This is a genomic window from Luteibacter sp. HAY1-4A, from assembly GCF_056755355.1.
In genome coordinates, this window is the sequence record NZ_JBNDHZ010000035.1 from 1 (window position 1) to 50,582 (window position 50,582).

Here is a 50,582-nt window from a genome sequence, read left to right on the forward strand (position 1 = left end):
AGATGTGTATAAGAGACAGACTCTGACCCCTTTTCTTTCAGGCGTTTCTTAGTGCGCGCCGTCGCCGTTGGGGTGGGCATGGCCGTGGCTGATCTCTTCTTCCGACGCGTCGCGCACGCTCTGCACGTCGATGTGGAAGTTCAAGGTCTTGCCGGACATCGGATGGTTGAGGTCGATGTCGACCACGCTGGAACCCACCTTCTGCACCACCACGACACGGCTGCCACCCTCCTTCAGCGAGAGGACGGTGGTGTCGCCGGCCTTCAGGCCCTTGCCCTGCTGCGGGAAATACTTCTTCGGCACGCGCTGGGTCATGCCTTCCTGGCGCAGGCCGTAGCCCTGCTCCGGCGCGATCTCGACGTCGAAGACATCACCGACGGACTTGCCCTCGAGGCCGGCTTCCAGGCCCGGAATCAGCTGGCCGTGGCCGAGCAGGATCCACAGCGGCTCGCCGCCGTCCAGCGAGCTTTCGACCTTCTCGCCGTCCGCGGTGAGGGAGTAATGGAACGAGACGACCTTGCCCTTGCCAGCCTGCATGTTGGTTTCTACCGAAGGAAAACGGAGGATTTTAGCCGCGGCCGGCCCCGCCGTCACCCGGCGTGCGGTCGCGCCCGAATCCGACCCCGCGGGCCTCCGGCCCAAGCCAGGTCAGGAGGGCCAGCAGGATCGCCACGCCAGCGATCCAGGTGGACATGGCGAAGGCGAAGTCGCCGCCGCGCCGCTCCGCGAGCCAGGTCTGCGCGGTGGCCGTGATGGCCGCCAGCAGGTTGCCCATCTGGTAGGCGAAGCCGGGCAGCGTGCCGCGCACCGCGTCGGGCGCAAGCTCGTTGAGGTGGGTGGGCACCACGCCCCAGGCGCCCTGCACCATCACCTGGATGAGGAAGGCGCCCAGGCCGAGCAGCAGCAACGAGCCGCCATAGGTCCACAACGGGATCACGGGGATGGCCAGGAGCGCGGCGATGATGATCGCCTTGCGACGCCCGATCTTCTCCGACAGCGACCCGAACGTCAGCCCGCCGGCCAGCGCCCCGAGGTTGAGCAGCGCCGTGAGCAAGAACGCCGTGCCCGACCCCGCCGGAATCTTCAGCTGGGCCTGGATGAAAGTGGGATACATGTCCTGCGAGCCATGGCTGAACATGTTGAAAGCCGCCATGAGCAGCATGAGGTACACGAAGAGCTTCCAGTACCCGCGCATGGAGACGAAGACGCTCTCGCGCGCATGGTGGCGGCGCCCTTCCCACACCGGCGATTCGGGCACCTTGCGGCGGATGTACAACACCAGCAACGCCGGCAGCGCGCCGACCACGAACAGGCCGCGCCATCCGATCGCGTCCACCAGCAGCCAGTTCACCAGCGCCGCGAGGAAAAAGCCGCACGGGTAGCCGCTTTGCAGCAGGCCGGACACGAAGCCGCGGGACCTGGCGGGTATCGACTCCATCGCAAGCGACGCACCGATGCCCCACTCGCCGCCCATGGCGATACCGAACAGGAAGCGCAGGCCGAGCAGCACGCCGAGACTGGGCGCGAACGCGCACGCGAGTTCCAGCACGGAGAAAAGGACGATGTCGACCATCAGCACCGGGCGGCGACCGTAACGATCCGCCAGCCGCCCGAACACGAGGGCGCCGATCGGACGGGCCGCCAGTGTCAGGAACAGGCCGTAGGTGACCTCCTGCTTCGGCACGCCGAATTCGTGCGCTACCGCAAGGATCACGAAGGTGAGCAGGAAATAATCGAAGGCGTCGAGCGTCCAGCCGAGGAAGCTCGCGAGGACGGTATGCCGCTGCGTATGGTCGAGTTCGCGCAGCGCGGCGGGAAGCGGCATGAGAATTTCCTCATCGATCGGGCGGCGCCGAGGCTAGCACAGCGCTAATATCGAACGTGCGCCTCACGGCGCCACGACAAGGCCTCGTTACACTGGCCATCTCACGACTGACGGAGGACTCGATGACGTACTCGCGATCGATCGTTTCACTCGCACTGGTTGCCAGCCTTTCCGCAGGTGCAGCTTTTGCCCACGGCGCACCGCCGCAGGACCAGTCCGGGAGCAGCAGCGCCCCCGCTTTTTCCGACCTCGACAAGGACAACAAGGGCTACATCAAGCGCGGCGACGTACCGAAGGATGTGGACGCCCTGAAGACCTTGCGGGCGCATTTCCCCGAAGCCGACAAGAACCACGACGGCAAGGTGGACAAGAGCGAATACGACGCCTACGTCAACAAGGACAGTGCAAGACCGCAGCCGCAGCGCTAGCATCCCGGCCGGGGTGCAAGCCGCCCCGGCCCTCCCGACGGACGGAGCTCCGCATGATTCCCGACAGCCGCACCCGGCGACGCATCGCCGCCCGGTTTCGCCGGCCCGGCGATCGGATCTATATCCACGGCAAGCTGGCCACCGATCCCGTTTACGCCGCGACCGCCCGCGCCATCAAGGGCCGGCGCCTGCCCCTGCTCGACATCGGGTGCGGGCTGGGCCTGCTGGGCCACTACCTGCATGCGTACAACGCGCTCGACGGCTACCTGGGCCTCGATCACGACGGCCGGAAGATCGCCATGGGCCGCGATGCGGCGGAACGCGCGGGACTCGGCGACGAGATCGCGCTGCGCGAGGCGGATGGCGCCACGCCGCAGCCGGTGCGCGGCCACGTCGCGATGCTCGACGTGCTGCATTACCTTCCCCGCGAGCGGCAGTCCGAACTGCTCGCCTTCGCCGTGGAGCACCTCGCCGACGACGGCGTGCTGATCCTGCGCAATGTCATTCGCGACGGCTCGTGGCGCTATCGGGCCACGGTGTGGGAAGAGAAATTCATCAAGGCGGTCGGCTGGATTCCCGGCGGGGCGCAGTATTTCCCGACCGAAGACGACATTCGCGAGGTGCTGGAGCCCCGCGGCATCCGCGTGGCGTTCGAGCCCCTGTTCGGCCGCACGCCGTACAACAGCTGGCTGATGACGGCTTCCCGCCGCCCGTGATGTGGGAGCCGGCTATGCCGGCGATCCCGCGGCAGCGGGCCGGTTGGCCGCGCCCCCCCATCGCCGCTGAAGCGGCTCCCACATAGAGCCAGACATTGTGCGGCGCAATAAGGTATACTTGGCCGGTCGTGCTTGCGCTCCGACTCCCTTGCGGACCCTCGGCGTGGAGATTTTCCCGCCCGTTCCCCCACCCCCGGAAGCGCGCGCGACACCGGCCAGCCTGCTGTCTTCGTCATGGCTCGCGGCCGCCGAATCCATAACTCGCAGCGCGGTTCCAGGGAACGCTCGGGTCACGCAGGAGTTTTTCCATGTCTTTCGATTCGCTGGGCCTTGCGCCCGCGTTGCTGCGCGCGTTGTCCGAGGCCGGCTATGAGAAGCCCACGCCCATCCAGGCAACCGCCATTCCCGAGGTGCTTGCCGGCCACGACCTGATGGCCGCCGCGCAGACCGGTACCGGCAAGACCGCCGCCTTCGCGCTTCCGCTGCTCCATCGCCTCGCCCGCGAGGAACGCACCGAAGGCCGCCGTCCCATCCGCGCCCTCATCCTCACGCCCACCCGCGAACTCGCCGCCCAGGTGCAGGAAAACCTGCGCGACTACGGCAAGTACGTGCGCCTTTCCAGCACCGTGATCTTCGGCGGTGTCGGCATGGGCAACCAGTTGCAGGCCCTGCGCCGCGGCGTCGACATCGTGGTGGCCACGCCCGGCCGCCTGATCGACCACATGCAGCAGCGCTCGGTGGACCTGTCGAAGGTGGACGTGCTCGTGCTCGACGAAGCCGACCGCATGCTCGACATGGGCTTCCTGCCGGCGCTCAAGCGCATCCTCGCCGCGGTGCCGCGCCAGCGTCAGACGCTGCTGTTCTCGGCTACCTTCGCGCCGGAGATCAAGGCGCTGGCCCAGCAGTTCATGCGCGATCCGCGCGAGGTTTCGACCACGCCGGCGAACACCGTGGCCAACACCGTCACGCACGTGGTGCATCCGGTCGACGCCGCGAACAAGCGCGACCTGCTGCTGCACATCCTCGCCCAGGACAGCCGCCGCCAGACGCTGGTGTTCGGCCGCACGAAGCACGGTGCAGACAAGCTCGTTCGCCACCTGGAGCAGGCCGGCATCCGTGCCGCCGCCATCCACGGCAACAAGAGCCAGAACGCCCGCACGCGCGCGCTTTCCGACTTCAAGACCGGCCGGGTCACCGTACTGGTCGCGACGGATATCGCCGCGCGCGGCATCGACATCGACCAGCTGCCGGTCGTGATCAACTTCGACCTGCCGATGGTCGCGGAAGATTACGTGCACCGTATCGGCCGCACCGGCCGCGCGGGCGCCGAGGGCCAGGCCATCTCGCTGGTGAGCCACGACGAGTCGGGCCTGCTGCGCGACATCGGCCGCCTGCTCAAGACCGACCTCTCGATCCGCAACATGGAAGGCTACGAGCCCAGCACCCCTCTGCGCCTCGACGCCGGCGCGCCGCGTCCGAAGCAGCAGCAACGCCAGCCGCGTTCGCAGCAGGGCGGTGGGCAGGGTCGTCCCGGCGGCAACGGTGCGCGTCAGGGAAGCAGCGGTGGCGGCCGTCCGCCGTCGCATCGTCCGCACGGTCATTCGGCCGCCGGCACCGGCGAGAGCACCGGCAGCCACAAGCGCCGGCGCCAGCGTCGCGGCCCCGCGACGAACAAGGCCTAAGGCCCCATGGCCTAGCCGCATGGGCGATGGTTCGCCCATGCGGTAATCCGGATCATGCGGGGTTGGCAGGCCAACCAACCCAGGTAGCAACCCGCATGTCCCGACTCCACCGCTACACCGTCGCCGTGCTGCGCACCGCCTTCGGCGCGGTCTTCACCTTTTCCGGCCTGAACCACATCTTCGCCTTCTGGCAGCCGCCCGCGCCGCATACCGCGGCCGGTCGGGCCTTCATGGCAGGTCTGGAGGCCAGCGGCTTCGTCGAGCCCCTGCTGGGCGTGCTCTTCGTCTACGCCGGCGTGGCGTTGCTGGCGGCACGGCTCGTACCTCTCGCGCTGCTGCTGCTCGCGGCCCCCATCGTCGTCATCTTCGGCTACCACTTCGTCACCGAGGGCAAGACGCTCGGCCCGCACCTGCCGTTGCTGGCGGTCTACCTCTTCCTCGCATGGGAAGAGCGCGGCGCATGGCACGCCATGTTCACCGCCCGCAAGGCAGCCGAATCGGAGCCGTCACCGCTCAGCCCTGCGTTCTGATCTTCGCGGTGAGGACGTGGTCCTCCCATAAGCCGTCGATCTTCAGGTAACGCTTCGCGTAACCCTCCTTCTCGAAGCCCAGGCGCTCGAGAAGGCGTCCGCTGCGTTCGTTGCGCGGCATGTAGTTGGCCATCACCCGGTGGAAATCCAGCGGACCGAAGGCATAGCGCACCGCCGTCTCGAGGACTTCGCACATGAGGCCCTTGCCTTCGTACCGCGCACCGATGCCATAGCCGAGGTGGCAGGCCTGGAACACACCGCGCACCACGTTGGCGAAGGTGAAGCTGCCGATCATCTCGGCGGCGTCGGGCGTCAGCACCGCGAACGGGTAGCCCCGGTCGGCGCGCGCGGCTTCGAGGCCTGCCTCGATCGCCTGCCTGCAACCTTCCAGCGAGTAATGCGACGCGGTGCGCATCGGCTCCCACGGCGCAAGGTGTTCGCGATTCTCCGTCCGGTAACGCAGGAGGAGTTCCGCTTCGTCCATGTCGAGCAGGCGGATCACCGTGCGCGCGGTGCGCATGCGGATCGGTTCACTCATGCGGCGAGCGCTTTCGCGTGGTGGCGAAGATGGTCTTCCACGAAGGTCTGGATGAAGTAGTAGCTATGGTCGTAACCCGGGCGCATGCGCAGGTCGAGCGGCTGGCCCGCGTCTTCGCATGCCGCCTCGAAGCGTTGCGGCTGCAGCTGCTTCACGAGGAAATCGTCGGCTTCACCCTGGTCGATGAGGATGGTGCCGTCGAAACGCGCGCCAGCGCGCACGAGGGCGGTCGCGTCGTGGCGCTCCCAGGCCTTGCGGTCGTCGCCGAGGTAACGCGAGAAGGCCTTCTCGCCCCACGGCACGCGAGACGGCGCCACGATGGGTGCGAAGGCCGACACGGAACGGAAACGTCCCGGGTTGCGCAGGGCAATCGTCAGCGCACCGTGTCCACCCATCGAATGGCCGACGATACCCTGCCGCCCCATGTCGAGCGGAAACCGCCCCGCGAGCACGCGCGGCAGTTCGTCCACCACGTAGCTGTACATGCGGAATCGCGTGTCCCACGGCGCCTCGGTGGCATCCAGGTAGAAGCCCGCGCCCTCGCCGAACTCCCAGTCGCCCGTGGCACCGGGAAGCCCCGTGTCGCGGGGGCTGGTGTCGGGCATCGCCAGGGCCAGCCCCAGCTCCGCGGCGAGCCGCTGGGCGCCGCCCTTGATCGTGAACGTCTCGGCCGTGCAGGTGAGGCCCGCGAGGTACCAGAGCACCGGCACCGGACCCTGCTCCGCTGCCGGAGGCAGGTAAACGGCAAAGCGCATGGGCCCGCCGCAGGCCTCCGAGACATGCGAATAGAAGCCCTGCACGCCGCCGAAGCAACGCTGTTCCGAAACCGTCTCGATAGCCGCCATGGAACCCCTTCCTTACGAGAAGCTGGCCGAAGAGTGTAACGCCGACGCAGAAGAGCAGGCGCGCTTTCAGCCATTCCGACCAGCACCAACGAACGGGGTGATGGCGAGAGCGGTCGCGACGGCGGCGATGGCTGCAAACGGCGTCACCATCACGCCCGGCCCGGCGAGGATCACTCCGCCCACCGCCGAAGCGCCAGCAATGCCTAGATTGAAGGCGGCGATGTTAAACCCCGAAGCGGTGGCGACCGCATCGGGTGCCTCTTTCTCCGCCACAGCAATCACGCCTGCCTGTACGATCGGTCCGGTGCAGAAGCAGCAGACCGACCAGAAGAAGATATTGACGAACATCACGCCGGCGTGCGGCGCAGTGTAAGGCAGCGCCGCAAGCGCCAATAGAAGGCCGATGAGCGCAAAGGCGAGACCACGCCGCGTGCCGAGCGCGTCCCCCAATTGTCCGCCGACCAGATTGCCCACTACTGCGGCGGCGCCGAATACCGCCAGCGCCAGGCCCACGCTCGTCTCGGACACATGCGTGACTGTGGTCATGAGCGGCGACAGAAAGGTGAAGACCGCGAACGATCCGCCGTATCCTAGCGCCGCGATGGCATAGAGCGTGAGCAACTTGGGTTGTTGCAACAGCCTGAACTGTGAGAGCAAGCCCGCCGACGGTTCAAAGGCAATCTGGCGCGGCAGCAGAATGTGCAGAAACGTCGCCGCCAGCGCGCCCAGCCCGGCGATGGAAAAAAAGGGCGCACGCCAACCAAGTCGCTGGCCGATGAATGTTCCTGACGGAACGCCAACCACCATGGCGACGGTGAGGCCGGCGAACATCAGCGCGACGGCACGTGCTCCGCGTGACCGTTCCACCAACGACATCGCGATCGTGGCGCCGATGGAGAAAAAGACGCCGTGCGCTACGCCAGTGATGATGCGTCCCGCCAGCATCCCGCCATAGCCGGACGCGAAGCCGCTCAAGAGATTGCCGAGCGTGAACAGCAGCATCAATCCAACCGCTAGCGGCCGGCGCGGCAGATGCCCGACTAACGCCGTGACCGTGGGGGCACCGACGGTCACGGCGAGGGCATAGCCGGAAACGAGGAGACCGGCCGCCGGGAGCGTTGTCCCGAGATCGCGCGCGATCTCGGGAACCAGGCCGATGATCACGAACTCGGTCGTGCCAATGGCAAATGCTCCCGCGGCCAGCGCAATCAGCGCAGGCTTCATGATCGTCGTGCCTCACGCGTCAGCCGTCTCGACAACCCTTTCGGCGACATGCGCGACGATGCCGGTCTGGCCCGGCGCGACGTCATCCGCCATGGTGTGGCGATCGGGGAAATCACCTCCGTTCTGCGCACGGAACGGGATTGGCGCGTCGGTGAACAGCCCGGCGAGTCGCGCGCGCCAGCCCGCCTTGATCGCCTCGACCTCCTCGGCGGTGGAGACATGGCCGGCACGGTAGACAGCGTGCGTGGGCAACACATCCATGCCCGGATAGAAGAGCGCGCCGTGGGTCAGCGGAAAGAGCAACTGCTCAATCGGTGCGTTGATCCCGCGCGGGCCATAGTCCGCCACAGGTCCACCGGCCTGAACATTTACCAGCGCGCGCTTACCCTTCAGGATGCCGTCCCCGAAGCGAAACTCGTTGGTGCCGTTCTGGTAGCCATAAGCGAAACCAAAAGCATAGACGCGTTCGATCCAGCCCTTCAGGATCGCGGGCACGCCATACCACCACAGCGGGAACTGCAGGATGACCGCGTCCGCGGCAAGCAGTTTGGCCTGCTCGGCGACAACATCCGGCGTCTGGTTGCCGGTCGCATAGGCATGGCCCGATTCCATGATGAACGACAGCCGCTCGGGATTGGTGCGGACGGGAAAGTCGTCGGCGTCGAACACTGCTTTCCACTTCATGCCGTAAAGTTCGGATTGCACGATCTTGTGTCCGGCGGCGCCAAGCGTCTCGACAGTCACATCGACCAACTGCCGGGTGAGCGAGGTTGGTTCGGGGTGCGCAGATACGATAAGAATATTCTTCATCAGCAAGCTTCTCTGGTCTGGATGCTTGCAGGATGGAGGCTCTTCAGCCATATTTGAAATCGATTGTTTTTTGTTCGGGAATAAGGGTGGTGGATACCAGCCGCATCGACCTCAACCTTCTGGCAACGCTCGAAGTGCTGCTGGCCGAACGAAACGTCACCAAGGCGGCGGCGAAGCTGCATCTCAGCCAGCCGGCAGTCAGTGCGCAACTCGCGCGGCTGCGGGACTTGTTCGACGATCCCTTGCTTCTTCCCGCCCAGCGCGGAATGACCCCCACCGCCAAGGCAACAGAACTCGCCCCACAATTGCGCGAGGCGTTGGATCGGGTGCGCTCGACACTGCAATCCCACAGGGACTTCGATCCCGAAACGGCGCAACTCGCTGTGTCGATCGCTTGCTCGGATTATGTCCAGGCAGCCGTTGTGATGCCGCTCGTCTTGGCGCTCCGGCGGATAGCGCCAGGCGTGCGCGTGGCGGTTTGGCACCTGTCCCCCGCCCTCATGGAACAGCAGTTGGCGAACGGCGATATCGATTTGGTGATCGCTACACCCGATCCCGCGATGCCGCATCTACGTGCATGCCACCTTTACGAGGAAACATATGTCCTCATCGGCAGGCAAAGCCACCCGGATCTGAAGCCTGGTCTGACGATCGAGGAATATGTCAGGCTGGAACATATCGTCGTCTCACGCCGAGGCGGCCATTTCGAGACACCAGTTGACGACGCCTTGGAGGTTCTCGGTTATCGGCGCAATGTCGTCATGTCAGCGGGCTCGTTCTTGTTCATTCCCGAAATTGTTTCCAGCAGCGATCTTGTCGCACTCGTGCCCAGGCGGCTGCTTAGTGCCGAATCGGAAAAGCTGACGATCATCGATCTGCCCTGGCTGAGCGAGCGGTTCGATGTCGGCTTGATCTGGCACGAGCGTTGTCACGGCCACGCCGGGCAGCGCTGGGTTCGCGAATTGATCGGAAAGCTGATGGCCTAGGTAGAACCCCGCGCCCTCGCCGAATTCCCAGTCGCCCGTGGCGCCGGGAAGCCCGGTGTCGCGCGGGCTGGTATCGGGCATCGCCAGGGCCAGCCCCAGTTCCTTCCGATACCGTCTCGATAGCCGACATGGGACTCATTCCTTACGCGAAGCTGACCGAAAGGTGTAGCGCCGACGCCGCACGCGGCCACGACCCACGGCGAAACGCACGCATCGCTGCTACAATAGGTGTACTGCCCGGCGCCGATCGTGCCGCCGCGCCCCTCCCTGAGGTCGCCATGTCATCCCCCGATACCAACAACGCTCCGGCCCTGCCCGGTTTCAGCGCGCTTGCCCTCGACGCCAACGTCGTGCGCGCGCTGACCGAGGTGGGCTACGAGACCCCCTCCCCCATCCAGGCCGCCACCATCCCGGCCCTGCTCGAAGGCCGCGACGTGATCGGCCAGGCGCAGACAGGCACCGGCAAGACCGCGGCCTTCGCCCTGCCCATCCTCTCGCGCATCGACCTGAAGGCCGGCAACAAGCCCCAGGCACTGGTGCTCGCGCCTACGCGCGAGCTGGCCATCCAGGTGGCCGAGGCCTTCCAGAAGTACGCCAGCTACCTTCCCGGCTTCCAGGTGCTGCCGATCTACGGCGGCCAGAGCTACGGCCCGCAGCTGCAAGGTTTGAAGCGCGGCGCGCAGGTCATCGTGGGCACGCCGGGCCGCGTCATCGACCACCTCGACAAGGGCACGCTGGATCTTTCCGGCCTGCGCTTCATGGTGCTCGACGAGGCCGACGAGATGCTGCGCATGGGCTTCATCGACGACGTCGAGAAGCTGCTCCAGGCCACGCCCGAGGGCCGCCAGGTGGCGCTCTTCTCCGCGACCATGCCGGCGCCGATCCGCCGCATCGCGCAGACGTACCTGAAGAACCCGTCCGAAGTCACCATCAAGAACAAGACCACCACCGCGGCGAACATTCGCCAGCGGTACTGGTGGGTGAGCGGCGTGCACAAGCTGGACGCGCTCACGCGCATCCTCGAAGCCGAGAGCTTCGACGCCATGATCGTCTTCGCGCGCACCAAGTCGGCCACCGAGGAACTCGCCAGCAAGCTGCAGGCGCGCGGTTTCGCCGCCGCGGCCATCAACGGCGACATCGCCCAGGCCCAGCGCGAGCGCGTGATCGACCAGCTCAAGACCGGCAAGCTCGACATCCTGATCGCCACCGACGTGGCCGCGCGCGGCCTCGACGTAGAGCGCATCAGCCACGTGCTCAACTACGACATCCCGCACGACACCGAGTCGTACGTGCATCGCATCGGCCGCACCGGCCGCGCGGGCCGCAGCGGCGAGGCGATCCTGTTCGTCACCCCGCGCGAGCGCAACCTGCTCCGCCAGATCGAGCGCGCCACGCGGCAGCCGATCGAGCAGATGCAGTTGCCCACGATCGAAGCGGTGAACGACACCCGCGTGAACAAGTTCAACCAGCGCATTACCGATACGCTGGCCACGGGCGACCTGGGCCTGTTCCAGCAGCTGGTGGAGAAGTACGAGCAGGAACACGACGTGCCGGCGATCGAGATCGCCGCCGCGCTCGCGCGCATCGCCCAGGGCGAACAGCCGCTGCTGCTGGAGCCGCCGGCGAAGCGCGAGTACAGCGAGCGTCCGCCGCGAGACAACGATCGCGAACGGCCGCAGCGCGACTTCGACCGTCCGGCGCGCGACGGTGGCGACTTCAGCGACCGCCGTCCGGTGCGCGAAGGCATGCGCCAGCCTCGTCCGCACGTCACCGAGAACGGCAAGCGCACCTATCGCATCGAGGTCGGCCACGAGCACGGCGTGAAGCCGGGCAACATCGTGGGTGCCATCGCGAACGAGGGTGGCGTCGAGGCCAAGTTCATCGGCCGTGTGAGCATCCGTGACGACTACAGCCTGATCGACCTGCCCGACGGCATGCCCGCGGAAACGTTCACGCACCTGAAGAAGGTGTGGGTCGCGCAGCAGCAGCTGAAGATCAGCGAGTGGGATGGCACGGAGCAGCCGCAGAGTGGCGCACCGCCGCGTCCGCGCGGCAATTTCCGTCCGTCGTCGGGCGCCCGCCCGGGCGGCGGCAAGCCGCCGCGGAAGAAGCGGGATTACTAGCATCTGTGGGAGCCAGGCTGTGGGAGCCGGCTATGCCGGCGATCCCGCGGCAGCGGGCACGGTTGCCGCGAGCACCCATCGCCGCTGAAGCGGCTCCCACACAGAACGTCGGGCTCCTACAGGAAATCCGCCGGGGTCAGCGGTTGCATGCCGTGCTTCAGCCGCGCCTTGTCGCATTGCGGGCTCGGCGTGCCGTCTTCCCATGCGGGCTTCAGGTCGTGGCACGGCGAGGGCCGCACGGCGTAGACGCCGCAATGCGCGGCCACACCCACCTCGCCCACCAGTGACTTGCAACGCGGCGCATACGCGTTCGTGCCATGCATCGCCACACGATGCGGATCGAGGTGCTCCGTGAGGGCGGCCGGCGTGACGCCGCCGGCCGTGTCCAGTTCCAGCCAATGGAAGGCAACGCGATACGTCGCGCAGCATGCGCCGCAGCGCAGGCAAGGGTGAGTCATGGATCAGATCGCGCCCGAGAACGTGTTGCACTTGCCGATATCGCCGCTGTCCAGCCCCGTGCGGAACCAGCGCACGCGCTGCGCGGAGGTACCGTGGGTGAAGGAATCCGGTACCACCCTGCCCTGGGCCTGCTCCTGCAGCGCATCGTCGCCGATGGCGGTGGCGGCGTTGATCGCCGATTCGATGTCGCCTTCCTGCAACCAGTGCTGGCGTTGCTGCGAGTGGTTCGCCCAGACGCCCGCGAAGCAATCGGCCTGCAGTTCCTGCCGTACCGAGAGACCGGTCGCGCCCTCCAGGCTCGCACCACGCCGGCGCGCATCGCTCACCTTGTCGAACACGCCCACCAGGTTCTGCACGTGGTGGCCGACCTCATGGGCTATCACATAGGTGCGGGCGAAATCGCCGGCCTCGTGGAACCGCGTTTGCATCTCCTGGAAGAAGCCGAGGTCGAGGTACACCTTGTGGTCGCCCGGGCAATAGAACGGACCGACTGCCGAGGATGCCGACCCGCAGGCCGTGCGCACGCCGTTGCGGAAGAGCACCAGCTTCGGTTGCTCATACTGCTGGCCGTTGGCGGCGAAGATCTCGCCCCAGGTATCCTCGGTTTCCCCCAGGATGGCGCGGACGAAATCCACCTGCGGATCGTTCGCCGCCGCCTGGTGCGGTGCCTGCTGGGTCTGCGGCGCCTGCGCGGCGCCCGGATCGCCCTGGCCCAGGAGTGCCGTGGGGTCCTTGAAGAACACCAGGCCCAGGATGGCCAGGATGACGATGCCGCCCAGGCCCAGCCCCCGGCCACCGAACGAGGGGCCGCCACCACGGCCTTCGCCAGCGTCCTGCACGTTGTCGCTTCTGCGGCCTTTTTGCCAAAGCATTGGGGTGTCCTCCCGTTGGAAACGTCTCAGGCGAGACGCGGTAGGCATGATCGCATGGACGGTTGCCGGTAGACTTCGCGATCGAAGTCGTCCCCCGGATCGCCCATGACCAGCCAGCTCCCCGCCGTCGTCACCCTGCTTACCTTGCTCTTGATGTTCGCCACCGTCTGGATGGTAGGCCGCGCGCGTGAACGTTATGGCATCAAGGCCCCGTCCATTTCCGGCGACCCGGCTTTCGAACGGGCCTGGCGCGTGCAGATGAACACGCTCGAGAACGCCGTGATGTTCATCCCGGCCCTGTGGCTGGCCTCGCAGTACGTCGACCCGCTGTGGGCCGGCATCGCAGGCCTGGTCTGGCTTGCGGGCCGCGTGTGGTACGCCGCGGCCTACCTGCGCGACGCCACCCGTCGCGGCCCCGGCTACATCGTCTCCATGATCGCCTGGGCCGCGCTGATGCTGATGGCCGCCGGCGGCATCGGCATGGCCATCATGGAAAACAACGCCACGCCTGCCGAAGACGCGGCCGGTGCGTAGGGACTGGAACCGGTAGGAGCCGCTATAGCGGCGAGGGAACCCGCCGCACGGCTACACCGCTTCGTTGGCTTCTCGCCGCTATAGCGGCTCCCACACGATCAATCGTCGTCTCGGGCGACCGCCAGCACGCGCACGCGCTGGATGCGCGCGCCGTCCATCGCCGTGACCTCGAACTCCAGGTTGTCCGTTTCGAAGCGGTCGCCGGGGCTTGGCAGGCGGCCCAGTTGCTGGAGGACGAAGCCCGCCAGCGTGGAAAAGCTGCCTTCCGCCGCACCCGGCAAACGATGGCCGAGCAGGTGTTCGACACGGCGGGCGTCGAGGCTGGCGTCTAGGAGCCACGCGCCGTCCGGCTCGCTGACCGCCGACGGGTCGCCTTCGCTCGTCTCGCTGGGAAATTCGCCGGCGATCACCTCCAGCACGTCGGCCGGTGTCACCAGGCCGAGGATACTGCCGTACTCGTCCACCACGAGCGCCACCTGCAAAGGAGCGCGACGGAATTCGTCGATCAAACGGAGCACGCTCAGCGATTCGAGCACCGTGATCGGCTTGCGCACGAAGGCGTCGGTGTCCAGCCGCCCGTGCTCGCTCAGGCTGGCCAGGAGGTCGCGCGACGAAACGACGCCGACCAGTTCGTCGAGGTCACCATGCGCCACGAGCATCCAGTGATGGGGCGATTCGCGTGCCTCGTTCAGCAGCACGGACGACTCCTCGCCGGGGTCGATCCAGACGATCTCGGTGCGCGGCGTCATGATGGAACGGACCGGACGCTGCGAGAGGTCGAGCACCCCCTGCACCATTTCCAGTTCGTCCTTGCCGAACACCGAGGCCTCGGAGGTTTCCGGCACGGGCTCGCCCTTTCCGCCATCGGCCTGATCGTCCGGGGCGCCGCCGAGCAGGCGCAGCACAGCCCGCGCAGTGCGGTCGCGCATGATCCGCCCGCCCACCAGCAGCGAACGGCGGCGATTCCGCCGCATCGTCTGGTTGAACGCCTCGATCATGATCGAGAAGCCGATGGCGGCGTACAGGTAACCCTTCGGGATATGGAAGCCGAAGCCTTCCGCGATGAGGCTGAAACCGATCATCAGCAGGAACGACAGGCAGAGGATGATGACCGTCGGCCGCGCGTTGACGAAGACGGTGAGCGGCTTGCTCGCCGTGATCATCAGCGCCATCGCCACCACCACGCCGATCATCATGATGGACAGGTGGTCGACCATGCCCACGGCGGTGATCACGGAATCGAGCGAGAACACCGCGTCGAGGATGACGATCTGGGCCACCACCAGCCAGAAGCTGGCGCGACGCCGGCCGCCACCTTCGTCGTGCTCGGATGCCTCCAGCCGCTCGTGCAGTTCGAGCGTGGCCTTGAACAGGAGGAAGGCGCCACCGACGATCAGGATGATGTCGCGCCAGGACAGGCCGAAGCCGCGCCACTCGAACAGCGGCTGCGTGAGGGTCACCAGCCAGGACATGGCGGCGAGCAGGCACAGGCGCATGACCAGCGCGAGACCGAGGCCCATCAGCCGCGCGTGGTCGCGCTGGCGGGCGTGGAGCTTGTCGGCGAGGATCGCGACGAAGACGAGGTTGTCGATGCCGAGCACGATCTCCAGCACGATCAACGTGAGAAGTCCCGCCCAGGCCGAAGGGTCGGCTAGCCAGTCGAATGCGAACATGGGACGGCGCGTCGAGGCGCCAGGTTTCCTCCTTCAGGGACGGACAACTATACAGAACCGAGGTTACCGCCTGTGCCGCAAGCCTCGTTGCGGCGCCCGACCTCCGTCGGCTAGGGTGCTCCATGGCTCACGATTACCTTCCCGAATCCCCCTCGTCCACCATCCAGGCACCCGCGAATCCTCCGGGCATCGTCGAAACCGTCCTCTGTATCGCGGCCTATTTCGCCATGCAGTTCGTGTTCGGGGCGTTGTTCGGTGGCACGTCCATGCAGATCGCCCGCTATTTTCCGGATCAGGTGCCTGCCGCGCCCGACCGGCTCATCGTCGTGGTGATCCTCACCGTCCTCTGCGCCGCCCTGCTGACCTCGTGGCTCGTCATACGGCGCTGGGGCCCGGAACGGGCCATGGACCCGGGCCCGTCGGGGCTCGGTTTCACGCCACCGATTGGCCGCTTCGTCGCGATGGGAACCGCACTGGGCTTGGCCGCACCGGTGCTCGGAGGTCTGCTCACCCAGGTGCTCGCCGGCGACCATGACGTCAGCCAGGCCGTGAGCGAGATCGCCGACAAGGCGCACATCGGCATGCGCGTGGCACTCCTGCCCGTCGTGGTGCTGGTGGGGCCCGCTGTGGAGGAACTGCTGTTCCGGGGCGCGCTGCTCTCCGTGTTGCGCACGCGCCTGGGCGACGGCTGGGCGATCGCCCTTTCCGCCCTCATCTTCGGCACGGTGCACCTGCCCGACCTGGCATGGCTCTGGTACGCGGTGCCGAATCTCGTACTGGTGGGCCTCTTCTGCGCCTGGCTGCGCGTGCGCAGCGGTTCGATCTGGCCGTCCTTCGTCGCCCACGCCGCCAACAACGCCCTGGCGACCATCGCGTGGTTCACCGCATCGGCGGGGTCCTAACCTAAAGGCGTTCCAACGCCGCCACGTGCCGGGCGAGCCGGGGGCTGGCGTAGCATTGCGAGCCCACGGGAAGCAGCCCTTCCCGGGCGAAGGCCTCGCGATACCAGCGCGCCGGCCGGCCGAAGAACCCTTCGCGGTCGCCGCCGGGATCGTCCTCGCGCGTGTACACCTCCAGGAAGGCCAGCCCCTCGGCCATCTCCCCGATGCCGATGAGGCCGGCGCGGATCTCGGCGGGCTTCAGGTAGTGCAGCACGTCGGTACAAACGATCAGGTCGAAGCGTGTATCGAACCGCAGTTCGGCCAACTGGCCAAACCTTGCGTAGCCGATATTGCGCGAGCGCCCATAGCGCGCCACGGCGTATTCGCTGGCCTCCAGGCCGCGATACTCGATGCCGGGCCGCAGCCGTTTCAGTTCCGCCCGCCAGGGCGCCTCACCGCAGCCCACGTCGAGCACATTGCGCACGGGCCTGCCGAGGTAGAACTCGGCCTGCCCCAGCACCATCGCCACCTTGCGCCGAAGCTCGGCCGGCGAACGCACGGCATGGCCGGCACTGCGATACCACTTGTCGAAATAGGCCTGGTCGTAGGTCTTGGGCATGGTCATGGCCGCGGAAAAGGTTCATGGTAGCGGCGACGTACACTTTCGGCATACATGGCTCGCGCCAGCATCGCCCCATCCGCAAAGGAGGATTCCATGCCACGCATCCAGCTTCGCATCACCGGCGACCGCGACGTGTTCGAAGACGTGATGAGCGCCATCCACGGTCTCGACCGAATCGAGCGGGTCGAGGAGATCGACGACTTCATGAACGATTTCCGCGACGACTCCAGCTCGCAGAACCTGTCCGACGACATGAGTTCGAAAACCTACACCCTGGAGGTGGAGGTGCCGAACGAAAAGATCGGCGAGAGGGTGCGCGAGATCGCGGAAGAAACGGCCGGTACGCGCGAAGCGGCTATCGAATTCGTCGATCCGGACGAGAACGAGATTTAACCGGTTCGTTAGGGCTGCCAGGTTTCCCCTTGCGGGCTCGCGAGGCGGCGGTCGAGGTAGTACGCCGCGCTGATGAAGGCCAGGTGGGTGAGCGCCTGGGGAAAGTTGCCCAGGGGTTCCGCGCGCCGGCTGAGTTCCTCGGCAAAGAGGCCCACGTGGTTCGCGTAGCGCACGCCGCGTGCCATCACCTCACGCGCCTCGTCTAGCCGGCCGGCGCGCGCCAGGCATTCGACGTACCAGAACGTGCACGTGGTGAACGCGCCCTCCCCGCCCTCCAGCCCGTCCGCATTGCGGTAGCGGAACACCATGCCGTCGTCCGTGAGGTGCTCGCCGATCGCGTCCAGCGTCTTCAGCCAGACCGGGTCGGTGGCGGAGACGAAACGGACGAGCGGCATCATCAATGCGGCGGCATCGAGGTCGTGGCCACCCTTCGTCTGCACGAAGTAGCCGTGCTCGGGATGACGGAAGTTGTTCCAGATATCTTCCGAGATGCGGTCGCGTTCGGTCGCCCACTCCACGACCGTGCCCGGCAACGAGCGCTTGCGCGCGAGACGCACGGCGCGGTCGAGTGCCACCCAGCACATCAGGCGGGAATGGAGGAAATGCCGCGGCGTATCGCGTACCTCCCAGATCCCTTCGTCGGCATCGCCCCAGTGTGCGCACACATAATCGACCAGGCGCTGCACGTGCGCCCAGCCCTCGCGGCTGATGGCGCTTCCGTACTTGTTGGAAAGATAGATGCTGTCGAGAAGCTCGCCGTAGATGTCGAGTTGGGTCTGCGAACGCGCGGCATTGCCGATGCGCACCGGCCGCGAACCCGCGTAACCCGCCAGGTGGTCCAGTGTCGATTCGGGGAGGGCCTCGCTGCCGTCCAACGAGTACATGACGTGCAAGGCGGCGTCATCCTCCAGCTCCACGAAACGGGCTTCGGACCACTGCCGGAAGTGTTCCGCCTCATCCACATAGCCCAGCCGCATGAAGGCATATACGGTGAAGGACGCATCCCGCATCCAGCTCGCGCGATAGTCCCAATTGCGCGAGGCGCCGGTCGCCTCGGGCAGTCCGAACGTACCCGCCGCGGCGATCGAACCGTACGTGTGCGACACCAGCAGCTTCAACACCAGGGCGGACCGGTCCACCATTTCCCGCCATCGGCCGCGGTAGTTGGAACGGCGCGCCCAGCGCCGCCAGACGTCGGCAGTGGCTTCGAGTGCGGCGGCGCACTCCGTCGCGTCCAGGGGATCGCATTCCTCGTCGCATAGCACGAGCCACGCTTCGTCGCCCATATCGAGCTCGAACTCGGCATGCGCCTCGCCCTTGCCGCACAGCAGGGGAACGGACGCACCGAGGCGCAACGCATGCTTGCCGTCGTGAAACACCACGGTGTCTCCATACTCCTCGGCCGTGGGCACGCACGTGGCGTAGTCAAGTCGCGGGCGGCAACGCGCACGGACCTTCACCTTGCCGCGCGAGGCCCGGATCCTCCGCACGAGACTGCGGGGAAGGCGCGTCCCTGACTCCGGATGCGGCATGAAGTCCGTCAGCTCGACACTGCCCTCTTCCGCCATCCAGCGCGTGACCAGCACGTTCGTCTCGGGAACGTAGAGCTGCATGCGCTTAGCGTCGTCGAGCAGGGGCTCGACCGTGAACTCACCACCCTTTTCCGGATCGAGAAGGGCCGCGAATACCGAGGGGCTGTCGAGGTGCGGCCAGCACATGAAGTCGATGGTGCCATCGCTCGCGACCAGTGCGATGGTGTCCTGGTTCCCGATGACGCCATGGTCGCCGATGTGGCGGCCCGGCACAGGGTTTTCGAGATGTGGCACAAGGCTCTCCGCAGCAGGCCGTCCGTGGCCGAGGAATGCCATACGCCATGTGAAGCCCGCCTCTACTTCGCATCCGAGGCAACGCGCATCAGAATTCCAGGCGGTACGCCACCTTCACCAGGCCCTCGTTCACATCCTTCAGGCTGAAGCCCTGGCGGAACTGCGATCCCACGTCGTCCTCGGTGTCGTCCCTGTAACCGCCGCGGTTGTACACGATGTAGAGGTCGGACAACGGCGCGATCTCGTAGCGATAGCGGATCTGGAAGCCGAGGTTGGCCACGCCCAGGTCGTCCACCGGCTCGTTGCTGTGGACCGTGCCGCCGCTGGGCGTGACTTCCAGTGTGTCGCGCAGCTTCGCGCCCACGGCCAGCGTCTGTAGCTTCACGCGCAGTTCCTGCCGGTTGCTGAGGTTCCAGTTCAGGCCGCTGTCGATGCCGATGGTGCGGCCGTCATACGAGCCCAGCAGGTTGTCCCGGCCCTGCCAGATCAGCCAGTTCGGATCCCACTCGTAGCTGCCGCCGAGGAACACGCTGAAGGCGTCCGTGACGAAGTACGTCGGCGTGAACTTGAAGTAGTAGCTGAGCCGATGGTAACCCGTGAGCTGGTTGCCCATGACGAAGCCTTCGGCTTCCCAGGCCCAGCGACCTACGCGGGGACGTGTGCGTTCGTACTGCAGCTTCGCCGTGGGCGGCGTATGCAGGGCGTAGCCGCCTCGGGTGAGCAGGTCGTCGTAGGCGGAACTGAACGTATCCAGGCGCCACTCTTCCTCGCCGCCATCGCGGCGGCGGCTGTCGCGCTCGATGCGCAGGCGGCGGCTGATGGCGAGGCCGCGCGTATTGTCCGCGCCCGAGATACGGTACTTCCACAAATGGGACGCATACGCGGAATCCTCGGGCAGCCCGGTGACACGCCGGCGCACTTCCCAGTGCAGGTACTCCATGTTGTTGCGCGGCAGGTAGCCGAAGTCGTCGATGTCGAGCCGCTGTCCGAAGTACATGCCCAGCCACTGCTGCGCCCACGTATCGTTCATCTGCCAATACGCGATGCTGGTCGCGCCGAGGCCGGACGTGTCGGCGTTGGGCTGGTCGATCTTGCTGCCCACCACATTGCTGGTGATGGAGAAATCGGCGTTGGGCTGCCAGCGGTGATCGAAACCCAGCACATTCGCGTCGCGGTCGAGGTAGGGATGGCCGACGTGCGTGGCCAGCATGCCGAACGTCTGCGTGCCCATGTTCTGGCTCAGCCGAAGGGCACCGAAGCTTCGCCCCGCGTTGCCCTTCTCCTGCGCCGTGAGGATGCCGTAGTTGGTGGAGCCCACGCTGCCGTTGACCTTCACCGCGGCCGAGATGTCGGCGGCGCCGTGGCCATCGTCGGAAGCGCCACCCACACGCCGCGTGTAGACAAGCTGCGAATAATCGTCGAGCAGGCTGAAATCGAAGATGCCCTGGTTCTCGGTGAAGAAGGGGCGCTTGTCGGTGAAGAAAGTTTCCTCGGGCGAGAAGTTCACCACCAGGTCGTCGCTCTCCACCTGCCCGAAATCCGGATTGATGGTGGCGGTGAGTTGTGTCTGGCCGTTTGGCTTCCAGAGGATGTCGGCGCCCTGTTCGAACGACGTGCCGCCGTGTGCGCGGTCCACCTTGCCGACCACGTACGGCGTCACGGCGAACAACGACTGCGAGTATGCGGGCAGCTGCACGTGCTGGAAGCTCGAAAGGAAGCGTCCCTGGTCGAAGGTGATCGTGGGCCAGCCCATGCGCTCGCCAGTGCTGCCGATCACGCGGTCGATGTACAGGCCGATGGTGCGCTCCCCGCCGCCGGCCTTGCGCATCGGTGCGATGTACCACGGGATCAGCACTTCCACGGAATAACCATTGGCGTCTTCGCTGACGGCATGGTCCCAGCGGCCGTCCCAGTCGTAGCTGAAGTCGGATTCGTTGGTGATCACTTCGTCGGCGATGCCGCCCTGCGACTTCACCTCGAAGTCGTAGCCGACGCGGCCGTCGCCGTTGAAATCGACCATGACGTTGACGCGATCCACCAGCGCGTTCTCGTCGCGGCGCGTCTGCTGGCGCGAACGAACGACCGCGCCTTCCGGCTGGGTGGCACGGATGGCCACGGCGAGGCCCTTCGGCGTGGAGAGGATCCAGGCCTCCGTCGGCTGGCTACCGGGCTTGCCCGTCAACGGCTGGGTCTGGCGGAAGTCGACGATATGTTTCGCGCCGGCCCATTCCGCGGGGTCGATATGGCCATCGATCTTGACCTCCGCGAACGCGGGGGCGGCGGCAAGGCCCAGGAGCATGGCAAGCACGAAGTGAGAACGCATGGGTGATCCGGTACGTGGAAACTTGCGGAAAGGATGCCTGCCGAACCGCAAAGGTTTGCCATGACCCTTGGCCCATGCGCTCAGCCCACCTGCCTGATCAACTCCACCAGGGCCCGAAGCGGCGCCGGCACATGCCGCCGTCCTGGGTAGTAAAGGCACAGGCGGTCGAACGGCGGGGTCCAGTCCTCGAGCACGCGCTCCAGCCGGCCCGCCGCCAACGCCTCGGCCACATGGAACTCGGCGAGGTAGCTGAGGCCAAGCCCGGCCAGGGCAGCCTCGAGCATCAGGCGCGGCTCGCCCAACGTGAGCGTGCCGCCTGTTTCGACGCTCAACGTTTCCCCGCGCCGTTCGAATTCCCACCGGTAGATATGACCGGCCGACATGCGCGCGCGTATGCATGTATGGCGCACGAGGTCCGCCGGCGTCTGCGGCCTGCCGTGCTGCGCGAAATAGCCCGGCGAGCCCACCACGGCGAAACGGATCGGCGGCCCGAAGGGCACCGCCACCATGTCGCCGGGCACCGTGCCGGCGGTGCGAATGCCGGCGTCGAACCCGTCGCGCACGATGTCGATGAGGCGATCGTCCGTCACAAGATCCAGGTGCACGGCGGGGTGGGTCCGCAGGAACGGGATCAGGTAGGGCCCCATCGCGAGTTGCGCCGCCCCGGCCGAGGTGTTGATGCGCAGGGAGCCTGAAGGCGCTCCGCCCTCCTCGCTCGCCCTTTCCAGCGCCCCGTGGATGTCGGCCACGGCGGGACCGATCTCTCCCACGAAACGCTCGCCCGCGGCGGTGAGGCGCACGCTGCGGGTGGTTCGGTGGAACAGGCGTGTGCCGATGCGCGCCTCCAGTGAGGCCACCGCCTGGCTGAGCGCCGACGTGGACATCTCCAGGGACGCCGCCGCGGCACGGAAGCTGCCGTCCCGGGCCACGGCCAGCACGGCTTCGAGTTCGGTAAGTCCGGATCGCATTATCCGCTCCTGCTTAACAAGTCATTCTGGTTTGTCCTTCTTATCAGATTAATGAGTGGACCACATCCTGGATGGCACGGAGGAAGCAGACGCGGTCGCGGCTGCCCCCTCGCTCCGCACTCATTCCGGCGCCCAGGCGCGCTTGCAGAGGACAGGTCATGTACGACATCGAACACATCTATATCGACGGCGCCTTCGTCACACCTCACGGCACCGAGCGCTTCGAGCTTTTCAACCCGGCAACGGAAGAGGTCATAGGCACGGTGCGACTTGCCGACGCCGAGGACGCGCGTCACGCCATCGCGGCCGCCAAGCGCGCCTTCGACACCTTCAGGCACAGCAGCGTCGAGGAACGGATCGCCCTGCTCCGGCGCATGCACGACGCGGTGCTGGCACGCGAGGACGACCTGTTCGCAGCGATCCGCGAGGAATACGGCGCGCCGGTGTCGCGGGGGCGCTGGATGGCCCGCCATGCCGCCACCGTGTTCACGGACGCCATCGAGACGCTGCGCACGTTCGACTTCGAGCGGCGCATGGGCACGGCCACCGTCGTCATGCAGCCGGCGGGTGTCGCCGGCCTCATCACGCCCTGGAACAGCAACGCCGGCTTCATCTGCGGCAAGCTCGCGGCGGCCATCGCCGCCGGTTGTACCGCGGTCGTCAAGCCGAGCGAAATGAGCGCGCTGCAGACCAGGATCGTGACCGAGGCGCTGCACGAAGCGGGTGCGCCTGCCGGCGTGTTCAATATCGTGACCGGACGCGGCGACGTCGTGGGCGCGGAAATGGTCGCCAGTCCGGACATCGCGAAGATCTCGTTCACCGGCTCGACCGCTGTCGGGAAGGGCATCGTTCGCGCCGGCGCCGATTCCCTGAAGCGCGTGACCCTGGAACTGGGCGGCAAGTCGCCGAGCATCGTGCTCGACGACGCCGACTTCGCGACGACCGTTCCATTAGTTATCGGAGCGGGCTTCATGAACAGCGGACAGGCCTGTATCGCCGGCACGCGCATCCTCGTGCCGCGCTCGCGCCAGGCCGAATTCGAAGCCATGGCGAAGGCCGCCGTCGAGGCGACGGTGTCCGGCGATCCCGGCAACGCGGCGACGGAAGTCGGCCCCATGGTCAGCGCGAAACAGTGGCATCGCGTGCAGGGTTATATCCGCAAGGGCATCGACGAAGGCGCACGCCTGCTGGCCGGCGGCGAAGGACGGCCTGATGGCTATACGCGCGGCTGGCTGATCCGCCCCACGCTCTTCACCGACGTGCGCAACGACATGACGATCGCCCGTGAGGAAATCTTCGGACCCGTGCTTTCGATCATCGCGTACGACGACGAAGACGAGGCCGTCGCCATCGCCAACGACACGAGCTATGGCTTGCAGGCCTACGTGTTCTCGGCCGACCAGGAACGAGCCCGCCGCGTCGCCGCGCGCATCGATGCCGGCCGCGTGCTGGTGAACACCCTGGCGCACGAACCGAAGGCTCCGTTCGGTGGATTCAAGCAATCCGGCATCGGGCGCGAGTACGGACAGTTCGGACTGGAGGCCTATCTGGAACCGAAGGCTATCCTTGAATCGTCGAATCGATGACTCTGAACCCCGTCGTGCGGCCATCACATTCCCGCGCCTACCATCGGATCGCAACGCCACCTCCTCCCAGCATGAGGCGTCACGATGAGAGACGACGATCCTATACGGCCACGGCGTGATTTCCTTCGAAAGAGCCTCGCCGCCCTCGGCGGCGTCGGCACCATCGGCGTGGCAGGCGCCTGGCACCTGGGCGGCACGGTGCAGGTTGCCGATACATCTACCGGCGCGATTACGCGCGCGCGGCGTGAACTGATCATGTTCCACGGTCAATCCAACGCCGTAGGCACCGGAGGGCGCCCCGCGCTTACCCTGCAGGAGATCTACGCGAACGTCACCTTCAACGGTGGGGTCAGGCCGGGCACCGATCCCGCCGCGATGACCGGCCTGATTCCCCTGGTCGAGTACGACGCCGGTCATGGAACCGGAGGCGAAGTGGGCACCAACGCCTGCGCCGACGGGCTCGTGGAATACACGGCCGCACTCACCGGCGTTCCCTTCGCCGCGCAGTTCAGCCAGTTCAGCGCGTTCACCAGCGGCGAGGGTGGGCGACCGATCGGCTATTTCAGCAGCTTCCTCGACGACGGCAACCTCGGAGGCTACCCAGGTTGGAAGAACAGCCAGACCAGGCTGCAGAACATGATCGCACTGATGCGCGCGGAGGCCGCCACGAACGCCGCCACCTTCAGCTGGCTGGCCACCACGTGGCAGCAAGGCGAGGCCGATTCCACAGGCCTCACCGAGACGCGCAGCACCTATGCATCGAAGCTGGCCAAACTGGAACGCGCCCACTGGCTGAAGCTTTGCCAGGTGTTGATACCGGAACAGGCGTGGCGCCCGCTATGGCTGGTAGCGCAGGTGTGCAGCCATAACAGCTACGGCATCGGCAGCGTGGCCTTCTGCAATCCCTTCATCGCGCTCGCGCAACGCGATGCCTGCCTCGCGAGCGCGACGATGCGGATGGTGAATCCGCAGTACCTGTTCGACTACGCGGACGAATCGGCGCAAGGCCAGCCGATGCTCCACCTCACCAACGAAAGCCACCGCTGGCAGGGGCGCTATTTCGCGCGCGCGATCTACCAGCTGATCCAGGATCGGCAGGCCGGCGTGCCGATGCGCAATCCGGCGCTGGACATGATCTCCGCCGTGGTCCGCGGCCCCCGCACCGTCTATGTCTTGTTCAACGTGCCTTCCGGATCCCTCACGCTGGATACGACCTGGGTGGCGCCAACGCGCAACTACGGCCTGGACCTGCGCGACTCGGCCAACGCCATCGTGCCGGCCGCCGGTTCCCATGACGACCTGATTGCCGACGTCACCGTCGTCGCCAGGGACGTACTGCGCCTGACCTTGAAGACCGACCTCCCTGCTTCGGTGACGAAGCTCACCCTGGGCTGGGGCGATCCGGCGGAACCCGCTTCCGTCGCCGGCCGCCATGGTGGCCCTCGCAGCAATATCCGCGACGCGGCCGGCGACGCCGATGTCTATACGGCGAGCGACGGAACCCTCCGCCCCATGCACAACTACGCGCTCCTGGGCGAGGTACCGCTGACGGTGTTGTAACTCACCAACTCCAAGGTACGGTGATGGCGCCCTTGCCAGGCTCTCTGATAACTTCCGGAGACGCATCCACCCGGGGGATCCCATGCTCGCACGTACCTGCCTCGCGCTCGCTCTCGCCATCGCCCTGCCCGCCATGGCCGAGGAGGCGAAGAAGACGCCCACGCCGAAGGAGCTGCTCGCGAAGGCCACCCCCGCCGAATGGCGCACGCCCGATCCGCAGAACCTGGTGTACATGGACCTGCCGCAGGGCCGCGTCGTCATCGAACTGGCGCAGGACTGGTCGCCGCTGCACGCCGCCAACATCCGCACGATGATCCGCGAGCACTATTTCGACGGCACACAGATCATCCGCGTGCAGGACAACTTTGTTACCCAATGGGGCGACCCGGACGGCGACGACAAAAAAAAGGCCAAGAGTCTGGGCACGGCGAAGGCAACGTTGGCGCCGGAGTTCACTCGCAAGGACGGCAAGGCCTATCCGTTCACGAAGCTGCCCGACGGCGACGTCTACGCGTCCGAGGTGGGTTTCTCCGATGGCTTCCCGGTGGCGCGCGACGGCAAGGGCGAAGCGTGGATCGCGCACTGCTACGGCACCGTGGGCGTCGCGCGCGACACCGGCGCGGAGAGCGGCAACGGCAGCTCGCTGTACGCCATCATCGGCCAGGCCCCGCGCAACCTCGACCGCAACCTCGCGGTCGCCGGCAAGGTCATCAAGGGCATGGAAATCCTGTCGGCGTACCCGCGCGGCGGCGAACCGATGGGCTTCTACGACAAGCCCGAGCAGCGGGTGACGATCAAGAGCGTTCGCCTCGCGGCCGACGTGCCCGAAGCCGAACGCACGCCGATCCAGGTGCTACGCACCGACAGCAAGACCTTCGCCGCAGTGGTCGAAGCGAAGCGCAATCGTCACGATGACTTCTATACGCGCCCTGCCGGAAAGATCGACCTGTGCAATATCAACGTGCCGGTGCGCGATCCCTCGAAGAAGCTGTGATTCCCGGGTCATTGCACCTTGTGGGAGCCGGCTTCGCCGGCGAACCCGCGGCAGCGGGCAAGTTAACCGCGAGCTTCCTTCGCCGCTGAAGCGGCTCCCACAGGCGCGTCGGCGACAATGGCCTCGCGCAGCGCCCGCAGCTTCTCCTTCAACTTCGCCTCGTTGGCCTTGCCGACGCGAACCATGAATTTCTGCCCTACCGACAGTTGTTCGTAGTTCGGATCCGCATACACATAGCCTTCCTTCGCGGGAATCAGCTGCAACGTGCCCTTGGGTTCCGGTGACGCGAGAAGGTGGTCGATGACTTCGATCAGCCGGTCGTTGAAGTAACCGCCCGTGCCGAGGTCGCGGTAGGCTTCCTGGAAGAGCGGGTAATTGCGCTTGTACCAGCGCGCGGCCGCGGCGGGGTTCACGCGGTCGGCCACGTACATGTAAGTGTCGTAGCGCGCCAGGTTCTTCTTCGACTCCACGAACATGCCGTCGTCGGATTCCACCTGGAAACGCCCCGTCGGCGTGCGCAGCGGCACGATATTCATGCCGATGGTCGGCTTCGGCAGGGCATCGATGGTCGAGACCATGCGCGAGACGATCGCCTGCGGCTTCAGCAGCGACTTCAGCGCATCGTCGCTGGTGAGTGCCATGAGGCCCGCGAGCACGGCGTCGTCGCTCTCGTCCAGCGCCGGCAGCGCAGCCGTGGAACCGTTGGCCGGACCGATGGGATGCATAGGCAAGGCTGCGTTCGCCGCGGTCCCGACGTGGGCGGGTGCAGAGGAAGTCGCCGCTGCGAACGGCGGCGGCGCCACCTTCTCGCCCGCCATCTTCTCCCTGTAAAGGAAGACACCCACCACCGCGACGATCGCCACCACGAGCAAACCCGCGACCCATTTCGAACCCGACGACTGACTGCTCAACGTACCGCTCCCGCTAGAACCAAGCCCCCATGGGACTACGGATCGGCAGTTGAGTTCAAATCGAGGCCTTTCCAGTTCGAATTGCCATCGATACCGATGGCTCGATCTTCTGGAACGGCAGCATCGTGACCGATGCCATGCTTGTCGATCAGTTGAAGATCGCCGCCACGGCCAAGGAGCCACCGGTGCTGGATATCGCAGCGGCCGATGGCGCCGCGTATGAAGACGTCGCCCGCGTGCTGGCCGAGGCGAAGGTACAGGGGTTGGCCCGGGTGGAGTTCGTTGAGCGGTGATGCGCTTCGCCTCGTAGGATTCGCGCGCAAGCGCGCTTCCCACAGCGGGTTCGTAGCGATCCCGAGGTGATTGTGGGAAGCGCGCTTGCGCGCGAGCGGCGTTACGGAAGCGCCGCCAGTTCGGGAACGACGCTGGAGGTAACGAGGCACGTGCGTGGCGTCAGCGAGTCGAACATCGCTCGACAAACCCGTAAGGCCATCATCGCGTCGGTTGTGTAGCCCGGATGCTGGCCGTCGGCATGCGTCCAGGCCAGTTCCGGGTGGACAAGCATGAGCTTGCGGCGCGATTCGGCGATTTCGACGTACGTGGCCCCACTGGCCTTGGCAATGGCCTGCGAGCGGATTACATATTCCGCCGGTACTCGCCGCCCACGTCATACAACGCGTGGCTGATCTGGCCGAGTGAGTTGTGTTGCACGGCTTCCATCAGTTCCTCGAACACGTTGCGGCGTTCGCGGGCGGTCTTCTGCAGGATCGTCAGGCTCTCCGGCGCCAGGCCGTTGCGGGCCTTGGCGAAGAGGCGCACGTTGTCGATCTGCTGGCCCTTCTCCTCTTCCGTGGAACGGATGAGTTCGATCTCCGTGGCGATCTCGCCGCCGTGATCCTTCGGCAGGAACGTGTTCACGCCGATGAGGGGAAGCGAGCCGTCGTGCTTCTTGTGCTCGTAGTACATCGACTCTTCCTGGATCTTGCCGCGCTGGTACATCGTGTCCATTGCGCCGAGCACGCCGCCGCGCTCGCTGATCGCCTCGAACTCCTTGTACACCGCTTCTTCCACCAGGTCGGTGAGCTCGTCCACGACGAAACTGCCCTGCCACGGGTTCTCGTTGAAGTTGAGGCCCAACTCGCGGTTGATGATCAGCTGGATGGCCACCGCGCGGCGGACGCTCTCTTCCGTGGGCGTAGTGATGGCCTCGTCGTACGCGTTCGTGTGCAGGCTGTTGCAGTTGTCGAACAGGGCATACAGCGCCTGCAGCGTGGTGCGGATGTCGTTGAACTGGATTTCCTGCGCGTGCAGCGAACGGCCGGAGGTCTGGATGTGGTACTTCAGCATCTGGCTGCGAGCGCTCGCGCCGTAACGCTCGCGCATGGCGCGGGCCCAGATGCGGCGGGCCACCCGGCCGATCACCGTGTATTCCGGGTCCATGCCGTTGGAGAAGAAGAACGACAGGTTCGGCGCGAAGTCGTCGATCTTCATGCCGCGGGCGAGGTAGTACTCGACGATGGTGAAGCCATTCGACAGCGTGAAGGCCAACTGGCTGATCGGGTTGGCGCCGGCCTCGGCGATGTGGTAACCCGAGATCGACACCGAGTAGAAATTGCGCACCTTGTGGTCGACGAAGTATTGCTGGATGTCGCCCATCATGCGCAGCGCGAATTCCGTGCTGAAGATGCAGGTGTTCTGCGCCTGGTCTTCCTTCAGGATGTCGGCCTGCACCGTGCCGCGCACCGTGGCCAGCGTGTATGCCTTGATGCGCGCGTAGGTTTCCGCATCGACCACTTCCTCGCCCGAGACACCGAGGAGACCGAGGCCAAGGCCGTTGTTACCCTGCGGCAGCTCACCGTTGTAGCGCGGACGGTTGCCGTCCGGATACAGCTCGGCGATGCGCGCGTTCGCGGCTTCCCAGCGGGTCGGATCCTCGTTCAGGTACTTCTCGACGTTCTGGTCGATTGCCGTGTTCATGAACATGGCGAGGATGATCGGCGCCGGACCGTTGATCGTCATCGACACCGACGTCGACGGCGCCGAGAGATCGAAGCCGGAGTACAGCTTCTTCATGTCGTCGAGCGTCGCGATGGACACGCCCGAGTTGCCGATCTTGCCGTAGATGTCCGGGCGCGGGGCCGGATCTTCGCCGTACAGCGTCACCGAGTCGAATGCGGTCGACAGGCGCGCCGCCCCACCGCCGAGCGACAGGTAGTGGAAGCGACGGTTCGTGCGTTCCGGCGTGCCTTCGCCCGCGAACATGCGCGTCGGGTCTTCGCCGGCGCGGCGATACGGGAACACGCCGCCCGTGTACGGATAGTGGCCCGGCAGGTTCTCGCGCATCAGGAAGGACAGGAGTTCGCCCCAGTCCTTCGTCTTCGGCGGGGACACCTTCGGGATCTTCTGGTGACTGAGCGATTCACGATAGTTCTCGACGCGAATGACCTTGTCGCGAACCTGGTATTCGTTGAACTCGGCGGTGACCGATTCGAAGCGCGTCGGCCACTCGCGCAGCAGGTGGATGGCCTCGCTGGAAAGCTCGCGCACCGCCTCGTTGTAGCGCTGGCGCAGCGTGATCAGCGAGCGGTCGCCGTGCACGGTGAGCAGGGCGTGGTCGTAGAGGTCGAAGGCGCGCGGCAGCGCCTCGTCGCCGATGTCTTTCAGCGATTCGTAATAGTGCTGGGCCTTGCTGGCCGCGGCCGCCTGCGTCGCGATGGCCGAATTCACGCCGCGCCCCTGCTCCGCGATTTCCGCCAGGTAGCGCACGCGATTGCCGGGAATGAGCACCGTGGCGCGCGGCTCGCGCAGGCTCGTATCCACGTCCGGCGTCCACGTGGCCTCGGGTAGCGAGAGCTTCTCCCGGAGCAGCCGGCACAGGTTGTCGAACATCCAGGTGACGCCCGGATCGTTGAACTGGCTGGCAATGGTGGGATACACCGGCACCTTGTCGTCCGCGAGCTGGAACGCCGTGCGGTTGCGCTTCCACTGCTTGCGTACGTCGCGCAGGGCGTCTTCGGCGCCGCGCTTGTCGAACTTGTTCAGCACCACGAGCTCGGCGAAGTCGAGCATGTCGATCTTTTCGAGCTGGCTCGCCGCGCCGTACTCGCTGGTCATGACGTAAACGGGAAAATCGACGAGGTCGACGATCTCCGAATCGCTCTGGCCGATGCCGGCGGTTTCCACGATCACCAGGTCGTATGCCTGGGCCTTCAGGAAATCGATGCAGTCGTGCAGCACCACCGACGTGGCCGCGTGCTGGCGGCGGGTGGCCATCGAGCGCATGTACACACGCGGGCTGCGCAGCGAGTTCATGCGGATGCGGTCGCCCAGCAAGGCGCCGCCACTGCGGCGGCGGGTCGGGTCGACCGCGAGCACGGCGATGCGCATCTGCGGGAAGGCGTGCAGGAAGCGCAGCAGCAGTTCGTCCACCACGGACGATTTGCCGGCGCCGCCGGTGCCGGTGAGGCCGAGCACCGGCGTCTTGCCACCGGCCAGCTTCCAAGCCTTGCGCAGGCGGGACAGTTCCTCATCGCCCAGCCGGTCTTCCTCGATCGCCGAAAGCATGGCCCCGATGGAGATCTCGTCTTCCACCGACGCCGACGGCGGCGCGACTTCCACGCGCTGCTTCGCGGCGGCGCGCGTGCGCGTCATCACATCTTCGATCATCTCCACGAGGCCGAGCTTCATGCCGTCGTTCGGATGGTAGATGCGCTCCACCCCATAGGCCTGGAGCTCCTTGATCTCTTCCGGCGTGATCGTGCCGCCGCCACCGCCGAATACCCGCACGTGGCCGGCGCCGCGCTCGCGCAGCATGTCGACCATGTACTTGAAGTATTCGACGTGGCCACCCTGGTACGAGGACAGCGCGATGGCATCGGCATCTTCCTGCAACGCCGCGCGCACCACGTCTTCCACCGAGCGGTTGTGCCCCAGGTGGATCACCTCGGCGCCCTGGCTCTGGATGATCCGGCGCATGATGTTGATGGCCGCATCGTGTCCGTCGAAGAGGCTCGCCGCCGTGACGAAGCGCAGCGGAGTCGCTTCCGCGTCCGTGCTGCTGGCGGGAATGTGCTTGGGCTGCGAGCTCATGGAAAACTCCGGAGACGATCGACGACAGTGGGGAACTGTGAATTCTACTGCGCCGGAACCGGCGCCCCTTGCTGCAGTGCAGCGCAGGGAACGCACTGTGGGAGACGCTTCAGCGGCGGTGGGTGCTCCCGGCAGGTTTGCCCGCTGCCGCGGGATCGCCGGCGAAGCCGGCTCCCACAAGGGATTCGGCTCCCGCAAGGGATTCGGCTCCCGCAAGGGATTCGGCTCCCGCAAGGGATTCGGCTCCCGCAAGGGATTCGGCCCCCGCAGGGGATTCGGCTCCCGCAAGAAACTCGAGGGCGGCTTCGCGCACGGCCCCGTCATCGACCACGGCACGGTGGCCCAGGCCGGTGGTTTCCATAAGGGTCGCGCCGGGCCATAGCGACATGTACATCGCGGCCTCTTCCACCGGCACCTCGGGGTCGTTGCGATCGTGCACCACCAGCACGGGCTGGGTGCGCTTCGGTGCGTGCCGGGCCATGTGCAGTTCATCGATAGGCACGCCGGTGCATTCGGCCAGGGTGTCGTGCAGCGCCGGTCGCAAATGCTCGCCCAGCCTGACGAAGCGGGCGAAGCGACGCGTGGCACCCTGCACGTCGGCCGCGGCGGCGATCAGCACCACGCGCTTTGTCGTCCAGCCGTCATCGAGCGCCAGCGCCACCGCGGCACCGCCCAGCGAATGCGCAACCACGCCTGCGGGATCGCCGTAGTGACGGGCGACGGCTGTTGTCGTGCTCACGAAATCGGGCAACGTGCACAACTCGCCACCGCTCCTTCCGTGCCCGGGCTGGTCGAAAGCGACGGCGGCCCATCCCCTCGCAAGAATCTGCGGCATCCAGCTTTCCCAGCGCAGTCCCATGCTCGACCAGCCATGCACGAACAGGATGTAAGGCCGCGCTACGGGATCGCCCCAGACATACGTGGCGATAGAACGACCGTCCACGTCGAGATGCTCCACCCGCGCCGCCGTGAAAGCGGCCGCATGCGCGGCGCGTTCGCGGCTGCTGGGCAGCGGTGTCTGGAACACCTTTGCTGCGTGGGCCACCGTGCGGCGCGGCGCGAGCCGGCTGCCGATGCGGTAGGCGACGCGGATTCCCAGCAGGGTCGCGACGGTACGAACGCCGAAGCGGCGCGGTGGCTTCATGGGCGGAACCGGAGGGAGGAAGGAACCCTGCGAGTATCCCCCAAGACCACGCCTTCGCGAAGCTGAACGCGCCACGCAAGGAGGGTCAACCCACCCGCACGAGCCTGCGTTCTGGCGCACGAATCCGCATCGCCGCGGAGTCCCGGAGGAGACCACCATGAGCCTGACCCGTACCCTCGCCGCCGTCGCCGCCCTTGGCCTGGCCGTCGGTGCCGCGAGCTACACCCCGCCCGCCGCCGCGCGGGAATACGTTTCCGTCACCGTCGGCACCCGACCGCCGCCGCCCCGTTTCGAGCGCGTTCCGCCGCCGCGGGTGGGCTACGTCTGGGCCCCGGGCTACTGGAACTGGGCCGGCGGCCGTTACGTGTGGGTCGGCGGCCATTGGTACACCTCCCGCCCGGGTTACGTGTACCGCCCGCCGGTGTGGCGCCCATACGGCCGCGGCTGGCGGATCGAGCGGGAGACCTGGCACCGGGACCCGCACTGGCACCGTTGAGCCGCTTGCTGCGGCGCACCTACACGGAGCCCCGCAACGGTTTAAACTAGGAAGCTGACAAGACATATCGCCCCCGCCTCCAAGGTTGGGGCGATTTTTTTGGACGGTCACATTCCACCGGTGGTCCCCACCGCCGGTATTCACTTGAAAGGCGGCCGCCACGCCGCTTGTAACTGGAGTAACGCGTTCGATGATTTTCGAAACCATCGCCAACACGGGCCACGAAGAAGTCGTCTTCTGCCATAACAAGGACGCGGGCCTGAAGGCCATCATCGCGATCCACAACACCGTGCTTGGCCCGTCGCTGGGCGGCCTGCGCATGTGGCCCTACAAGACCGAGCAGGACGCCGTGAACGACGTGCTGCGCCTGTCGCGCGGCATGACCTACAAGAACGCGGTGGCTGGCCTGAACCTCGGCGGTGGCAAGGCCGTGATCATCGGCGATCCCTCCAAGGACAAGTCGGAAGCGCTGTTCCGCGCCTTCGGCCGTTTCGTGAACTCGCTCAACGGCCGCTACATCACGGCCGAGGACGTCGGTATCGACGTCAACGACATGGAATACGTCTACCGCGAAACCGAGTACGTCACCGGCGTGCACCAGGTGCACGGCGGTTCGGGCGACCCGTCGCCGTTCACCGCCTTCGGCACGTTGCAGGGCCTGATGGCTGCCTTGCAGCACAAGCACGGCAACGAAGACGTGGGCAAGTACAGCTATGCCGTGCAGGGCTGCGGCCACGTCGGCAGCGAGTTCATCAAGCTGCTGCGCGAGCAGGGTGCCAAGGTGTTCGTCACGGACATCAACAAGGATGCCGTACAGCGCTGCGTCGACGAGCTGGGTTGCGAAGCCGTGGGCCTGGACGAAATCTATGACGTCGACGCCGATGTCTACAGCCCTTGCGCGCTGGGCGGTACGGTCAACGAGCAGACCATCGACCGGATCAAGGCGAAGATCATCTGCGGTGCCGCCAACAACCAGCTCGCCACGGACGCGATCGGCGACGAGCTGGCCCGCCGCGGCATCGTCTACGCCCCGGACTACGCGGTCAACGCCGGTGGCGTCATGAACGTCTCGCTGGAAATCGACGGCTACAACCGCGAGCGCGCCATGCGCATGATGCGCACGATCTACTACAACGTCGGTCGCATCTTCGAGATCGCCGCGCGCGACAACATCCCGACCTACAAGGCCGCGGACCGCATGGCCGAAGAGCGCATCAGCGCCATCGGCAAGATCCGCCTGCCGCACATGGGCAACGGCGCGCCGCGTTTCCAGGGCCGCATGCGCGGTCAGTAATCGCAAGGCAAATGTGGCAGGAAAAGCCGCCGGGCAACTGGCGGCTTTTTCCGTTTTTGCGCCCGGCCTTTTGGACGATTGACCTTGTCCGCGGATCGGCCCAGGTTGATCTCGGCGACATACCGATCGCCACGATCACTAAACAATGGAGCCAGTGCGGTCATGAGCAACGAGCGTGAAACCGGTACGGTCAAATGGTTCAACGACGCGAAGGGATTCGGGTTCATCTCAAGGGAATCGGGAGGCGACGTGTTCGTCCACTTCCGTTCCATCCAGGGAACGGGCTTCAAAAGCCTGAAAGAAGGTCAGAAGGTGAATTTCAAGGTGGGCCAGGGTCAGAAAGGTCTGCAGGCAGAGGACGTAGTGCCTGAGTAGTGCGTTGATCGCGCTCCATCGTCCCGACGAAGAGGGAGGGTGTTGCAATGAGTGAGCGTAAACCGCAAAAAGGGAACGATCCCAGCAGGGCCAAGCCGTTACCGAGAGAAACATCCCCAATCGAGCCATCGCCTCGCATGTCACCCGGTGCCCGTCGACTCAGGAAAGGCGACCGGGTCGAGTTCGATATCGGACAAGGCGTCGATGGACCGCCCTATGCCATGAACGTCCGGCTGATCGACGACGACTGAATCTGCCGGTCAGCGGACAGCGGCGATCGACTGCGCGGCGATCGGGGCAGCGGTGGTCACCATGGCGCCGAACGTCAGCACGCAGGTCAGCACGGCGATGACGAAGAAGGTTTTCAGCATGGCGGTTTCGTACTTCATGGTGGCTCTCCTCGGACAATGATGGGAAGGGTCTCGCGAGGTATGTCGCAAGAGCCGTGCCAGCCGTCGCAAGCGGCCTGAAAGCCCGTCGTGGCGCCGTTTCCGAGCAGATTGGACATCACGACGAACCTGTCCGCGGACGCCTCTGCCGTACCGTCCGGACAATGTCCGCGTCACCACAGCGGCGTCCGGCCCGCCGGCATCCCGTATTACCGCCCGCCTTAACGAGCGTCGGCGTGACGCCCGCATGCGCTTGGCGGGGCCCGGAGACGCATTGTTCCCGGGCACGATCTGCTACAATTTCCCAACCCGGGGGATCGTGTAAGGCTTTGCCTACGCGATGCTTTTGGGCCAAGGGGATGCCGTCCGAGGGGGCGGCGACAACCAGAGCATTCCGATCACTTCGTCGCCTCGGTGGTGGCGCGTGGTGCCGCTGCCCTTCGGGACGCGGACACGCCCGTCCGGGGATGAAATGGACTTACCGAGCTATGAGCGCGATCCCAGCCGAAACCTTCACCTCCGACGACGTGCTCGCGCGCCTGCGGTCCGTCCTCCATGAAACCTTCGAGATCGACCCGGCCAAGGTGACTCCGGAAGCCAATCTGTTCACGGACCTGGAACTGGACAGCATCGACGCGATCGATCTGGCCATCCAGGTGCAGGACATGACCGGCACCCGGATCAAGCCGGAAGATTTCAAGAGCGTGCGTACGGTGGGCGACGTGGTCGCCACCGTGCAGGCACTGCTCGTTCGCTGAGCGGACCCGTGGCGGGCAGGCCCGGACCGCGCGACGCGGCGCGATCGTTCGCGCCGTGCGCCGTCGTACCCGTCTACAACCATGGCCGCACCGCCGGCGCCACGGCGAACGCACTCGCCGCCCATGGCCTCCCCGTGTTCCTGGTGGACGACGGATCCGATGAGGACACACGCGACGCACTCGACAGGCTCGTCGAAGGACGCGACGACCTGCGCCTGATCCGCCTGCCGGTGAACGGCGGCAAGGGCAAGGCGCTCACCGCCGGCTTCCTCGCGGCGCATGCGGCCGGGTACAGCCACGTACTGCAGATCGACGCGGACGGACAGCACGACACGAACGACGTGCCCCGCTTCCTCGAGGCAGGCCGGGCCGCACCGGAAGCCATGGTCTGTGGCCGCCCCGTCTACGACGACTCCGTGCCCCGTGCGCGGCTCTATGGGCGCTACCTCACCCACGCGTTCGTCTGGTTGGAGACGCTGTCCTTCGCCATCGACGATTCGATGTGCGGTTACCGTCTTTACCCGCTGGAAGAGACGCGGGCGGAAATCGCGCGCAAGGCCCTGCCCTCGCGCATGGACTTCGACACGGAGATCGCGGTACGGCTCTTCTGGCGCGGCGTGCCGGTGCGCAACCTGCCCACGCGGGTCATCTACCCGGAGGATGGCCTCTCGCACTTCCGCATGTGGCGCGACAACGTGCGCATCACCGCCATGCACACGCGGCTCGTGCTGGGCATGCTGCCGCGCGTGCCGCGCCTGATCCTTCGCAAGTTCCCGCGGCAAAGAACCAACGCATGAACCTGACCATCGTCCCAAGGGAGCACGCGGAATGAAGCGCGTCGTCGTCACAGGCATCGGCGGCATCACGCCGCTCGGCCACGACTGGGCCACCATCGAGATGCGGCTGCGCCGCTTCAGCAACGCCGTGCGCCGCATGGGCGAGTGGGATTATTTCGACAAGCTCAACGGCCGGCTGGGCGCGCCGGTGGACGATTTCGTCCTGCCGCCACACTGGTCGCGCAAGCACGTGCGTTCCATGGGCCGCGTGGCCCAGCTGGCCGTGGCGGCCAGCGAACGCGCGCTGGCGGATGCCGGACTGCTCGGAGACGAACGCATCGCGGACGGGCGCATGGGCGTGGCATACGGTTCGTCGGGCGGCAGCATCGAGCCGGCGCGCACCGTCGGCCACATGCTGGAAACCGGATCGATGCAGGGCGTCACGGCCACCAGCTACATCCAGATGATGGCGCATACCACGGCGGTGAACGTGGGCGTGTTCTTCGGCCTCAAGGGCCGCGTGATCACCACGTCCAGCGCATGCACCTCGGGAAGCCAGGCCATCGGCTACGGCTACGAAGCCATCCAGCAGGGCAAGCAGGCGCTGATGCTCTGCGGTGGCGCCGAAGAATTGTCGGGTCCGGGAGCGGCGGTGTTCGACACGCTGTTCGCCACCAGCACCCGCAATGACACGCCGCAGTTCACGCCCCGTCCTTTCGACGCCGGCCGCGACGGCCTCGTCGTCGGCGAAGGCGCGACCACGTTGATCCTCGAAGAGTACGAGCACGCCAAGGCGCGTGGTGCACGCATCTATGCCGAGATCGTCGGCTTCGGCACGAATTCCGACGGCACGCACATCACGCAGCCCACGCGCGAGACCATGGCCGCGGCCATGCGCATGGCGCTCGCCGACGCGAACCTGCCCCCGGCAGCCATCGGTTACGTGAGTGCGCATGGCACCGCCACCGATCGTGGCGACGTGGCGGAGAGCCACGCCACGGCCGACGTGCTCGGCGGTGGCATTCCCATCAGTTCCATGAAGAGCTACGTGGGCCATACGCTCGGCGCCTGCGGTGCACTCGAGGCATGGTGGGCTATAGAGATGATGCGCGGCGGCTGGTTCGCGCCCACGATCAATCTCGAAACGCCCGATCCCGAATGCGCACCACTGGACTATCTCGTGGGCGAAGGGCGCGACATCCGCACGGGCTACGTGATGAACAACAACTTCGCGTTCGGCGGCATCAACACCTCATTGATCTTCAAGGCACACGCCTGATGCGGCGAGTGGTCGTCACCGGCATGGGCGCGGTGTCCTGCCTGGGTGCGGGACGAAAGGCCCTGTTCGACGGCCTCCGCGCCGGCCGTGCCGGCTTCCGCGCCATGCCCGATTTCGCCGCGCTGAGCATGCGTTGCCAGGTCGCGGCGCCCGCCGATACCTCGGCGCTCGAACCACCACCGCGCAAGCTGCGCCGCTATCTGCCGCAGGCCGCGGAATTCGCCTGGCACGCGACCAGCGAAGCGCTGGCCGAAGCGGGGTTGGACGAAGCCCGCGTGCGTGAGCGCGACGTCGGCATCGTGATGGGTGGCGCGGCCGCTCTCAGCGAATACGAGGCCGGTCTCGACGTCTTCCACGCCAAGGGCATCTCGCGCCTGTCGCCCTTCATCGTGCCCCGCAGCATGGGCAGCGCGGTGTCGGCCACGCTCACCCAGGCATTCGGGTTCGGTGGCCGTGGCTTCACCGTGGGCTCGGCGTGCACCAGCGCCACGCACGCGATCGGCCAGGCCATGGAGCTGATCCAGCTCGGGCGCCAGGAGATCGTGGTGTGCGGCGGCGCGGAGGAACTGCACGACAAGGCCGCGATGTGCTTCGACGTGATGAACGCGCTTTCCACCGCGAGCGTTGCAGGCACGCGCGTTTCCACGCCCTACGCGGCGGACCGCGACGGCATCCTCCTCGGCGGCGGTGCCGGCGTGCTGGTGCTGGAATCGCTCGAACACGCACAGGCGCGCGGTGCCACGATACTGGCCGAGATGGCAGGCTACGGCGCGGCCTCCGATCCCGACGGCATGATCGGCCCGGCCGCCGACGGCATGGCCGAAGCGATGCACCAGGCGATCGACCTGGCCGGCATCATGCCCGGCTACGTGAATACGCACGCGTGTGCCACGGTGGCCGGCGACCTCGCCGAATGGGTCGCCCTGCAGCGTGTGTTCGGCGACCGCGGCGTCGATGTTCCGCCGATGTCGTCCATCAAGGGACTCATCGGCCACGCCCCGGCGGCCGCCGGCGCGCTCGATGCCATCGCCTCGATCGCCATGATGACGGAAGGCGTACTGCTCGGCGGCGCCACGCCCGCCATGCGCGATCCGGCCTTCGCCGAAGCGCCCCTCGTGGAAGGCGAACTCGCGCGGCACATCGACAGCGTGCTGTCGAACAACTTCGGCTTCGGCGGCAGTTGCGCGGCCCTGCTCATCCGTCGCTACGCGGAGGCCACGGCGTGATCCAGGTCACCGTCGATGCGTGGCGCGCCTGGGCGCCCGGGGTGGAAACCCCGGCTGCCTGGGCGGCATGGTGCGAAACGCCGCACGCCATCGTCGACGGCGGCGAGCAACCCGCCTGCGAATTCGTGCCGCCGATGCAGCGCCGCCGGTTGAGCCGGCTGGCGCGCATCGTCATGCACGCGGCATGGCCGCTGTGCGGCGACGACGAACAGCTGCCCTTCGTGTTCGCCTCGCGGCACGGCGAAACCACGCGCACGTTCGCGATGCTCGACGAGATCGGCCGGGGCTCGCCGCTGTCGCCAACCCAGTTCGGCCTGTCGGTACACAACGCCATCGCCGGGCAATGGTCGATCCTGCGCGGACAGCGCGGGGAATCGGTGGCCATCGCCGGGGAAGCCGACACCTTCGAGCATGCCATCGTCGAGGCCGCCGCCCTGCTTGGCGAAGGCGCTCCGGCGGCGATCGTCGTCATCGCGGAGGAGCGTCCGGCACCTGCCTACGACGGCCACATCGACGACGTGCCGTTCTCGTATACGCTGGCGTTGCGCCTGTCGCTCGCGGACAGTGGCTCGCGCTGGCGCCTTTCGCTTGCCGAGGACGACGGCGCGGTGCCCGCGGCTGGCTTGCCGCACGCCTTGCGCTTCATCCGCGCCCTGCACGACGGCGCATCCCTGGACCACCCGTGGAAGACACGACGATGGAACTGGCAGCCGACAACATGACCCGCCGCGACGCCTGGGCCTGGCGCTTCGTGTGTACCGCGCTCAGCTTTGCGTTGTTCGGTATCGGGGGCGTGTTGCTGCGCATCCTCATCCTGCCGGTGGTGCTGCACTGGCCCGGCCCTCCCGCCGTTCGCCGCCGGCGCGCCCGGCGCACGGTCGGCCGCGCCTTCTGGCTGCATTCGCAGTTCATGTACCGCACCGGCGTACTCGACTATCGATTCGAAGGCCTGGAGCGGCTCGGGCGGCCCGGGCAGATGATCGTCGCGAACCATCCCTCGCTCATCGACGTCGTGTTCCTCATCGGCCACCTGCCGGATGCGAACTGCATCGTGAAGCACAGCCTGTGGAAGAACCCGTGCATGCGCGGCCCGGTACGCACCGCACAGTACATCAGCAATGACGGCAGCGCCGAGATGCTCGAACGGGCGGCCGACGTGCTGCGCGAAGGCCAGACCCTCATCGTCTTTCCCGAAGGCACACGCACCACGCCGGGGCAGCCGCCGGTCTTCCACCGTGGCGCGGCCGCCATCGCCGTGCGCGGCGCCCATACGATCACGCCCGTATTCATCACCGTCCGCCCCACCACGCTCACCAAGGCCGAGCCGTGGTACCGCATTCCGCACCGCCGTGTGCAGATGCATTTCCGGGTGGGTGAGGACATCGCCGTGGCCGACTTCAGCGAAGGCACACCCGCGCCGATAGCCTCACGCCGCATCAACGAACACCTGCACGCCCTTTACGCCAGGGAACTCATGGCATGAACGACCTCGAACGCGACATAGCCCAGCTGATCATCGACACGCTGGCGCTGGAACACCTGTCGGTGGACGACATCGCCGCCGACCAGCCGCTGTTCGGCCAGGGCCTCGGCCTGGATTCCGTGGACGCGCTGGAGCTGGCCCTCGCACTGCAGAACCGCTATGGACTGCGGATCGCATCCGACTCTCGCGACGCGCGGCGGCACTTCGAGACGGTGCGCAGCCTCGCGCTCTACGTGGAGGGTTCCTCGTGCGCAGGCTGAGCGACCTCGTGCTCGTTGTCGTTGGAGTGCTCTATCCCTTCATCGTGTATTTCGGCACGGACCATGTATCCACGCCCGTCTTCGGCCTGATCCTCGGCGCGCTGTGGCTCGTGCGCGCCCCTGCCCTGCTGCGCCAGCCCGGTGGCCGCTGGATGCTCGGCATCACCCTCGTCTATTGCACCGTGCTCGCGTTCGGTGGCGAGGAACACCTGCTGCGCTGGTACCCCAGCCTCATCTGCGGCCTGCTGCTCGCCGCGTTCGGGCTCAGCCTGAAGTTCGGTCCGCCGATCATCGAGCGCATTGCACGCGTGAGCGAGCCGGACCTTCCGCCGGTGGCTGTACGCTACACGCGCCGCGTCACATGGGTGTGGGTCGCATTCTTCGCCGTCAACGGCACCGTGTCCGGACTGCTCGCCGAGTGGGGGCCGCTGTCATGGTGGACTTTCTACAATGGCATCCTGGCCTATTCGGTGATGGGGGCATTGTTCGTCGGGGAATGGATCCTGCGGCAGCGTCTGCGCCGGCGCATCAATAAAGCTCCGATGGACGCGGCGGCGGGGCGCCTTCTGTCGCACCCGTGGGTGGCCGCTGCCGCGGGCGGCTACGCGGGCAAGCTCGGCCCGGGCATGGTCGTGGGGCTCACGCCGCTGGGTCGCAGCGCATTGCTTCGCCACGGACGCGCGGGGCTGGTGAACGAACTCGGCCAGCACGCCGCAGGGGACGACGCTCTCTCCACGCCGCTGGTGTGGCGCTTCGTCGATGCGCTGCCGGAGACGGCGAAGGTCGACCTGCTTCTGCGCGCACCGCTTCCGGCCGCCGCAACCGTGCTCGAAGAGCGTCGCGAAGGCGACACGCACGTGCTCGAACTGGAACTGCCGCTCGACCTTGCCTGTTTCGCCGAACATTTCCCCGACGCGCCGGTCCTGCCGGGTGTCCTGCAAGTGGCGTGGGCCCTGGAGTTTGCCGCGTCGCGGCTGGGCACTCCCAAGACCAGCCGGGCCATCGACGGCATGAAGTTCCAGCGCCTGCTGCGCCCCGGCGATCGTGTGCGGCTCACGCTGCGCCATGACGTCGCGCGTGGACGGCTGCACTTCACCTACCGGTCCGGCGACGCACCCGTATCCTCCGCGCACCTTCGTCTGGAACCCAGCGATGGCTGATTCCGTCGCCGCCACGCATTGGGCCGCGCAGAAGGAGCGCGGCAGCTTCCTCGGCATCAAGCTCACCGCCATCGCGGTGCGGGTGCTGGGGCGGCGACTGGTGACGCCGGTGATCCGGCTGATCGTGCTGTACTTCTTCGTCACCGGGCGTGCCGCGCGCCGCAACGTGGCCGACTACCAGACACGGCTGGCCGCATGGAGCGGACGCGCCGATCTCTTTCCGCGCTCGCGTGCCGTGTTCGCGCAGTACCTCGCGTTCGGCGAATGCATGCTCGACCGCTTCGACGTGTGGCGCGGCAAGCTGCGGCTGTCGTCGGTGGACATGGACGACCCGGACGGCGTGCGCGACGCGTTGCTTGCCGGCGGCCGCGGCCAGCTTCTCGTCTGCACGCACCTGGGCAACCTCGACGTATGCCGCGCCATGGCGGAGGTGGGCGAAGGCGTGGCACTCAACGTACTCATGCACCTTCCGAACGCGGCACACTTCAACCGGCTGCTTGGCGAGTCGGGCGACAAGCGCCTGCGCCTGATGCACGTGGGCGACCTCGACACCGCCGCCATGCTCGACCTGTCGCAGCGGCTCGATCGCGGTGAATGGATCGCCGTCGCCGGCGACCGCGTGCCCGTCCATGGCGGCCGCGCGATCGACACCGATTTCCTGGGTGCGCCCGCGCCCTTTCCCCAGGGCCCGTGGCTCATGGCGGCGATGCTGCGCTGCCCGGTGAACCTGGTGTGCTGTCTGAAGCACGATGGCCGCTATCGCATCCACCTGCGCCGCTTCGACGACGCCGCCGGCTGGGAGCGCGGAAAGCGCGATGCCATGATCGCATCGGCCGTGGCGCGGTACGCCGCATGGCTGGCGGAACATTGCCTTGCCGCGCCGCTGCAATGGTTCAATTTCCATCCCTACTGGCACGACACGAACGGAGCCTCCGATGCGCGCTAAGGGTGTGCACGCCACCGAGATCGACGTGACGGTGCCGTTCTTCGACGTCGATTCCATGGAAGTCGTCTGGCACGGTCACTACGTGAAGTACCTCGAGGTGGCGCGCTGCGCGCTGCTCGACGAGCTCGGGCACAACTACGTGCGGATGAAGGACACCGGCTATGCATGGCCGATCATCGATCTCCAGCTGCGCTATGCGCGCCCGGCCCGGTTCGGCCAGAAGCTGGTGGTACGCGCCGAACTCGTCGAATGGCGGAACCGCCTGAAGATCCACTACACCCTGAGCGACGCCGCCACCGGCGAGCGGCTTACCCGCGCCAGCACCATCCAGGTGGCCGTGCGTCTTGCCGACGGAGAGATGCAACTGGTCTCGCCCGCCGTTTTCGTCGACGACGTGGAACGCCACCTCGCTCCGTCGTCCCCGCGTTCCACCGGAAGCCACCCATGAAGTACGCCAGCGCCACCTATGTCGAGGAAACCCGCATCGGTTTCGTCTTCCTGCGCACCCATACCTGGCAGCACCACGTGTTGCGCGTGGCCATCAACGACCTCAAGCGCCTCGTGGGCGAGCCGCTTCCGCGTGGCGGCACCCTGCTCGACGTCGGCTGCGGCCAGGGCCGGTCCTTCCGACTGCTGCGGGACGCTTTCGCGCCGCAGAAGCTGGTGGGCCTGGACGCCGACCCGCACAGCGTGGCGCTTTCACGCCAGGAAGCGGAACGCGAAGGCATCGACGCCACCGTGCTGCTCGGCGACTGCGCCCGCATCGACCTGCCCGATGCGAGCGTGGACGTGCTGTTCTGCCACCAGACCTTCCACCATCTCGTGGAGCAGGAGCGCGCGCTCGACGAATTCTGGCGCGTGCTGAAGCCGGGTGGCCTGCTGCTCTTCGCGGAATCGACGAAGGCATACATCGATACCTGGGTGATCCGTTGGTTCTTCCGTCATCCGATGCACGTGCAGAAGAGCGCGGACGAATACCTGGCGATGTTGCGCGACCGCGGCTTCGTGTTCGCCCCCGCGAACGTCTCGCTGCCCTACCTGTGGTGGAGCCGAGCTAAGGACTTCGGCCTGCTCGAACGCTGGGGCATCAAGGCCCCGCCACCGCCCGGCAGGCGCGAAGAAACCCTCGTCAACGTCGCGGCGCGAAAGCCCCTCGAAGGCGCATGAACACCTACCTCAACGCGCTCGGCATCGCGTGCTCGCTCGGCGTGGGCAAACAGGCGGTGGCGGCCTCGCTCTTCGACGCGAGTCCGCATGGCTTGCGCCCGCTCGCCGGTTGGGTGCCGGAACGGACGCTGCCATTCGGCGACGTTCGCTGGCCATTGCCCCCGGTGCCATCCGACCTGGCGCATCGCGACACACGCAACAACCGCCTGCTTCTGCTCGCCGCACAGGAAATCGAGGCCGACGTCCGTGCCGCCATCGCACGCTTCGGCGCGGCGAGGATCGGCGTGGTCATCGGTACCAGCACCACGGGTATCGAAGAGGCCACGGGAAACATCGCCGCGCGCGGCACGACGGGCCACTGGCCGGAACGCTATCGCTACGCGGACCAGGAACTGGGCGCGCCGGCCGCCTTCCTCGCCGAATGGCTTGGCATCGCCGGGCCCTGCTACGGCATTTCCACGGCCTGCACGTCGGGCGCCCGCGCCTTGCTCAGCGCACGCCGGTTGCTCCGCCTCGGCCTCTGCGACGCCGTGCTCTGCGGCGGCGCCGACACGCTCTGCCGCCTTGCGACCCACGGCTTCCACGCACTGGAGGCCATGTCGCCCGAACGCTGCCTGCCGTTCTCCGGCGCACGCCAGGGCATCAACATCGGCGAGGCAGCCGCGCTGTTCCTCATGACCCGCGACGAGGCGCCGGTGACCTTCCTCGGCGGCGGTGCCAGTTCGGATGCGTACCACATGTCGTCGCCCGAACCCGAAGGGCGCGGCGCGGTCGAAGCGATGCGCCTCGCCCTCGTCGCGGCGGGCATCGACGCGGAAGCCATCGACTACGTGAACCTGCACGGCACCGCCACCGAACACAACGATGCGATGGAAAGCCGCGCCGTCGCAGGCGTGTTCGCGCGACCGGTGCGCTGCTCGTCCACCAAGGGCCTCACCGGACACACGCTCGGCGCCTCCGGCGCCCTCGAAGCCGCGTTCTGCTGGCTTGCCCTGACGGATAGCCGGCGACGCTTGCCGCCGCACGCCTGGGACGGCGCTGCCGATCCCGCCTTGCCGCCACTGGCCTTCACGCAAGCGGGCGACACCTTGCCGACCGGGCGGCGGCATCTCATGAGCAACTCCTTCGCATTCGGCGGCAACAACGCCAGCCTGATCCTGGCGGGTGACGCATGACTCCGTGGCCGATCGAAAAGCTCCTCCCCCATACCGGGCGCATGATCCTGCTCGACCGTCTGGTGTCGTGGGAAGCGGAACGCGTCGTCTGCGAACGCACGGTGCGGCGTGGCGACGCCTTCGTCGAAGCCGGCGGCCTGCCGGCCTGGGCGGGCGTGGAATTGATGGCGCAGGCCATCGCAGCCTGGAACGGCTGGCAGGTGCTAGCCGCCGGTGGGAACGTACGGCCAGGCTTCCTCCTCGGCACGCGCGCCTACCGTGCCGATGCCGACACCTTCCCGCTGGGTGTGAAGCTCACCGTCGAAGCGGTGCGCAGCTTCCACGACGACGACGGCATGGGTGCCTTCGCCTGCCGCATCGACGCCCCCGGCGTGCACGCCGAGGCCCGCCTCACCGTCTTCAGTCCGCCGGATCCGACGCCTTACCTCGATCCGCGCAACAGCCTCGATTCCAAGGGAACCGCCACATGACCGATACCGTTCTCGTCACCGGCTCCAGCCGTGGCATCGGCCGCGCCATCGCACTCGACCTCTGCGACGCCGGCTACGATGTCGTCGTGCACTGCCGCTCGCGGCGCGAAGAAGCCGAAGCCGTGCAGGCGGAGATCGTCGCGCGTGGCCGCAACGCGCGCATCGTCCAGTTCGACATCTCCGACCGCGCCGCCTCCGCGGCAGCCCTCGAAGCGGACGTCGCGGCGCACGGTGCGTACTACGGCGTGGTCTGCAACGCCGGGCTCACGCGCGACGGCGCCTTTCCCGGCCTCACCTCCGAGGACTGGGACCAGGTGCTGCGCACCAACCTCGACGGCTTCTACAACGTGCTGCACCCTCTGGTGATGCCGATGATCCGCCGCCGCGCCGCCGGCCGTATCGTCTGCATCACGTCGGTTTCCGGTCTCATCGGCAATCGCGGCCAGGTGAACTACAGTGCCTCGAAAGCGGGTGTCATCGGCGCCGCGAAGGCACTCGCGGTGGAACTCGCCAAGCGCAAGATCACGGTGAACTGCGTCGCCCCGGGCCTCATCGACACCGACATGCTGGAGCCCGAAGTGCCGGTGGAGCAGATCCTCAAGGCCATCCCGATGGAACGCACCGGCACGCCGGAGGAAGTGGCGGCGGCGGTCCGCTTCCTGATGAGCCCCCAGGCGGGCTACATCACCCGGCAGGTGCTGGCCGTCAACGGCGGCCTCTGCTGAGAAAGCGGAAACGTTACAGGGCGGGACCCCACCCGGTAACGCCATTGCTGCGTCGCGCCGTGGCTTGACCCGGCCGGCGCGTTAGGATGGGACGCTTTTTCCCGCCTTTCCGGAGCTTTGCAGCATGCGCCCCTTTTCCCTCGGTGAAGACCTCGACCTCCTGCGCGAAAGCGTCCACGCTTTTGCCGAGAAGGAGATCGCGCCCCGGGCGGACCGCATCGATCGCGAGAACGTGTTCCCGGAAGACCTCTGGCGCAAGTTCGGCGACATGGGCCTGCTCGGCGTCACCATTCCCGAGGAATTCGGCGGGTCGGGCCTCGGCTTCCTGGCCCACATGATCGCGATGGAGGAAATCTCCCGCGCATCGGCCTCCGTCGGCCTGTCGTACGGCGCGCACTCGAACCTGTGCGTGCAGAACATCTACCACAACGGCAATGATGCCCAACGCCGCAAGTACCTGCCCAAACTCGCCAGCGGTGAGTGGGTCGGCGCGCTCGCGATGAGCGAACCGGGCGCCGGTTCCGACGTGGTCGGTTCGATGAGCTGCCATGCCGAGCTCGTGGGCGACACCTGGGTCGCCAACGGCTCGAAGATGTGGATCACGAATGGCCCCGACGCCGACGTGCTGCTGGTCTACATGCGCACCGCGCCCCGTCCGGCCGGCAGCCGCTGCATGACCGCCTTCATCGTCGAGAAGGGCATGAAGGGTTTCAGCACGGCGCAGAAGCTCGACAAGCTGGGCATGCGCGGTTCGAACACCTGCGAACTGGTGTTCGACAACTGCGAGATCCCGGCCGAGAACGTCGTGGGCGAAGTGAACGAAGGCGTGCGCGTGCTCATGGGCGGGCTGGACACCGAGCGCCTGGTGTTGTCCGGCGGTCCCATCGGCATCATGCAGTCGGCGGTGGACCTCGTGCTGCCCTACGTACGCGAGCGCAAGCAGTTCAACGCGCCCATCGGCACCTTCGGCATGATGCAGGCGAAGATCGCCGACATGTACACGGCGCTGCAATCCTCACGCGGCTTCGCCTACATGGTGGCCCAGCAGTTCGACAACGGCGTGAAGTCGCGCATCGATCCGGCCGCATGCCTGCTCAACGCATCCACGAATGCCGTGAAGGTGGCGCTGGAGGCCATCCAGGCACTGGGCGGCAATGGCTACATCAACGAGTTCCCGGCGGGCCGGCTGCTGCGCGATGCCAAGCTCTACGAGATCGGCGCGGGCACCAACGAGATTCGCCGCATGCTGATCGGCCGGGAACTGTTCCACGGCAAGTCGTAACGCTGTGTCGTGGTAACGCTGCGTCGTTCCTGCGCAGGCAGGAACCCAGCGACTTGAACGCGGAGGGTCCTCCGAACGTCGAAGTCACTGGGTCCCTGCCTGCGCAGGGACGACGGCGTTTTTTTGCGGTTACCAGTTCATCCGGAACGTCGCGCGGGCCGAGCGCGAATGGTCGCGATCGGCGAAGCGCTGGTCCACGTCGAAACCGAGCTGGGTGCGCTGGCTCACGTCCAGCGACAGGTTCAGGCCCGCGGTGCCGGCACGGCGCGAAAGGCCGATGCCTTCCACCGGCGCCCACTGGGCAAAGCCCGTGTAGCGCGCGGCGAACACTTCGCCCTTCGTCGCGAACGCGTTCTGCCAGCCCAGTTTCGCATTGAGCTGCAGCTTGCCCATCGACGTCAGCCAGGAACCGCCGGCACGCAGACCGAAACCGGCCTGCCAGCGCGACGTGGTGTGCCCGTCCGCCGCGAGGCCGAAACCATCGCCACCGTTTTCCTGGAAGCCGTCACGGCGGATGCTCGCGTACTGCACGTTGGCGAACGGCGTGAGCGTGAACGCGCCCGCATTCGTGCGGAAACCCACTTCGCCATATGCCGAGTTGTACGTGCCGTTCAGATCGGTGCCCGCGAACGTCGCCTGGTCGCCGAAGCGCAGCACGCGCTGCATGTCGCCGCGGAAGCTGCCGTAGCCCACCTGGCCCACGCCGTACCAGTTCTCGCCGCGCGAACCGGCATAGAACATGCCTTGCGTCGCGTGGCTGCGCTGGCGGTCGAAGCTGCCGTTGAGCTGGCCGTTGCTGTTCATTTGCGCCACGGCGACGCCGGCGAAACCATTGTTGCCCAGGCGGATGTCATGGCCGACGAGGCCGCCGTCGAGATTGAATCCGACATTGCCGAAGCCGGCACGGCTCAGTCCGCCCTGGTAACCGAGCGACTGCGTCCACGAGCCCGAGCCCTTTTCGTCCAGGTGCGACATAAGCGCATCGTTTCCGGCGTCGATACCCGCGAGGGTCACCGCGGTACCCGCGGCGTAGAGCTGGCCCGACAACGACTCGAGGGAAGCCTGCGCCGTCTGCGTGTCGCGCGACTGCTGGATGCCACCGGCAGCGAGCAGCGTGCCCTGCGCGACGCCAGCTGCCGAAACCGGCGACGACAGCACCTGGTCGAGCTGGCCGAACGCCCCGTCGAGACGTGCGGCCGAGGATACGGCGGCGGCCGATTTCGACATCGTGGCCGAGGCGACCTTCACCACGGTGATGGACGAGGTATCGATCCACACGTCAGTCGGCGTGTACTGCAGCGACGTGGAAAGGAAGACGCTCGGGTCAGTAGAAAGCGAGGCGAAGGTGCCCGTCACGGTCGCCGCGGAGAGTACTTCCTGGCGCGACGTCTTCACGTAGCCGTCGGTAACGCCCGAGACATGGAAATCGCCGTCCAGCGTCGCGTCGCCATCGACGATCAACGGTGCGCCCAGCACCTGACGGAGCTGCCCAGTCGGCCCCTGCACGAAGTCGCCGCCAATCCGCGTGCCGGCCGCCGTCGTCTGCAGCATGCCGGCGTTGGTCACCTTCCCGCCGATGCTGCCCCTCGCCAGCAGCATGCCGGTGCTCAGGATGGTGGCATCGCCTGGGAAGAAGCCCGTGGAATCCAGCGTCGCGCCGTTTCCGATCGTGCTGTTGCCGGTAAACGTATTGGCCGCGCTCGACAGCACGAGCGTGCCTGCCCCCTGGACACTGAAGCCGCCCTGCCCGGCGACCGGGTTGGAGAATGTAATGGCGTTGCCGTCCTCGAGGTCGACTGGCAGTTCGCCCCAGTCCACCCTACCCGGACCAAGAATGGCCTTGCCGAGGTTGAGGCGGCCGTAACCGAAGACCGGGTCGGGGCCGGCAACTCCGAGGTCGTCCGCCGTGCCGAGGATGATCTGGCGTACGGCATCCATGGAAAGCGTCGGGAAGACGCCCTTCACCACTGCCGCGGCACCCGAGACCTGCGGAGCGGCGAACGACGTGCCGCTTCCTTCCACGTAAGCCAGGTTCGTATCGGTCGCCGTCGGCGCCAGCGCCACGATGCTTCCCGGGGCCGCAAGGCAGTAAGACGCGGCAACGCCGCAGCGGTTCGAGTAGGAGGCGATGGTGTCGAGATGGTTGCTGTCCAGCGCGACGACGGCGAGCCAGCCTGCCGCCAGGGTAGTGTCGCGCTTCGGCAAGGCGGCGAGGTCCGACGGATCGGCCCTGCCGTCGTTGCCTGCCGCAAAGACGTACAGCGTGCCGGTCCTGGCCGAAGCATAGGCCGCGGAGAAACTCGCCGTCGTCGCGGTGTCCGACGCGTCCCAGTACAACCCACCCCATGAGTTGTTGACGATGGAAGCGCCTGCGGCGATCACGTCCGAATTGATCGTACCGAGCGGATCGGCACTGGTTACCTTGTTGCCCTGGCCGGAGCCGTCGTCGGCCGGCGCCTTGTCCGCGATGATGCGCGCCGACACCAGGCTCGCAGAGGGCGCGACGCCGCCCGCGAAGTAGCCGGTGGTGCTGCCCGCCGCGATTTCGGCCACGACGGTGCCATGGCCCACCACGTCATCGACCGCAACGTTATTCACCGCCGGATCGACGTAGACCAGGCTTTTCTTGACCTTGCCCACGAGCGCCGGGTTGGTGGTCGTGACACCCGAATCGACGATGGCGATGGTGACGTCGGCGCCCATGGCTCCCGCGTCGTGCGCGGGCTTCACGTTCGTGCCGGAAATCTGCACGTCGGCCGGAACGCTGAACGCTGTCTCT

The 50,582-nt window shown here is 66.7% G+C and carries 49 protein-coding genes; 31 read left to right on the forward strand and 18 right to left on the reverse strand.

Annotated elements, in window-relative coordinates:
• Positions 1–48: 48 nt before the first annotated feature.
• On the reverse strand, positions 49–537 hold the full coding sequence (locus ACPYOD_RS12770; protein WP_481302106.1) for an FKBP-type peptidyl-prolyl cis-trans isomerase: 489 nt from the start codon (positions 535–537) through the stop codon (positions 49–51).
• A gap of 31 nt (positions 538–568) precedes the next feature.
• Positions 569–1,825: an MFS transporter gene (locus tag ACPYOD_RS12775; protein ID WP_481302107.1), complete on the reverse strand. Its 1,257-nt coding sequence runs from the start codon at positions 1,823–1,825 to the stop codon at positions 569–571.
• A 122-nt stretch (positions 1,826–1,947) separates the two neighbouring features.
• Between ACPYOD_RS12775 and ACPYOD_RS12780 the strand changes: the two genes are divergently transcribed.
• The 4 genes from ACPYOD_RS12780 to ACPYOD_RS12795 all read left to right on the forward strand — a co-directional run bounded on the left by ACPYOD_RS12780 (position 1,948) and on the right by ACPYOD_RS12795 (position 5,181).
• Positions 1,948–2,253 (forward strand): EF-hand domain-containing protein, encoded by a 306-nt coding sequence (locus ACPYOD_RS12780; protein WP_481302108.1) that lies wholly within the window; start codon positions 1,948–1,950, stop codon positions 2,251–2,253.
• Positions 2,254–2,306: 53 nt separating this feature from the next.
• A complete protein-coding gene (locus tag ACPYOD_RS12785; protein ID WP_481302109.1) occupies positions 2,307–2,969 on the forward strand; it encodes a class I SAM-dependent methyltransferase in 663 nt (220 codons plus the stop codon).
• A gap of 308 nt (positions 2,970–3,277) precedes the next feature.
• Positions 3,278–4,651 (forward strand): DEAD/DEAH box helicase, encoded by a 1,374-nt coding sequence (locus tag ACPYOD_RS12790; protein ID WP_481302110.1) that lies wholly within the window; start codon positions 3,278–3,280, stop codon positions 4,649–4,651.
• A gap of 95 nt (positions 4,652–4,746) precedes the next feature.
• Complete coding sequence (locus ACPYOD_RS12795) at positions 4,747–5,181, forward strand: hypothetical protein (protein ID WP_481302111.1); 435 nt, start codon at positions 4,747–4,749, stop codon at positions 5,179–5,181.
• On the opposite strand, the gene rimJ is transcribed toward ACPYOD_RS12795, so the two are convergent.
• The 4 genes from rimJ to ACPYOD_RS12815 form a co-directional block, all read right to left on the reverse strand.
• The gene (gene rimJ, locus ACPYOD_RS12800) at positions 5,165–5,719 is read right to left on the reverse strand and encodes a ribosomal protein S5-alanine N-acetyltransferase (RefSeq protein ID WP_481302112.1); all 555 of its coding nucleotides are present in this window, start codon (positions 5,717–5,719) and stop codon (positions 5,165–5,167) included. The two genes, ACPYOD_RS12795 and rimJ, sit on opposite strands and share 17 nt — an antisense overlap.
• Positions 5,716–6,564, reverse strand: a complete 849-nt coding sequence (gene fghA / locus ACPYOD_RS12805; RefSeq protein ID WP_481302113.1) for an S-formylglutathione hydrolase — start codon at positions 6,562–6,564, stop codon at positions 5,716–5,718. The genes rimJ and fghA overlap by 4 nt, the downstream gene beginning before the upstream one ends.
• Before the next feature lie 66 nt (positions 6,565–6,630).
• Complete coding sequence (locus ACPYOD_RS12810) at positions 6,631–7,788, reverse strand: MFS transporter (RefSeq protein ID WP_481302114.1); 1,158 nt, start codon at positions 7,786–7,788, stop codon at positions 6,631–6,633.
• Positions 7,789–7,800: 12 nt separating this feature from the next.
• Positions 7,801–8,598: an NAD(P)H-dependent oxidoreductase gene (locus tag ACPYOD_RS12815; RefSeq protein ID WP_481302115.1), complete on the reverse strand. Its 798-nt coding sequence runs from the start codon at positions 8,596–8,598 to the stop codon at positions 7,801–7,803.
• Positions 8,599–8,687: 89 nt separating this feature from the next.
• Between ACPYOD_RS12815 and ACPYOD_RS12820 the strand changes: the two genes are divergently transcribed.
• Positions 8,688–9,584 (forward strand): LysR family transcriptional regulator, encoded by an 897-nt coding sequence (locus ACPYOD_RS12820; protein WP_481302116.1) that lies wholly within the window; start codon positions 8,688–8,690, stop codon positions 9,582–9,584.
• Between the two features lie 278 nt (positions 9,585–9,862).
• Positions 9,863–11,707 (forward strand): DEAD/DEAH box helicase, encoded by a 1,845-nt coding sequence (locus ACPYOD_RS12825; RefSeq protein ID WP_481302117.1) that lies wholly within the window; start codon positions 9,863–9,865, stop codon positions 11,705–11,707.
• A gap of 116 nt (positions 11,708–11,823) precedes the next feature.
• Here ACPYOD_RS12825 and ACPYOD_RS12830 read toward each other — a convergent pair whose 3' ends face one another.
• Both ACPYOD_RS12830 and ypfJ read right to left on the reverse strand, forming a co-directional pair.
• The gene (locus ACPYOD_RS12830; RefSeq protein WP_481302118.1) at positions 11,824–12,165 is read right to left on the reverse strand and encodes a YkgJ family cysteine cluster protein; all 342 of its coding nucleotides are present in this window, start codon (positions 12,163–12,165) and stop codon (positions 11,824–11,826) included.
• Positions 12,166–12,168: 3 nt separating this feature from the next.
• Positions 12,169–13,038, reverse strand: coding sequence for a KPN_02809 family neutral zinc metallopeptidase (gene ypfJ, locus ACPYOD_RS12835; protein ID WP_481302119.1), 870 nt, complete (start codon positions 13,036–13,038; stop codon positions 12,169–12,171).
• 105 nt (positions 13,039–13,143) lie between these two features.
• Between ypfJ and ACPYOD_RS12840 the strand changes: the two genes are divergently transcribed.
• Positions 13,144–13,572 carry an MAPEG family protein gene (locus tag ACPYOD_RS12840; RefSeq protein WP_481302120.1) on the forward strand — a complete coding sequence of 143 codons (429 nt, stop codon included), beginning with the start codon at positions 13,144–13,146 and terminating at the stop codon, positions 13,570–13,572.
• 98 nt (positions 13,573–13,670) lie between these two features.
• Here the strand turns inward: ACPYOD_RS12840 and ACPYOD_RS12845 are convergent, their stop codons facing one another.
• On the reverse strand, positions 13,671–15,245 hold the full coding sequence (locus tag ACPYOD_RS12845; RefSeq protein ID WP_481302121.1) for a TerC family protein: 1,575 nt from the start codon (positions 15,243–15,245) through the stop codon (positions 13,671–13,673).
• 122 nt (positions 15,246–15,367) lie between these two features.
• On the opposite strand from ACPYOD_RS12845, the gene ACPYOD_RS12850 reads away from it, so the two are divergent.
• Positions 15,368–16,147 carry a CPBP family intramembrane glutamic endopeptidase gene (locus ACPYOD_RS12850; RefSeq protein WP_481302122.1) on the forward strand — a complete coding sequence of 260 codons (780 nt, stop codon included), beginning with the start codon at positions 15,368–15,370 and terminating at the stop codon, positions 16,145–16,147.
• A 1-nt stretch (position 16,148) separates the two neighbouring features.
• On the opposite strand, the gene ACPYOD_RS12855 is transcribed toward ACPYOD_RS12850, so the two are convergent.
• Positions 16,149–16,745: a class I SAM-dependent DNA methyltransferase gene (locus ACPYOD_RS12855; RefSeq protein ID WP_481302153.1), complete on the reverse strand. Its 597-nt coding sequence runs from the start codon at positions 16,743–16,745 to the stop codon at positions 16,149–16,151.
• A 96-nt stretch (positions 16,746–16,841) separates the two neighbouring features.
• Here ACPYOD_RS12855 and ACPYOD_RS12860 point away from each other — a divergent pair, with 96 nt between their 5' ends.
• On the forward strand, positions 16,842–17,141 hold the full coding sequence (locus ACPYOD_RS12860; RefSeq protein ID WP_481302123.1) for a hypothetical protein: 300 nt from the start codon (positions 16,842–16,844) through the stop codon (positions 17,139–17,141).
• Between the two features lie 8 nt (positions 17,142–17,149).
• Here ACPYOD_RS12860 and ACPYOD_RS12865 read toward each other — a convergent pair whose 3' ends face one another.
• From ACPYOD_RS12865 to ACPYOD_RS12875, 3 genes are all read right to left on the reverse strand, one after another.
• Positions 17,150–18,967 (reverse strand): glycoside hydrolase family 15 protein, encoded by a 1,818-nt coding sequence (locus ACPYOD_RS12865; RefSeq protein ID WP_481302124.1) that lies wholly within the window; start codon positions 18,965–18,967, stop codon positions 17,150–17,152.
• An 88-nt stretch (positions 18,968–19,055) separates the two neighbouring features.
• A complete protein-coding gene (locus tag ACPYOD_RS12870) occupies positions 19,056–21,290 on the reverse strand; it encodes a DUF5916 domain-containing protein (RefSeq protein WP_481302125.1) in 2,235 nt (744 codons plus the stop codon).
• 80 nt (positions 21,291–21,370) lie between these two features.
• Positions 21,371–22,258 (reverse strand): LysR family transcriptional regulator, encoded by an 888-nt coding sequence (locus ACPYOD_RS12875; RefSeq protein WP_481302126.1) that lies wholly within the window; start codon positions 22,256–22,258, stop codon positions 21,371–21,373.
• A 158-nt stretch (positions 22,259–22,416) separates the two neighbouring features.
• Between ACPYOD_RS12875 and ACPYOD_RS12880 the strand changes: the two genes are divergently transcribed.
• From ACPYOD_RS12880 to ACPYOD_RS12890, 3 genes are all read left to right on the forward strand, one after another.
• Positions 22,417–23,844: an aldehyde dehydrogenase family protein gene (locus ACPYOD_RS12880; RefSeq protein ID WP_481302127.1), complete on the forward strand. Its 1,428-nt coding sequence runs from the start codon at positions 22,417–22,419 to the stop codon at positions 23,842–23,844.
• Between the two features lie 84 nt (positions 23,845–23,928).
• Positions 23,929–25,404 (forward strand): hypothetical protein, encoded by a 1,476-nt coding sequence (locus ACPYOD_RS12885; protein ID WP_481302128.1) that lies wholly within the window; start codon positions 23,929–23,931, stop codon positions 25,402–25,404.
• A gap of 82 nt (positions 25,405–25,486) precedes the next feature.
• On the forward strand, positions 25,487–26,398 hold the full coding sequence (locus ACPYOD_RS12890; RefSeq protein WP_481302129.1) for a peptidylprolyl isomerase: 912 nt from the start codon (positions 25,487–25,489) through the stop codon (positions 26,396–26,398).
• A gap of 62 nt (positions 26,399–26,460) precedes the next feature.
• Here ACPYOD_RS12890 and ACPYOD_RS12895 read toward each other — a convergent pair whose 3' ends face one another.
• Positions 26,461–27,309, reverse strand: a complete 849-nt coding sequence (locus ACPYOD_RS12895) for a DUF3014 domain-containing protein (RefSeq protein ID WP_481302130.1) — start codon at positions 27,307–27,309, stop codon at positions 26,461–26,463.
• Between the two features lie 80 nt (positions 27,310–27,389).
• Here ACPYOD_RS12895 and ACPYOD_RS12900 point away from each other — a divergent pair, with 80 nt between their 5' ends.
• Positions 27,390–27,602, forward strand: a complete 213-nt coding sequence (locus ACPYOD_RS12900) for an ExbD/TolR family protein (protein WP_481302154.1) — start codon at positions 27,390–27,392, stop codon at positions 27,600–27,602.
• A gap of 343 nt (positions 27,603–27,945) precedes the next feature.
• Here ACPYOD_RS12900 and ACPYOD_RS12905 read toward each other — a convergent pair whose 3' ends face one another.
• Together ACPYOD_RS12905 and ACPYOD_RS12910 are read right to left on the reverse strand one after the other, a co-directional pair.
• Positions 27,946–31,398: a methylmalonyl-CoA mutase family protein gene (locus ACPYOD_RS12905; protein WP_481302131.1), complete on the reverse strand. Its 3,453-nt coding sequence runs from the start codon at positions 31,396–31,398 to the stop codon at positions 27,946–27,948.
• A 109-nt stretch (positions 31,399–31,507) separates the two neighbouring features.
• A complete protein-coding gene (locus ACPYOD_RS12910; protein ID WP_481302132.1) occupies positions 31,508–32,542 on the reverse strand; it encodes an alpha/beta fold hydrolase in 1,035 nt (344 codons plus the stop codon).
• Positions 32,543–32,699: 157 nt separating this feature from the next.
• Here ACPYOD_RS12910 and ACPYOD_RS12915 point away from each other — a divergent pair, with 157 nt between their 5' ends.
• The 3 genes from ACPYOD_RS12915 (at position 32,700) to ACPYOD_RS12925 (ending at position 34,707) form a co-directional block, all read left to right on the forward strand.
• A complete protein-coding gene (locus tag ACPYOD_RS12915; RefSeq protein WP_481302133.1) occupies positions 32,700–33,038 on the forward strand; it encodes a YXWGXW repeat-containing protein in 339 nt (112 codons plus the stop codon).
• Positions 33,039–33,228: 190 nt separating this feature from the next.
• Positions 33,229–34,332 (forward strand): Glu/Leu/Phe/Val dehydrogenase dimerization domain-containing protein, encoded by a 1,104-nt coding sequence (locus tag ACPYOD_RS12920; RefSeq protein WP_481302134.1) that lies wholly within the window; start codon positions 33,229–33,231, stop codon positions 34,330–34,332.
• Between the two features lie 162 nt (positions 34,333–34,494).
• Positions 34,495–34,707: a cold-shock protein gene (locus ACPYOD_RS12925; RefSeq protein WP_481302135.1), complete on the forward strand. Its 213-nt coding sequence runs from the start codon at positions 34,495–34,497 to the stop codon at positions 34,705–34,707.
• 260 nt (positions 34,708–34,967) lie between these two features.
• Here the strand turns inward: ACPYOD_RS12925 and ACPYOD_RS12930 are convergent, their stop codons facing one another.
• Positions 34,968–35,096 (reverse strand): hypothetical protein, encoded by a 129-nt coding sequence (locus ACPYOD_RS12930; protein WP_481302136.1) that lies wholly within the window; start codon positions 35,094–35,096, stop codon positions 34,968–34,970.
• A gap of 488 nt (positions 35,097–35,584) precedes the next feature.
• On the opposite strand from ACPYOD_RS12930, the gene ACPYOD_RS12935 reads away from it, so the two are divergent.
• The 15 genes from ACPYOD_RS12935 (at position 35,585) to ACPYOD_RS13005 (ending at position 47,803) form a co-directional block, all read left to right on the forward strand.
• Positions 35,585–35,854, forward strand: a complete 270-nt coding sequence (locus ACPYOD_RS12935; protein ID WP_481302137.1) for an acyl carrier protein — start codon at positions 35,585–35,587, stop codon at positions 35,852–35,854.
• Positions 35,855–35,862: 8 nt separating this feature from the next.
• Positions 35,863–36,651, forward strand: a complete 789-nt coding sequence (locus ACPYOD_RS12940; protein ID WP_481302138.1) for a glycosyltransferase family 2 protein — start codon at positions 35,863–35,865, stop codon at positions 36,649–36,651.
• A 31-nt stretch (positions 36,652–36,682) separates the two neighbouring features.
• Positions 36,683–37,909, forward strand: coding sequence for a beta-ketoacyl-ACP synthase (locus ACPYOD_RS12945; protein ID WP_481302139.1), 1,227 nt, complete (start codon positions 36,683–36,685; stop codon positions 37,907–37,909).
• Positions 37,909–39,135: a beta-ketoacyl-[acyl-carrier-protein] synthase family protein gene (locus ACPYOD_RS12950; protein WP_481302140.1), complete on the forward strand. Its 1,227-nt coding sequence runs from the start codon at positions 37,909–37,911 to the stop codon at positions 39,133–39,135. The genes ACPYOD_RS12945 and ACPYOD_RS12950 overlap by 1 nt, the downstream gene beginning before the upstream one ends.
• Positions 39,132–39,857, forward strand: coding sequence for a beta-ketoacyl synthase chain length factor (locus tag ACPYOD_RS12955; RefSeq protein WP_481302141.1), 726 nt, complete (start codon positions 39,132–39,134; stop codon positions 39,855–39,857). The genes ACPYOD_RS12950 and ACPYOD_RS12955 overlap by 4 nt, the downstream gene beginning before the upstream one ends.
• A complete protein-coding gene (locus ACPYOD_RS12960; RefSeq protein ID WP_481302142.1) occupies positions 39,818–40,618 on the forward strand; it encodes a lysophospholipid acyltransferase family protein in 801 nt (266 codons plus the stop codon). The genes ACPYOD_RS12955 and ACPYOD_RS12960 overlap by 40 nt, the downstream gene beginning before the upstream one ends.
• Positions 40,615–40,878, forward strand: coding sequence for a phosphopantetheine-binding protein (locus tag ACPYOD_RS12965; protein ID WP_481302143.1), 264 nt, complete (start codon positions 40,615–40,617; stop codon positions 40,876–40,878). The genes ACPYOD_RS12960 and ACPYOD_RS12965 overlap by 4 nt, the downstream gene beginning before the upstream one ends.
• On the forward strand, positions 40,866–42,038 hold the full coding sequence (locus tag ACPYOD_RS12970; protein ID WP_481302144.1) for an ApeI family dehydratase: 1,173 nt from the start codon (positions 40,866–40,868) through the stop codon (positions 42,036–42,038). The genes ACPYOD_RS12965 and ACPYOD_RS12970 overlap by 13 nt, the downstream gene beginning before the upstream one ends.
• Positions 42,031–42,984 carry an LpxL/LpxP family acyltransferase gene (locus ACPYOD_RS12975; protein WP_481302145.1) on the forward strand — a complete coding sequence of 318 codons (954 nt, stop codon included), beginning with the start codon at positions 42,031–42,033 and terminating at the stop codon, positions 42,982–42,984. The genes ACPYOD_RS12970 and ACPYOD_RS12975 overlap by 8 nt, the downstream gene beginning before the upstream one ends.
• Complete coding sequence (locus ACPYOD_RS12980; protein ID WP_481302146.1) at positions 42,974–43,432, forward strand: acyl-CoA thioesterase; 459 nt, start codon at positions 42,974–42,976, stop codon at positions 43,430–43,432. The genes ACPYOD_RS12975 and ACPYOD_RS12980 overlap by 11 nt, the downstream gene beginning before the upstream one ends.
• Positions 43,429–44,151 (forward strand): class I SAM-dependent methyltransferase, encoded by a 723-nt coding sequence (locus ACPYOD_RS12985; protein WP_481302147.1) that lies wholly within the window; start codon positions 43,429–43,431, stop codon positions 44,149–44,151. Before ACPYOD_RS12980 ends, ACPYOD_RS12985 begins: the two co-directional genes overlap by 4 nt.
• Positions 44,148–45,326, forward strand: a complete 1,179-nt coding sequence (locus ACPYOD_RS12990; protein ID WP_481302148.1) for a beta-ketoacyl-ACP synthase — start codon at positions 44,148–44,150, stop codon at positions 45,324–45,326. The genes ACPYOD_RS12985 and ACPYOD_RS12990 overlap by 4 nt, the downstream gene beginning before the upstream one ends.
• Positions 45,323–45,796, forward strand: a complete 474-nt coding sequence (locus ACPYOD_RS12995; protein WP_481302149.1) for a hotdog family protein — start codon at positions 45,323–45,325, stop codon at positions 45,794–45,796. The genes ACPYOD_RS12990 and ACPYOD_RS12995 overlap by 4 nt, the downstream gene beginning before the upstream one ends.
• Complete coding sequence (gene fabG / locus ACPYOD_RS13000) at positions 45,793–46,521, forward strand: 3-oxoacyl-ACP reductase FabG (RefSeq protein WP_481302150.1); 729 nt, start codon at positions 45,793–45,795, stop codon at positions 46,519–46,521. Before ACPYOD_RS12995 ends, fabG begins: the two co-directional genes overlap by 4 nt.
• A 124-nt stretch (positions 46,522–46,645) precedes the next feature.
• Entirely contained in the window at positions 46,646–47,803 is a 1,158-nt protein-coding gene (locus ACPYOD_RS13005; protein ID WP_481302151.1) for an isovaleryl-CoA dehydrogenase, read from the forward strand.
• Positions 47,804–47,932: 129 nt separating this feature from the next.
• Here ACPYOD_RS13005 and ACPYOD_RS13010 read toward each other — a convergent pair.
• The coding region (locus ACPYOD_RS13010; protein WP_481302152.1) for a S8 family serine peptidase at positions 47,933–50,582 on the reverse strand (2,650 nt) is incomplete at its 5' end.

Bases quoted from the DNA above. Each gene is read 5' to 3' on its own strand.
- ACPYOD_RS12860 (WP_481302123.1), top strand. From the start codon at position 16,842: ATGCCACGCATCCAGCTTCGCATCACCGGCGACCGCGACGTGTTCGAA.
- ACPYOD_RS12990 (WP_481302148.1), top strand. From the start codon at position 44,148: ATGAACACCTACCTCAACGCGCTCGGCATCGCGTGCTCGCTCGGCGTG.
- ACPYOD_RS12890 (WP_481302129.1), top strand. From the start codon at position 25,487: ATGCTCGCACGTACCTGCCTCGCGCTCGCTCTCGCCATCGCCCTGCCC.
- ACPYOD_RS12825 (WP_481302117.1), top strand. From the start codon at position 9,863: ATGTCATCCCCCGATACCAACAACGCTCCGGCCCTGCCCGGTTTCAGC.
- ACPYOD_RS12870 (WP_481302125.1), bottom strand. From the start codon at position 21,290: ATGCGTTCTCACTTCGTGCTTGCCATGCTCCTGGGCCTTGCCGCCGCC.
- ACPYOD_RS12905 (WP_481302131.1), bottom strand. From the start codon at position 31,398: ATGAGCTCGCAGCCCAAGCACATTCCCGCCAGCAGCACGGACGCGGAA.
- ACPYOD_RS12985 (WP_481302147.1), top strand. From the start codon at position 43,429: ATGAAGTACGCCAGCGCCACCTATGTCGAGGAAACCCGCATCGGTTTC.
- ACPYOD_RS12965 (WP_481302143.1), top strand. From the start codon at position 40,615: ATGAACGACCTCGAACGCGACATAGCCCAGCTGATCATCGACACGCTG.
- ACPYOD_RS12785 (WP_481302109.1), top strand. From the start codon at position 2,307: ATGATTCCCGACAGCCGCACCCGGCGACGCATCGCCGCCCGGTTTCGC.
- ACPYOD_RS12780 (WP_481302108.1), top strand. From the start codon at position 1,948: ATGACGTACTCGCGATCGATCGTTTCACTCGCACTGGTTGCCAGCCTT.
- ACPYOD_RS12995 (WP_481302149.1), top strand. From the start codon at position 45,323: ATGACTCCGTGGCCGATCGAAAAGCTCCTCCCCCATACCGGGCGCATG.
- ACPYOD_RS12810 (WP_481302114.1), bottom strand. From the start codon at position 7,788: ATGAAGCCTGCGCTGATTGCGCTGGCCGCGGGAGCATTTGCCATTGGC.
- ACPYOD_RS12770 (WP_481302106.1), bottom strand. From the start codon at position 537: ATGCAGGCTGGCAAGGGCAAGGTCGTCTCGTTCCATTACTCCCTCACC.
- rimJ (WP_481302112.1), bottom strand. From the start codon at position 5,719: ATGAGTGAACCGATCCGCATGCGCACCGCGCGCACGGTGATCCGCCTG.
- ACPYOD_RS12875 (WP_481302126.1), bottom strand. From the start codon at position 22,258: ATGCGATCCGGACTTACCGAACTCGAAGCCGTGCTGGCCGTGGCCCGG.
- ACPYOD_RS12815 (WP_481302115.1), bottom strand. From the start codon at position 8,598: ATGAAGAATATTCTTATCGTATCTGCGCACCCCGAACCAACCTCGCTC.
- ACPYOD_RS13005 (WP_481302151.1), top strand. From the start codon at position 46,646: ATGCGCCCCTTTTCCCTCGGTGAAGACCTCGACCTCCTGCGCGAAAGC.
- ACPYOD_RS12935 (WP_481302137.1), top strand. From the start codon at position 35,585: ATGAGCGCGATCCCAGCCGAAACCTTCACCTCCGACGACGTGCTCGCG.
- fabG (WP_481302150.1), top strand. From the start codon at position 45,793: ATGACCGATACCGTTCTCGTCACCGGCTCCAGCCGTGGCATCGGCCGC.
- ACPYOD_RS12980 (WP_481302146.1), top strand. From the start codon at position 42,974: ATGCGCGCTAAGGGTGTGCACGCCACCGAGATCGACGTGACGGTGCCG.
- ACPYOD_RS12885 (WP_481302128.1), top strand. From the start codon at position 23,929: ATGAGAGACGACGATCCTATACGGCCACGGCGTGATTTCCTTCGAAAG.
- ACPYOD_RS12945 (WP_481302139.1), top strand. From the start codon at position 36,683: ATGAAGCGCGTCGTCGTCACAGGCATCGGCGGCATCACGCCGCTCGGC.
- ACPYOD_RS12950 (WP_481302140.1), top strand. From the start codon at position 37,909: ATGCGGCGAGTGGTCGTCACCGGCATGGGCGCGGTGTCCTGCCTGGGT.
- ACPYOD_RS12975 (WP_481302145.1), top strand. From the start codon at position 42,031: ATGGCTGATTCCGTCGCCGCCACGCATTGGGCCGCGCAGAAGGAGCGC.
- ypfJ (WP_481302119.1), bottom strand. From the start codon at position 13,038: ATGCTTTGGCAAAAAGGCCGCAGAAGCGACAACGTGCAGGACGCTGGC.
- ACPYOD_RS12795 (WP_481302111.1), top strand. From the start codon at position 4,747: ATGTCCCGACTCCACCGCTACACCGTCGCCGTGCTGCGCACCGCCTTC.
- ACPYOD_RS12930 (WP_481302136.1), bottom strand. From the start codon at position 35,096: ATGAAGTACGAAACCGCCATGCTGAAAACCTTCTTCGTCATCGCCGTG.
- ACPYOD_RS12850 (WP_481302122.1), top strand. From the start codon at position 15,368: ATGGCTCACGATTACCTTCCCGAATCCCCCTCGTCCACCATCCAGGCA.
- ACPYOD_RS12830 (WP_481302118.1), bottom strand. From the start codon at position 12,165: ATGACTCACCCTTGCCTGCGCTGCGGCGCATGCTGCGCGACGTATCGC.
- ACPYOD_RS12775 (WP_481302107.1), bottom strand. From the start codon at position 1,825: ATGCCGCTTCCCGCCGCGCTGCGCGAACTCGACCATACGCAGCGGCAT.
- ACPYOD_RS12925 (WP_481302135.1), top strand. From the start codon at position 34,495: ATGAGCAACGAGCGTGAAACCGGTACGGTCAAATGGTTCAACGACGCG.
- ACPYOD_RS12915 (WP_481302133.1), top strand. From the start codon at position 32,700: ATGAGCCTGACCCGTACCCTCGCCGCCGTCGCCGCCCTTGGCCTGGCC.
- ACPYOD_RS12790 (WP_481302110.1), top strand. From the start codon at position 3,278: ATGTCTTTCGATTCGCTGGGCCTTGCGCCCGCGTTGCTGCGCGCGTTG.
- ACPYOD_RS12880 (WP_481302127.1), top strand. From the start codon at position 22,417: ATGTACGACATCGAACACATCTATATCGACGGCGCCTTCGTCACACCT.
- ACPYOD_RS12910 (WP_481302132.1), bottom strand. From the start codon at position 32,542: ATGAAGCCACCGCGCCGCTTCGGCGTTCGTACCGTCGCGACCCTGCTG.
- ACPYOD_RS12920 (WP_481302134.1), top strand. From the start codon at position 33,229: ATGATTTTCGAAACCATCGCCAACACGGGCCACGAAGAAGTCGTCTTC.
- ACPYOD_RS12840 (WP_481302120.1), top strand. From the start codon at position 13,144: ATGACCAGCCAGCTCCCCGCCGTCGTCACCCTGCTTACCTTGCTCTTG.
- ACPYOD_RS12855 (WP_481302153.1), bottom strand. From the start codon at position 16,745: ATGCCCAAGACCTACGACCAGGCCTATTTCGACAAGTGGTATCGCAGT.
- ACPYOD_RS12845 (WP_481302121.1), bottom strand. From the start codon at position 15,245: ATGTTCGCATTCGACTGGCTAGCCGACCCTTCGGCCTGGGCGGGACTT.
- fghA (WP_481302113.1), bottom strand. From the start codon at position 6,564: ATGGCGGCTATCGAGACGGTTTCGGAACAGCGTTGCTTCGGCGGCGTG.